This is a genomic window from Acinetobacter sp. ANC5681 (assembly GCF_023488045.1).
GTDB lineage: Bacteria > Pseudomonadota > Gammaproteobacteria > Pseudomonadales > Moraxellaceae > Acinetobacter.
The window spans coordinates 1-56,161 of sequence record NZ_JAMFKZ010000019.1 but is presented as its reverse complement, the minus strand read 5'-3'; the positions used below and the strand labels follow the sequence as shown (position 1 = coordinate 56,161).

Here is a 56,161-nt window from a genome sequence, read left to right as displayed (position 1 = left end):
AATCAAATGGCAGAAGACTTTTATCGGTTAGCTGCCTAGAATCTCCCAAGTGAAAGTCTCCTGCTAATTCAGCACACATCAGTCCAACTCGCTCAGTACCTCTAGCTTGATGTTTTAACCAGGCTTTTGCCTTGGCTAAGTCTCTCGTGATTTTAATTGGATAATTATGTTTGATGTCTTGGTAAATTTGAGCGGCTTGATCATTTTCATTTTCTAAAATAGATTGGATTAATGACGCAACTTTTTCACTTCGAAATGAGCGGACAGAGGTGGCTAAATGAAGATCAGTTCTTTGATGTCCATGTTGCTGTAACCAATTTGATAAATCTGGATCATTTAGATAGGTATTTGGTTCAGCCAAAATTTTATCTGAATAATAAATATCCCAAGATGAGTATTTTGTTTTTAGCGACTGAATCCATTCTGAAACACCTGCTTCACCTGTATTGATTTCTTGTCCGCCTCCGATTAAACATATAATTGCACACCAGTCATCATGTCGATCCATTACACTGATTAGATATTCTGGTTCAGACATATCAAAGTTTGGAATTCCTTTTTTCTGTTGCATGAACTTGGAGACTTGTTCTTTTTGCCAAGCTCTTTGTGCTTCATCGAAAACAACAACTTTTTCAATCGGCGCATGAGGTGTTCTTAAATTATCATCTCTAAAATGATGAATATTTTGAATAAAAGCCTTGGCTTTTCGTTCAGCCTCTGTACGTGAAACTCTCTGGCCACTTTTTTTAGCAGATTCTACTGAGTCTCTGGTTAAAGCTTCTCCCAATACATCTACTAACGGACCATTGCCAGATAAAAATACTGAATGTTCTGACTCATCTGCTTTAAGTCGCTCATTCGCGATATTTAGACCCGCAAGAGTTTTCCCGGCCCCGGGAACACCTGTCAAAAAGCAGATTGATTTTTTATGTTGGGTTTTAGAGTCTTCGATAATTGTATTTATTAAATGAGAGGTATTTGATAGGTTAATTGTACCAGCATCACTCCTTGAAATTTCTTTAACACTATGACCTTTATATAAGGCTTGAGCAGCCTCAATAATCGTTGGTGTCGGCTTATAAACGCTATTTTCCCAATTATGAATATCTAAGCTTTCTGTAGTTTTTGCTTGGTCTAAAATTTGAAGCAATATCTCTTTGAAATTTTCTTTATTACATAAAATGCAAGTGGTCAGTTTCAATGAATCATTGATATTAGAGGGTTTACTTGGAGCATTTGTAGCAATAAGAATGGGGACAATCGTTTTATTATGGCTCCCTTCATGAAAATTCTGTAAGTCGAGGCAATAGTCGATTGTTTGATTTTGAGCATAGTTTGAATAATTTCTGTCGCCTACTTTGAACTCAATTACACAGATCAAATTATTAATAATTAAAATGTTATCTACTCGTTTGCCCATTCTGGGGATAGAAAACTCGAAATATAAATGTCCACAAACATCTTTAAGCGCTTGTTGTAGAAATTCAATTTGTTCTAGCCAAGCATTTTTCTGCAAATCTTCTAAATCATGTTGATGGTGGCGTGCCAGTTGTCCAAAAATTGTATTTTTATTTTCGTTTAAAAAAGAATCTATTGAACTTTGATAATAACTTGTATTCATTGTGAGTTTTTTAAATTTAAAAATCTTAGATTGAACAATATCTTAGCATCAAAAATAATCAATTACTTAAAATACTATGACTTCTACTCGAAGTCACAATATGCACTTTACAAACCAAGCACTTGCTTGGTAGTGTATAGGCATTCAAAAATAATACATGAATGGATCTTATCAAAATGGCTTACCAATCAATTTTCAGAGCAGATGCATTTGCTGACAAAGTGATTGTCGTGACAGGCGGAGGTTCTGGTATTGGCCGTTGTACCGCACACGAATTGGCTTCTTTGGGCGCTCAGGTGGTGATCACAGGGCGCAAAATTGAAAAGTTAGAAAAAGTCAGCCAAGAAATTTTAGAAGATGGTGGCAAAGTCCATTTCATCGTCTGTGATAACCGTGATGAAGAACAAGTCAAAAACATGATTGCGGAAGTCATTGAAAAATTTGGCAAGCTAGATGGTCTTGTTAATAACGCAGGTGGGCAATTTCCATCTGCACTTGAAAGTATTTCTGCCAATGGCTTTGATGCTGTAGTACGTAATAACCTGCATTCAACTTTTTACCTGATGCGTGAAGCCTATAACCAATGGATGGCAAAACACGGTGGTAGCATTGTCAATATGGCTGCTGATATGTGGGGCGGTATGCCAGGAATGGGACATTCTGGTGCAGCACGTTCAGGTGTGGATAACCTAACCAAAACCGCTTCAGTTGAATGGGGACGTTCAGGCGTTCGGATTAATTGTGTCGCGCCAGGTTGGATTATTTCTTCTGGTATGGATAACTACAGTGGTGACTTTGCCAAATTTATTATTCCAAGTTTAGCAGGTAATGTGCCCTTAAAACGAATGGGTACTGAGTCGGAAATTTCTTCAGCGATTTGTTATTTACTCTCTGATGCTGCTGCATTTGTTTCAGGTGTGACCTTAAGAGTTGATGGTGCAGCTTCACAAGGAACACGGATGTATCCGTTAGCAGATGCAACCAATAGCCAGTCTTTTAATGGCTTCCATCGTGCATTTATTCCTGATGTACTCAAAGATCAGATTGAAAAAGCAGAGCAACAATCTGCCCAAGTGCAAGATGCAAACAAGGATTAAACCATGACGATTCTTCAATCTGAAATTGCAGTCGGTAGTGAACAATATCAACAAAATAGAGATGCTCTATTAAACCAAATTGCAGAAGTGCGTGCCGTACAGCAAAAAGGTATTGATAAGTCTTATGCAGCAAAACCGAAGTTTGATAAGAAAGGCAAAATTCTTCCACACGAACGTGTACGTTTACTTCTCGATGCTGATTCACCTTTTGTGGAGTTATGCGGTCTCGTTGGCTACAACATGCATGATGATAAAGATGGCTCTGAAGCGGGTGGGGGTATTATTGCAGGAATTGGTTTTGTCAGTGGCGTTCGTGCTTTGGTCACTGCCAGTAATAGCGCAATCAAAGGCGGCACCATGTCACCAATGGGTGTACAAAAAACCTTACGCTTGCAAAAGATTGCGCTTGAACAAAAATTACCAATTGTGACATTGACCGAAAGTGGCGGCGCAAATTTAAATTATGCAGCCGAAGTATTTACTTATGGCGGTATGACTTTTGCCAATCAGGCACGAATGTCTGCGGCAGGGATTCCACAAATATCGGTGGTACATGGTAATGCCACCGCAGGTGGTGCATATCAACCAGGTTTATCTGACTATGTGATTGCCGTGCGTAAGCAAACGGAAATGTTATTGGCTGGTCCTCCATTATTGTTAGCAGCAACAGGTGAAGTGGCAACGGCTGAGGAACTCGGTGGTGCTGAAATGCATACCCAATTGTCAGGTGTAGCTGAATATTTAGCTGAAAATGATGCTGATGGCATTCGTATTGCTCGTGAAATTTTTGAGCATTTGAACTGGAAAGAACAAACCAAAAGTCTCGATCAGGATTATAAAGAACCTCGTTACTCAGCCGAGGAATTGTTAGGCATTATTCCGCAAGATCCGAAGCAACCTTTAGATATGAAAGAAATCGTGGCGCGGATTATTGATGATTCAGACTTTTTAGAATTTAAACAAGAATATGATGCACTTACTGTTTGCGGCTGGGCAAAAATGGGTGGGGTACATATTGGAATTATCACCAATAATGGCCCCATCACACCACAAGGTGCAGTGAAAGCCGCACAGTTTATTCATCTTTGTGAACAAACCCAACGACCACTTTTATTCTTGCATAACACCACGGGTTTTATGGTCGGAACGGATGCTGAACAAAACGGCATTATTAAACATGGTTCTAAGCTGATCCAAGCGGTTGCCAACGCGACTGTACCCAAAATTTCGATCATTGTTGCTGGTTCTTATGGAGCAGGTAACTATGCCATGTGTGGACGTAGTTTATCGCCAAACTTTATTTTTGCTTGGCCAAATTCACATGTGGCGGTGATGGGTTCAGCTCAAGCTGGAAAAGTGTTGCGTATCGTGGCTGAAGGGAAGCAAAAAGCTTCAGGTATGGAGCCGAATCCACAAATGTTGGATTTTCTAGAACAAAGTACGTCGATGAAATTGCAACAGCAATCGACCGCTTTATTTAATACAGCGATGTTACATGATGACGGCATTATCGATCCTAGAGATACACGTAAAGTATTGATCTTCTTGCTACAGACCATTTATGAAGCACAGCAACGCGAGTTAAATCCAACGCGTTTTGGTGTGTCTAGATTTTAATTTTTAATACCCGCATCCTAGCCTTCTCCCTGAGGGAGAGGGGAAAAACAATTTTTAAGGAAAAAAATAATGAAATTTACCGCAGAGCATGAAGCATTACGCCGTACCGCACGTCAGTTTGTAGAAAATGAACTCAATCCATTTATTCCAGAATGGGAAGAGGCAGGGCGTTTCCCAATTCACGATGTATTTAAAAAAATGGCAGACTTGGGCTTACTAGGTATTTGTAAACCTGAAGAAAATGGCGGCTTAGGTCTGGATTATTCTTATAACCTTGTGGTGGCAGAAGAATTAGGGCGTGCGGCATGTGGTGGTGTGCCTCTAGCGATTGGTGTGCAAACCGATATGGCAACACCAGCCCTTGCCCGTTTTGGTAGCAAGGAACTGAGAGAGGAGTTTCTGAATCCTGCCATTCGTGGTGAATATGTGGCATCAATTGCAGTTTCAGAAGTGCATGCTGGTTCAGATGTTGCAGCGGTTAAAACCACCGCAAAAAAAGATGGTGATGATTATGTGATTAATGGCAGCAAAATGTGGATTACTAATTCACTGCAAGCGGACTTCTTCTGCTTACTTGCCAATACTTCTGACGACAAACCGCATGTTAATAAATCAATGATTATTGTTCCTGCGAAGACTGCAGGCATTAGTTTCTCAGAACCACTGAATAAGCTAGGAATGCGCTCCACCACAACGGCTCAAGTTTATTTCGATAACGTTCGTGTACCACAGCGCAATCTGGTGGGTGCTGAGGGTATGGGCTTCATGATGCAGATGATGCAGTTTCAGGAAGAACGTATGTGGGCATGTGCGAATGCTGTGGGTGGTTTGGAAAATGTGATTCAACAAACCATTGATTATACGAAAGAACGAACGACATTTGGTCAGCCACTCATCAATAATCAATATGTGCATTTCCGTTTTGCTGAATTGATGACTGAAGTTGAAGCACTAAAAGCACTTACTTATCAAGCTTGTGAACAACACATTGCTGGTGAAAATGTCACCATGATGGCTTCGATGGCAAAGCTCAAAGCAGGGCGCTTAACTCGAGAAGTGGCGGATAGCTGCCTACAATATTGGGGCGGCAACGGCTTTATGTGGGAGAACCCTGCATCACAGTTGTATCGTGATGGACGTTTAGGTTCCATTGGTGGTGGTGCAGATGAAATCATGCTCGGAATTATCTGTAAATTGATGGATATCTTGCCGAAGAAGCAGAAAGGGTGATCTAAAGTTAATTTATATTTTACCTATGTCTAAATCCTCCCTGAGATGCGGCTTAAGCATCGTGGTAGGGAGGATTTAGAAAGATAAAATTAAAAATGCTGAAAGATTGGTATACATCAAGTGGCTAAAGTGTGGTTTTGCATTATCCCGATAATAAAACGAAATATTTTACCTATAACAATAGTTTTAAAATCTTTATAAAAACATCAATATTTATTTGATATCAATTATTTAATTTGTTCAATTCATCGCAATTTTTTCCCTCTGGATTGTCATGTTCAGGGTATTGACTTATGATGTTTGTGATGACCTACCAAAATAGAATGTTATACAAATACCCAGAATATTTAAAAAAATATTGGCCTTTTGTCGTGTGCAACATACAACACATGGAACAAAGATATGCAAAGCATAATGCAGCGGCTCCAACATAAATGGCGTATTCGCATGGTGATGACCATGATGATGATCATTGCCATCACATTGACATCCGTCACTTTTACAACAGTTAACTGGTTTGAAGCAAAGACTTTGCTTCTGGATGCCGCAACTAGCAAGGCGGAAATGACCAGTCAAATCACGGAACAAAAAGTACAACAAATTATTGATCCTGCTGAAGCATTGCTGCGCGTTCTGGCCTTTGATCCTGTGGTTGAAGCCAGCACATTGCCCCAGCGGTTGCAACGCCTAGAGGCCTTTACTACCAATTTGTATGCCAATCCATTATTAACGGCTGTGTATATTGGCTATGATAATGGTGATTATTTTCTGGTGAGTCCATTAACCAAGGCGACATTACGTCAGAGCTATCGCGCACCAGAACAGGCAAAATACGTGGTTCGCACATTGTTGGGACAGGTAGGAGAAAAGCGTACACACCAACTTTTATTCTATGATCAGCAGCTCAACCTGATTGAGCAACGTATAGATCCAGACTATGTGTATGATCCTCGGCAACGTCCCTGGTATAACAATGCGCTTGCCACCACAGATGTTGCCATTTCAAAACCCTATATTTATGCAGATACACCTTTGATGGGTGTAACACTTTCCATGCGCAGCAGTAATTCCCATGCGATTGTTGCGATGGATTTACCCTTGAATGGAATTAAGGATGCACTGCAACAATTGAGTATTACCCCCCATAGTCAAATTGCATTGGTGGATACTCAGGGCGAAGTGATTGGGGTTAATACGGGGTCGGCTATTGATCAAGTCACATCCACCACACCAGCCCCTACACTGCAACATCTAGAAAACACCGCTTTATTACAGTTGTGGCAGTTACCATCACAAACTCAGGTAATGACCTATCAGGCTGATGATCAACAATGGTTGGGACGAAAGATTGAACTTGCCCAATATCGTGAACTGGGGCTACAGCTATTGGTTGCCATTCCAAGTCAAGAGTTACTCAAGGATTTGCCTGTTTATCGTCGCCAGATGATTGGGATTGCGATTGTTTTGGGGATGCTGCTTCTTGCTTTGGGAGCATGGCTTGGTCATCGTATTGGCCAGATTATTGAACAGCATATTCGTCGTGTTCGGCAGATGTCACATTTTGATTTTAGTCGTCCTAGCCCTGAGTTCAGTTTGTTGTATGAAGCCTATCAATTGACGGATGTTACGGATGATGTGAGCCGTACCATGGAAGCATTGTTAAAAATCAGTCAGGTACTGCAAGCTGAACCACAGATTGATACCATGCTGAATAAAGTGCTTCGGTTGTTTGTAGAGGCCGTTCGTTGTGATAGTGGCGCAGTGTATCTTTACCAGTCAAAAGATAACAGTTGGCAAAAAAATGCCGCCTATGGACGACAAGATCAGGTGGATGCCATTGCGGCACAATTGGGTAACATTGAGAATCAGCAGCCTAACCGCCATGCCCTGTGTCAGGCCTTTGCCATACGCGGGCGTGATGGACACATTTTGGGTTATGTGATTTTAGAGCATAAAGGTGATCATGAACATACGTCACAAAACTTCCTGATTTTTAGTGAACGGTTAACTGGAATGTTGGCAATTCCAATTGAAACAAGGCAATTGATTGAATCACAGAAAGCGCTTCTGGAGGCTTTCATTCTGGTTCTTGCCGATGCGATTGATACTAAAAGTGCCCATACAGGAGGCCATTGTCGTCGTGTGCCCAAACTGGCAATGATGATTGTGGATCACTTGTCAGCAGAAACACAAGGGCAATATGCTGATTTCCATTGCAATGCGGATGATCGTGAGGCTTTCCGTCTGGCAGCATGGCTACATGACTGTGGTAAGATTACCACGCCTGAACATATTATTGACAAAGCCACCAAACTGGAAACCTTGTACAACCGTATCCATGAAATCCGTACCCGTTTTGAAGTGTTATATCGGGATGCCGAGATAGCGTGTCTAAAGGCACAACTGACAGGAACAGAACAGGCATGTGCGGAAGCCCAGCGTGATGCACAGTATGCGCAACTACAGGATGATTTTGCCTTTATTGCCAAATGCAATATTGGAGGGGAGTTTTTAAGTGATGAGACGATTTTACGTTTAGAACAGATCGGGCAGCGAACATGGTTACGTCATTTTGATAACCGTCTTGGGCTATCGCTACTGGAACAGTCACTTTATCATAATCCTGCGCCATCACTCCCCGTACAGGAGCGACTATTGGCAGATAAACCTGAGCATATCGTTGCATGGGATGAAAATTATAAACCCCATGTAGAGCGGGATGATCCATTAAACATGCATGGTTTTGATATGCAACTTCCACATTACCAAAGAAATACTGGGGAAATTTATAATCTCAGTATTCGCCGAGGGACACTAACCAACGAAGATCGTTTTGCGATTAACAATCATATCGTCCAGACCCTGATTATGCTGACCAAATTACCTTGGCCCAAGCATTTGCAGCGTATTCCCGACCTTGCCACTAACCATCATGAACGTATGGATGGACAGGGTTATCCAAGACGCTTACAAGCGGCACAAATGTCTGTTGAGGAGCGTGTTCTGGCATTGGCCGATGTTTTTGAGGCGCTCACTGCCGCGGATCGTCCTTACAAATCTGCCAAAACCATTTCTGAGTCGCTGATGATCATGGCAAAAATGTGTCAGGAAAATCATCTTGACCGTACACTGTTTATCTATTTTGTCCAAAGTCGTTTATGGCTGGATTATGCCCAACAGTTTATTCCACCTCATCAAATTGATGAAGTAGATATAGACGCTGTGGTGCGTACCGCCAAAGCTAATCACGCATGATAATGCTTATTTTACAAACCAAGCACTTGCTTGGTTTGTGAAGTGGGGATATATTGTGAAGCATGACTGGGTTGTGTGAGGGGCTGAGGTCATGGTCATCTGGGTTATAACAATGTCATATGTTGGGCAAGGATCTTTGATCCAGGTAATGCTGCCCCTGTGATCATGTGGTTGCGTATGACGTTGATCCTGTATAGCTAACCTGTGATTAAGAATGAAAAATTAGGAATAAAATGAGTAATCTGGATACTTTACAAGTGGATGACAGCATCCAGCTTGAACGACAAGGCAGTATTTTAACGCTATGGCTGAACCGACCTGAAAGCCGTAATGCCATGAGTCTCAACATGGTCAATGCCATTCAGCAGGTCTTTGCTCATATTGCCGAAGATAGCTCGATTCGTGCCGTAATCCTGCGTGGAAAAGGCGGGCATTTCTGTGCAGGTGGTGATATTAAAGATATGGCAGCTTTGCGTGTTGAAGCGGCGAGTGTGGGCAGTTTACAGCCTTATGTTGATTTTAACCGCCGTTTTGGTGCCATGATTGAACAAGTTGATCAAGCTCCGCAAACGGTTGTTGTAATTTTAGAAGGGGCCGTGCTCGGCGGTGGCTTTGGTTTAGCATGTGTCTCTGATATAGCGATTAGTCGTGATAATGCTCAGTTTGGCTTACCTGAAACAGGGCTTGGGGTATTACCTGCACAAATTGCACCGTTCGTAGTGAAACGGATTGGGTTGACCCAAGCGCGTCGTTTGGCATTGTTAGGTTCACGTTTTAATGGTGAGACTGCGCAGAAGTTAGGTGTGATACATGAAGTTGTACGTGATCATATTGAGCTTGAGCAATTGCTTGCTGATACCATTCAACAGATCAAACGTGCTGCGCCGTTGGCATCTCGAAACACCAAAGCATTGCTACATCGAACTTTAAATGAGCCTCTAGATTCTTTACTGGATGCTGCTGCACAGCAGTTTGCTCAAGCCGTTGGTGGGGCAGAGGGGCAGGAAGGCACGATGGCCTTTATTCAAAAACGTTTGCCAAATTGGACTGAGCAATAATGAAATTTTCAAAAGTTTTAGTCGCAAATCGTGGTGAAATCGCAGTTCGGGTGATGCAAACGGCCAAAGCAATGGGCTATCAGACCGTTGCTGTGTATTCAGATGCAGATGAAAATGCACGCCATGTTCAAGTTGCCGATGAGGCGGTTTATATCGGGCCATCTAAAGTTTCAGAATCTTATTTGTCGATCACCAATATTATTGAAGCCTGCAAAAAGACAGGCGCAGATGCGGTCCATCCTGGTTATGGTTTCTTGTCTGAAAATACCGATTTTGCCCAAGCTTGTAGCGACAACGGTATCACCTTTATTGGGCCAAACGCCGCTGCGATTCATTTAATGGGCAGTAAGCGTTTATCTAAAATTGCCATGATTGAAGCGGGTGTACCGTGTGTACCTGGTTATGAGGGTGATCAGCAAGAGATTGAATACTTGGCTGAGCAAGCGGAAAAAATTGGTTTTCCATTGATGGTCAAAGCATCTGCTGGTGGTGGTGGGCGTGGCATGCGCTTGGTGCAGCAGTCTGTTGATTTGTTGGAAGCTTTAAAAACCGCACGTTCAGAGGCCGAAAATGCCTTTGGTTCAGGTGAATTAATTATTGAAAAAGCGGTGATCGCACCTCGTCATGTAGAGATCCAAGTATTTGGTGACACACATGGCAATTATGTTTATCTATTTGAAAGAGACTGTTCAATTCAACGCCGTCATCAAAAAGTGGTGGAAGAAGCACCATGCCCAGTAATGACATCTGAGTTACGCCAAAAAATGGGAGAAGCTGCGGTGGCGGCAGCAAAATCCTGTGATTATATCGGTGCAGGTACGGTTGAATTTTTACTGGATCAGTCTGGCGAATTTTATTTCCTTGAAATGAATACTCGTTTACAAGTTGAGCATCCTGTGACAGAAATGATTACGGGACTAGATTTGGTCGAGTGGCAACTGCGTATCGCCAATGGTGAAACTTTACCCTTGCAGCAGCATGAACTTAGTTTAAGTGGACATGCGATCGAAGTACGCTTATATGCCGAAGACCCACGTCAGGACTTCTTGCCACAAACGGGAAAAGTATTACGTTGGCAACCTGCGGGCTTTGATGCAATGCTGCCGAATGTCCGTATTGATCATGGCATGTTAGAGGCGGGGGAAATTAGCCCATTCTATGATCCGATGGTGGCGAAGGTGATTGCCTATGGTAAAACCCGTGAAGATGCTATTCGCTTATTAGCGCGTGCAGTAGATGATTGTGTATTGCTTGGTGTAAATAGCAATAAACAATTTTTGGTAAATTTATTGCGGCATCCGATTATTGTGGCGGGTGATACCAATACCGCATTTATCCAACAGCATTTTCAGGATGACGTCAGCCTACATCAACAAGTTCCAACCCTTGAAAGTCTAGCGATTGCAGCAACACTATTTGCGCAACACAAGGCTTCAAAAACGGCATGGCAAACAGGTATTGCAACGCCGTTACCATTAAAGTTGAAATGTGCAGATCAACAATTGTTACTACAAGTCGAGATGGATCAGCAGCAAGTTACCGTGCGATTATGTGATCAGCAAAGTACGGTGGATGTGGTTGAGATAAGTGATACTCAGATCATCTATAAGGTTGATGGCGTGCGTCGAAAGTTGAGTTATGTACTTGATCAAAATCAACTCTATTTAGATACAGCGAATGGTAATTTAGTGATTGAAAATATCACCTATGCCGCACCTGAAGCTGCTGAAGTGGTAGGGGATGGTAAAATCCGTGCGCCGATGGATGGGGCGATTGTGAATCTATTGGTTAATGCTGGAGACATAGTTGTTAAGGGACAAACCTTATTGATCTTGGAGGCCATGAAAATCCAGCAACAAATCAAGTCGGATGTTGACGGCGTGGTAGATGAGCTGATTGGTCAAATTGGACAACAAGTGAAAAAACGACAATTATTATTAAATGTCGCAATTGCATAAAATGTGTAAATTAAAAAGCTAGGTTCCACGCCTAGCTTTTTAATAGCTTTTCAACCGTGATCAGTGAGTGTGTAGAATTGCCTTTCGGATTAATCAATGAGTTAAGGATTATGTTTGATCAGCGGCTACAATCGCTGCACTAGCCTGTTTTAAGCTATAAAGTAATTGTCCTAAAAGAACGTCTTTATTACTTAATGTCACCATCACCATCGGATGGTGTGGTGCAGGAATCGAAGTTAGGATTGCCTTACCATTCTCCGCATCCAGGGTGATGCTTTGACATCCAGTCAACTGGATTTCATTTAAGAATGCACTGACCATTGCCAGAATGGAACTGCTGACAGCAGCCAACTTGGTACTGTTATAAGGATTCTTCTTATAAACGGAAGCCAGTTCAAATCCATCTGTTGAACAGAGCATGATGTAATCAATACCCCGAATGTTCATTAAAATATCATTGGCCTGAGCTTTCGCCATTTGAATAAGTTCTTTGGGTGCTGTACGTTGTTGACTCGGGATACTGAACATAATTCTTCTCTTTATAAAGTGATTAATTTGTTGCTTTTAAATTGACTTCTAATGCCGCGATGAGTGATTCAATCATGAGCAGAACATGCTCCTGTTTACGGGCATCAATAAAAAACAGGGGATATTGATACTCATTCTGGATCAGCCACTCCCGATAAATGGAAGTAGAATGTTCCTTATTTTCATCGACATGCGTAATACCAATCGCAATATTTCTGGTATAGTCCTTAAATGTGTCAAGGTAGCCCTCAAGCTCTTCAAGGGGAACCTTGCTGTTGTGGTCGACTAATAGAATAACACCTAAAGCACCCTGACAGATAACAGGCCAGATAAAGTCAAAACGCGATTGCCCAGGCGTTCCATATAAACCAATCTTTACGCCATCATCTAATGTGATTTCACCATAATCAATACCAACTGTCGTTTGCATTTTATTATGGGCCTGAGAGTCTGTATTGAATGCTTCGGTGGCAAGGACAGGAATTTCAGAAAGGGACTTAATCGCTTCTGTCTTACCTGCACCCATGCTTCCTGCAAACACAATTTTATATTGTTGAAGAATCATATTGTTCCTTAAAGTCCAAAGCGACGTCTGATTTTGCCGAAAAATTTATTAAAAAAGTTGTGTTCTTCAACAGGCTGTTCGGCTGCTTCTGATTTCAAATAATGACTTTCTGTTGCTGGAATAATGTCTCCATTATTTGAAATGATGCAGGCAGCAATAAATTGTTGAACCGTTTGAATTGGGATTTTTAATTGCGTTGCCACTTGTGAAAGTTGAGCTCCTTGTATAAAACATGCTGAAAGCAAAAGTATAATTTTTCGATCCGTACTTTGACTAGGTTGAGGCCAATGTTCAATTTTAAAATATTCATTTTCATTCGGCGCAAGTCTTTGAAAATCTAAAGAATGCCAAAATAAATTCCATAACCAATCCTGTAAGTCATATTCAACTTTACGAGAAACTTTTGTGCAATCAAAAGTGGTCGCAAATTCATATTTAAAGCTATGATTGGTTTGCGTGTGTATGCGAGTTGGTTCTAACCATGCAATCTGACTACGCGTATCAATGATCGCTAAAGTCCCATGATCATCAAAAAGATGAAGTCGGGCATTTTCTGGATTCAGCATGTCTGTTAAAAACTTTTTATTGACCGCATCATGTCCTGAAACAGGCTCTATCTTGGTGTGTTGCGATTGTTGCTTGGATAGATAACTTAAAAGACGAAGATGAATCCATTTTTTCAATGCATCGGTCTGTTGAAAGGGTAAGTAAAGTGTATCGTATTCTTCTATGTTACAAGTTCCTGGCCCTTTGGAAACCTTTAAGCAGGGGAGTTGTTTTTGTTCTAAAATACGTTGAATGCTTTCAGTATCAAAAAAATTTTCATTTATGAGTAGTAAGTCGATATTTGGATCGGCAATGTTAATCCAGTTAATGCCAAATTCATGAGGTATTGTTTTTCTAAGTTCTATTTTTAATTCATCTGAAACCTTTAAACTTATACCCGAAATCGCGATATTAATGCAATGCCCATTCATAGTATCACTTTAATAATTTATAAAATATTGGACTGCACAAAACTAGTCTTTATAATAGAGACTAATAATAGACCGCTTGTATATATTTATCTTCTTATTATAAATAAAGAAGATGAAAATATATACAAGAAGTCTAATTATATTAAATCATTGTGTAATTGCCAATTAAGCAAAGTCTAACTCTTTTTCAAATGTTTTTAACTCATGTCGAGCCATTGCCAGATTAGATTTAGTGCGGTCCAATACCAGATAAAGGAACAGGTTGCCATTGCTTTCCAGAGGGCGGATCAAGTGATATGCCTTACCAAGGGTGATGAGAATATCTTCAATATCATCATTCAATTTCAGTGAGTTAGCAACACGGCGTTTTGCTCGAACAACCTCAGTGTTACCCGCAGCTGCCAATTCTAAATCAAGTGTGCCCCCACCTTGAGTTGCCAGCGCTAAGCCACTTTCAGTGTCTACTAATGCCGCTGCCACAAAACCATCAATATTTGTCAAGCTTTCTAGTGAAATTTTAGCCATGATATTATCTCTACTGATACATCTTGTTTATAAAGTAATCTTCCCTACTTTTGTTTTTGATTCGTTTTCAAAAGTAGATAGTCTCATTATAGGAAACTCTTTTATTAAATCAATAAGACTTTAAAAGTATCAAAATCACAGGATCGCTAATCATTGATAATTTTTGTCAAATAAACAAATTAAAATGCCAATTAAAGATAATAATTTAAATTTAATGTGATTTTTACCACAAATACAGGGTGATTTTAAGTATTTTTTTTATTGTAAATAAATGTAAATCTTTATAATTATATAGTTTTTCTTATTTTAGTATGATTTAAATATCTGTAAATGTTTGATAAAGAAAGTAATATACTTTCTTTATCATTTTTAATATGCTTAAATAGTCGTCAGCTGAATGTAGCTGCAATATAAAAATAATAAAATAATAAGTGCTGTTACAGGTGCAATAATAAAAGACCATGTCGGTGTAGTTGGTTCAGGAGTTGAAATTTCTTCAGTATGTTGTGCTTGATGTACCATTTGATTAAATTCCTGTATCGTTGTCTCTAGAGAAACTTCTTGCTGTATGACTGGTTTTGAACCTAAAAGTTCAGTGAGTTGGTTGGTTGACCAAACCCAATCTTCTGCTTGTCCAGATAAATGTTCTATTTGACCTAAGAGAAGCTCACTAAAACCTGTTTGACCAAAGCTACCTGTTTGGTCTAATTGATTTAATTCTGCGAATTGTAAAGTGAGTATTTCTGAAATACTTGACTCTAACTCAGAAGGGCTTAAAGCGGATTGATTATATGCAGAGGTTGTAAGATGTCTAGCTATTCCTTGGATATAAAGGGGATCAGATGTTTTTATTTCCTGATAAAGTTTTTGATTATCTTTTTTCCAAAGACTGACCAGCTGTCCAAGAGCAAGCATATTCACTTCATCAATAAAATAAAGTCTTTCTTTTGATGAGTGTTGATCAAAGAGCTGTGGTTTTTGAAGTTTAATTTGTTCAGAAAAGTATTGAACTAAGTCAAATGCCATCGTGCATTTCCTCGCTTTTAATCTAAAATCCTAAGAGAAGGTTTTTTCTTATTCGGTTCGGCTTCTTGCTTTTTATCTTCTATTGGAGTTTCGATAGTCTCTTGAATATCGCCATATTCGCTTGGATCAAAAAATAAACCTTGTCCATTTTCTCTAGCATAGAGCCCTAAAACAGCGCGAATAGGTACATAAATATCTTTTGCTACCCCACCGAAACGGGCTGAAAATGAAATAGCATCATTATCCATATGAAATTGATGGATTGCATGGGGTGCCAGATTTAAAACGATTTGTCCATCTTTTACAAATTGTTGAGGAACATCTGTGTGTTGTTGTGTTGCATCAACGAGTAAATAAGGCGTCAATTGGTTATCACAAATCCATTCATAAATGGCACGTGCAAGATAAGGGCGTGTGGGTGTAACATTTAATTGATCTGACATAATTTACAAGCTTATTTAATCATAGGAATTAAATCATTGTAGCTGTTTTTTTCTTGAGCTGTCATTGATTTAATGAAAGATGGGCGACTGAAAACACGATGACAATATAAAAAAATAGGTCGGCAATGTTGCGGTGGAAGTTCAATTCCCATACTTTTTAATCTAAGAAAAATTGGTGCGAGCATACAATCTAAGATTGAAAACGTCTCAGACATAAAAAAAGGAAAATGTTGGAATAATGGGGTGAGTGAAATAAGCGTATCTCTAAGTTCTTTCTGGGCTTTTTGTTTTTCTTGCGGGTTCAGCGTATCGGTATGTCTAAGCATTTGATCTGCAAGCTTGAACCAATCTTGTTCAAAACGCCAAATATATTGACGTTGCTCCGCTCTGGCCATTGGAGCATCCGCATAAAGCTTATTTTGACGATAGCGATCATCCAGATATTCACTAATGATATTTGGTGAAAAAAGTTTTAGATTTTGTTCAATCAACATAGGAAGTTGATTGTAGGGATTGAGATCAGCCAAATCTTCATCTTCATGATCGGTGATAATCAGATGATATTTAATCTGCTTTTCAGCGAGTAAAAAACGAATCCAGTGTGAACGGAAATCATCTGCATGACTATAAAGCGTAATGCCTTGAATAGGCGTATTTTCGATGTTCATTTTCCAAAATTGAGCTGAGTCAATCGGGTAGAATACTAAAACTGAGCAGTAAAATCACGGGGACTTTAATGATATCTCTTTGATCTATAATTTTGAGTGATAAAAAACTATACTCAGATAAATTTTATGCCAATTAAAAACATGCCAAAAACAATGAAACAATTGTATTCAGCTATTCCCTGTATTGAGCAGGATCCTGAACATGTGAAAGGTGCCCAAGAATTAACATTGGATCCTGAATTTCCTGACGTTGGCTTAAAAGGCACTTTTGGTTTATTTGGTTCCGACGCGTGGATATCTAATCTCAAGAAAGGTGTAATTCCACGACAAACAATTATGGGGCGTATTGTAAGAGTTTATGCAACCAATAATATGGATGGATGCCGTAAACCAAATGTCATTGATATCAAAGTCGATGAGTCGAATGAGATTTTTATGGAATGGATGCATTTAAATGTTAAGTCGCAAAAAAAATATTATCGAGTCGGAAAGGAAATTCACATCTCATACTATATTGAGGAATTAAAAAGTATAGATGAGCAAACAGGGCAACATGATCAATTAAAGTGTGTTTATGAGATTTATGTAGAAACTTAATATGATGATTAGGTCAATAAAAAAACCTCGGATAAATCCGAGGTTTTTGTCCAATTCGTAAAACGATTAACGTTTAGAGAATTGAGGACGTTTACGAGCTTTACGTAAACCAAGTTTCTTACGTTCAACTTCACGAGCATCACGAGTAACGAAACCAGCTTGACGAAGAGCAGGTTTTAAAGTTTCGTCAGCAGCGATCAATGCACGAGTAATACCGTGACGGATAGCGCCAGCTTGACCACCAATACCACCACCTTTAACAGTGATGTAAAGGTCAAATTTTTCAGTAACTTCTAAAAGCTCTAAAGGCTGACGTACAACCATACGAGCAGTTTCACGACCGAAATATTGCTCTAAAGTACGATTGTTGATTACGAGTTTGCCTGTACCAGCTGATAAGAAAACACGTGCAGTTGCGGTCTTACGGCGACCTGTACCATAATTAGTAGCCATGTGCTGTATCCCTTAGATGTCCAAAACTTGTGGCTGTTGAGCAGTATGAGGATGCTCGCTACCAGCGTACACTTTCATTTTTTTGATCATTGCATAACCAAGAGGACCTTTTGGTAACATACCTTTAACAGCTTTTTCTAAAACTGCTTCAGGTTTGTGAGCGATTAACTTTTCAAAGTTAGTCTCACGGATACCACCAGGGAAACCAGTATGGCGATAGTATTTCTTATCAAGTGATTTATTACCAGTCACTTGAACGTGTTCAGCATTGATCACAACGATGTAGTCACCAGTGTCAACGTGAGGAGTATAAGAAGTTTTGTGCTTACCGCGTAAACGACGAGCGATTTCAGTCGCAAGGCGACCTAAAGTTTTGCCAGAAGCATCAACAACATACCAGTCGTGTTGAACTTCAGCAGGCTTAGCGCTGAGAGTTTTCATTAACCACTACCTATTATAGTTGGTTTGAGCAAGGAATCGCCCAAACAAAAGGAGACCGAATTCTATATGAATTTCTAAAATCACACAAGAACAATTCATTGTTAATGTCATATTTTGCTGCAATGTGACTGATTTTGTAACTATATCGCCGTTAATTTTGAGCTACATTTTTTGGCTTGAGAGGCGGTGGTATTTGACTTATCATTTTTCAATTAATTATTTGAAATAAGTAGAAGTATTTACCTCTTCTTTTGGGGAATTTGATGAAATTGTCGTTTTCTACAAACATTATTGTAGTCGCTATTTGCGTAATAGTTTGTTCCACACAAGCGAATGCACGACGCCTCTACAAATGGGTCGATCAGGGCAGTGTAACCAATTATTCTGAATTTCAGCCCAAAGAAGGTACAAGTCGTAAAGTTGAAGTCTTGGAGACTCGTGGTGAGCATGTTGATCCAGCAATGATGGTCACTGCTGAAATGAAACCACTTGAAATACCAGATGATCAAACGAACCCCTTAGCACAACCCTCAAGTTCTTCAGTGCAAGCAAATGCTCCCCTGCATCAACAATCATCGCAGACTATTGTAAAACAAGGTGCTATAGCATCTCCTTATACTTCTCACCCAGTAAATACGCCTCCATTGCCAGAAAAGAAAGAACCACAACTCGTGCAGCAGCCTCAACCTGTAGAGAAAAAAGAGCCGATTGCGAATCCATTTATAGAGAAGCCGAGTAGTGTTGCGGTTGTTGCAGTAGAAAAGAAAGAAGAGACGGCGGTTGTTCAACCTGAGAAAAAGGTACAACCAAAAATTAACCCGTGGACTCGTCAAGTTGAATTTGTACCTTCTAATCTAGTGCCTGAAAATCTGCCTAAAGCGAAAAAGCCTTAAAAATTTCAAATTGTTCACTATTTAGTTTTATTCTCTTTCTTGATTGCTTCTTATTTAGGGGGGCGTGCTGAGAGGGAATAGAACTTGATGGATAATCATTTTAAGTGTTTCATCAGCGTTATGTTGTGGCATCTAATCGCTCTAATGTTATTCCGATTGATTTTCTTTAGTCGGATTTAAATTCTATTTTTATGGTTTATATTCTTGTATTTATTGGTAAAAATAAATTTATTGTATTTATTGTTTATTAGCTTGTAAATTTTCACTTCATATTTTTTCAAAAACCTTTGCTTATATGGGGAGTGGATTGTTTTTTATTGGTGTTGGTTTGTCTATTGGATGTTTAGTCGATCTTATGGGTATACACAAAACTTTCTAAATAAAAAACTTTCGGTAAACTATAAGGTAATGCTTAAAATTAGAATTGGTGAGTCATGTTGCCTTTGTATGTCACTTCTGGCGAACCAGCCGGAATTGGACCAGATATTTGTCTAAGTCTAGCAAACCGTGTTGATGAGCGACCGATCGTTATTTTGGCTGATGTCCAGATGTTGCAGCAGCGCGCCAAACAGTTAAATATTGATGTTGAACTTATTCCATTTCAGGGCGAAAAACGGTCGAGTTTAGCAGGGCAGCTTTTCGTTGAGCATGTGCCTTTAGCAAAACCTGTTATTTTAGGTCAGTTAGATTCAGCCAATGCTGCTTATGTTTTAGAGCAATTACGTCGTTCAGCTGACTATGCGATGTCGGGGCGGAGTGTAGGGGTTGCTACAGCGCCAGTGCAAAAGTCGATTATTAATGATGCAGGCATTCTATTTAGCGGACATACTGAGTTTTACCAAGAGTTTGCAGGTGTGGATCGTGTGGTGATGATGTTGGCGACTAAAACATTGCGTGTTGCATTGGCAACCACACATTTGCCGTTGCGAGATGTACCTGATGCGATTACTAAAGAGCGTTTGCATCAAGTGATTGATATTCTGATTCAAGACTTAAAAAGCAAATTTAAAATCGCACAACCACGCATTCTGGTCTGTGGCTTAAATCCACATGCAGGTGAAGATGGTTATTTAGGTCGAGAAGAAATCGACGTGATTAATCCAGTGCTAGAAAGCTATCGTGCACAAGGTATAGGGATGAGCCTCTGTTTGCCTGCAGATACCTTATTTACCCCAGAAAATCTAAAAGATGCAGATGCTGTTTTAGCAATGTATCACGATCAAGGTTTACCTGTGTTAAAATCACAAGGCTTTGGTGAAGCAGTAAACATTACATTAGGCTTGCCATTTATTCGAACTTCGGTCGATCATGGTACAGCACTTTCTCTTGCAGGCACTGGACAAGCAAAAGCATCAAGTTTGCAGGTTGCAGTGGATTTAGCACTTGATTTAGCCCGTCAGTAATGGGCGAGTAAATTATTCACGTTGGAATTATTATGTATCAAATTAATGCCCTAAACCCTAAAGATGAAGGGCATCAGGCTCGAAAACGTTTTGGTCAAAACTTCTTACATGATCAACGTGTGATTGCCAAAATTGTACGTTCAGTGAATCCGCGTGCGGGTGAAAATATTGTCGAAATTGGACCGGGTTTAGCTGCATTGACCTCACCTTTAATTGGCGAGTGTGATGCGTTGACCGTGGTTGAGCTAGATCGTGATTTGGCTGCCGGCTTACCGGGACGTGTGCCACATCCTGAACGACTGACCATTATTGAAGCCGATGCTTTAAAATATGATTTCACGCAATTGTTTCAAGACGGTCGTCCACTACGTGTGGTGGGAAATTTACCCTATAATATTTCTACGCCTTTGTTGTTCCATCTCTTGGAGTTTGGTGACAAGGTCAAAGACATGCATTTCATGTTGCAAAAGGAAGTGGTTGATCGTATTACGGCAACACCAAACACCAAAGAATATGGTCGTTTATCGGTGATGATTCAGTATTACTGTAAACCGACTTTCTTATTTGAAGTGCCACCGGGTTCATTTAATCCGCCACCAAAAGTAACATCAGCCGTATTTCGTTTGGAACCTTATGACGTAAAACCGATCGTAGCAAAAAATGAGAAAGCATTGGCGCGTTTAGTGAGGCATGTGTTTACCCAACGTCGTAAGACCTTGCGCAATAGCTTAAAAGGGATGTTGGCAGAAGATGGCTTTGAAAAAGCAGGTGTTGATCCGATGGCGCGCCCAGAAACCTTAAGCTTGGCTGATTTTGTCGCACTTTCTGATCAGATGGTATCTTAATGTCTAAACGCTATAACTATGTCATTGGTGATGTACAGGGTTGTTTTGAAGCGCTGAAAGCGTTATTGAAAGAAATTCGCTTTGATCCAGATCAAGACTTTTTATGGTTTGCGGGTGATTTAGTTGCACGTGGCGAAAACTCGGTGGGCGCATTACGTTTTATTAAAAAACTGGCTGATCGTGGTGCTGCTGCAACTGTATTAGGTAATCATGACCTGACCTTGATTGCTTGTGCCCGTGGTTTTAAAAAAGTTAAAGATAAAGATCGTACTCAGGATGTGATTGATGCGATTGATGGCGATGAGTTGATTGATTGGCTGCGTAAACAGCCGTTAAGCCTATCTCCAAATGCACAGACCTTGATTTCCCATGCAGGTGTGCCGTGTATCTGGAATGCCGAAAAAACGGTGGCATTGGCACAAGAAGTCCAGCAGGTAGTGGGTCATGACGATCTTTCGATTTTAGATAGTTTTCTTGCCGAGATGTATGGTTCACAACCTGATTTATGGTCAGATGAGCTGACAGGTATGGCACGTTTGCGCTGTATTACCAATTATCTGACCCGAATGCGTTTGACTGATGCCGAAGGGCGTTTAGAGTTTGACTTTAAAGATGCACTTGATGCGCCGATGCCAACAGGCTTTCAGCCGTGGTTTGAGTTTGATAGTCAGGCTGCACAGACTCATCAAATTATTTTTGGACATTGGGCGGCCTTACAGGGTAAAACTATTAGTCCTCAAATTCAAAATGTCGATGGTGGTTGTGTTTGGGGACAGCAATTGATGGCGTTCCGTTTAGAAGATCAACAGCTTTTCGCTGTGGATAATCCTTTGGCTTGATTAGCCTGTGATCTCTTTTAAATGTCCATTTTCATATTGAAATCGGGCATTTTCTATTTTTAAGACTGTCAAAAAACTGTCATACACTGATCATTAAAGTGTCAAAAAATATTTATAAGCTAAAAGCATGAAAATAACGACACGAATGGATGGCGATATGCAAAGTACATACGCGACATCTCTACTAAAGCAAGAACAGTTTCCTGAAAGTTTTAAATTTTACTTTAAAAGGAAACAACTCAAAAATAAACAAGATGAATTGTCTGAACTTCGGGATTTAGTTCGCCCTCGTTTGAGAATCGCAATTGTCACTGAAACATGGCCACCAGAAATTAATGGTGTAGCATTATCTATGATGCAATTATGTCAGGGGCTACAACGGCTTGGACATAAAATTCTATTGGTCAGACCTATACAAAAAACGATTTGTACAGAATTTAACCCTGAACAAGAATGCTTGGTGATGTCTCAGCCTATTCCAAAATACCCAAGTGTTCAATTTGGTTGGCCACAATATCTTAAAGTCTCTAAAGCATTTGAGCAGTTCGCACCTGACGTAGTGCATATCGTGACTGAAGGTCCATTAGGTTTAATAGCACTACAAGCTGCAAAGTCAAAAAAAATCGCCGTATCGAGTGGATTCCATTCAGCTTTCCAAGATTTTAGCCGTTTCTTTGACTTGGCTTTTTTAGTCAAACCGATTCAACGTTACTTAACATGGTTCCATAATAGTACAGATGTCACGTGTGTACCCAGTCAATACACGGAACAAGCACTACGTGGTTTTGGTGTGACTTGTCCTTTAGTTGTTGTTGGACGAGGTGTTGATACTGCGAAGTTTTCCCCAAAACATCGTTCACAGCAATTACGCCAACAATGGGGTGTAGGTGCTGATACCCGTGTAATGCTGTATGTTGGACGCTTATCACCAGAAAAAGAAATTGATGTCTTAATTGAAGCTTTCCATGCTTGGCAGAGACAGCAAGGTGCAAATACAAAATTTGTAATTGTTGGAGATGGGCCTGATCGTATTCGTTTGAGTAAATTAGCGATATCAGAAGATATTATTTTTACTGGTAGCTTAAGTGGTAAGAATCTTTCAGCCGCTTATGCAAGTGCAGATGTTTTCGCCTTTGCTAGTCAAGCTGATACGTTTGGAAATGTAGTGCTAGAAGCAATTGCTAGCGGGTTACCAGTGATTGCTTATGACTACGTATGTGCGCATCAGCATGTCAAACATGGTGTTACAGGTTGGTTGAGTCCTCTCGGACAGGCCGCAGATTTAACACAATCCATTTGTCATTTGCCAGCTCTCCCAGAACTGAGAAAAATGGGTTTATTAGCAAGTGAAACTGTACAGGAAACCAGTTGGCAGTTTCCTGTACAACAATTAGAACAAGCACTTTATCAGGTAGCGCAGGAACCTCTTATGAACTCTACCTAAAGTATCCTCAGAAAGGAGAAAAGTATGAAATTTCAAAATGCAAAAATAAAAATGCTCGATCTCGATTTAAAAGGGTGTGTATACCTCAATCATCTCTCTCAGTCCCAACGCATTGCCTTATTTTTTAAAACGATTAGTCGTTTGGGTGATGGACCATTTTGGTATGTCATGTTGTTATCAGTATGGATCGCACAAGGTTTGGCATACGGTCTGCAAATTCTATATTTGCTCGTTGCAGGTTCTGTTGGTACGGGGATTTATAAGTTTTTAAAGCATAAAACGACTCGACCACGCCCTTATCAAGTTCACCAAGTGATTGTACTGGGCGAGCGACCATTGGATCATTTTAGTTTTCCATCAGGTCATACTTTGCATGCGGTCATGGTTACTATTACATTAGGCTATATCCAACCGTTGTTATTAATCTTGATGTTGCCATTTACGATTCTGGTTGCATTGTCCCGCATGATTTTAGGATTACATTATCCAAGTGATGTGATTGTGGGTGCGGTGATTGGTGCATCCGTTGCTAGCGGTATTATTTTGTTGGCACCAAGCTTCAATATCATTCTTTGAATAATTTAACGAGTTTTAATGATAGAAGACTATTTTTTAAATCTTGGGATTTGTTAAAGTACGCTCAATCACAAACTGTTAATTAGGTTATCAAATGGGCTTACGTTGGACAGATACGATTGATATCGCAATCGAACTTACTGAAGCACACCCAGATGTAGATCCTCAATGGATTCGTTTTACTGATTTACATGCTTGGGTTTGTGCATTACCAGACTTTAATGATGACCCAAATAAGTCGACGGAAGGTTTGCTTGAAGCGATTCAAATGGCTTGGTTGGATGAAGTTCGTTAAAAAAACATCAGAAATCACTGAACTTTTACAGATTCAAGCTGATTATTGGCGATGACATCGGTATAATGCGGCAAATTTTTTAGTTTACACCATAAATAGGAGTCAATCATGGCGATTGAACGTACTTTATCTATCGTAAAACCAGATGCAGTTTCTAAAAACCACATTGGTGACATTTTTGCTCGTTTTGAAAAAGCGGGTTTAAAAATTGTTGCGACTAAAATGAAACACCTTTCTCAAGCTGATGCTGAAGGTTTCTATGCTGAGCACAAAGAACGTGGTTTCTTTGGTGATTTAGTTGCATTCATGACTTCTGGTCCAGTTGTTGTTTCTGTTCTTGAAGGCGAAAATGCAGTTCTTGCTCACCGTGAAATCTTAGGTGCTACAAACCCTAAAGAAGCAGCTCCAGGTACAATCCGCGCTGATTTCGCTGTAAGCATCGACGAAAATGCTGCTCACGGTTCTGACTCAGTTGCTTCTGCTGAGCGTGAAATCGCTTACTTTTTTGCTGATAACGAGATCTGCCCACGCACTCGTTAATCCAAAGTATTCAAGCCAGATAAGTGGTATACTACTTATCTGGTTTTTTATTTTTTATAGATTGAGTTGTGTGAAAAACACACAGCATTTTCTAGCGCTGATATCGTTTAGGTAAATATACATGAGTTCTGTAGTGGTCGTTTCATCTGAGAATGTCGATGAAAAACAACAGTCTTTAACTACGTCTGTCGTTCAAGCTGCCGATAAGAAAGTAAATTTACTTGGCATGTCCAGAGCCGAATTAGAAAAATTCTTTGAAGAGTTAGGCGAAAAGAAGTTTCGTGCCGGTCAAGTCATGAAATGGATACACCAGTTTTTTGTCACTGATTTCGCTGAAATGACTAATATTTCAGGAAAATTACGTGAAAAATTAGAAAAAATCTGCGAAATCAAAGCACCTGAAGTGGTGCACCGTAACTATTCTAAAGATGGTACCCGTAAATGGGTATTTCGTGTAGGTGATGGTGAAGGTTCTCTAGTTGAAACCGTACTGATTCCTGCAGAAGATAAAACAGGTGCGCGTAAAACCTTGTGTATTTCATCACAAGTGGGTTGTGCACTGGATTGTTCATTCTGTTCGACTGGAAAGCAAGGTTTCCAACGTGATCTAACACCAGCAGAAATTATTGGTCAATTGTGGATGGCAAATTATTCTTATATGGAAGATGTGCCTGTTGCAGAACGTGAGCGTACCGTGACCAATGTGGTCATGATGGGTATGGGTGAACCTTTACTTAATTACGATGCAGTACTCAGTTCAATGCAGTTAATGTTAGATGATTTTGCCTACGGAATGTCTAAACGCCGTGTAACTTTATCAACATCAGGTGTTGTTCCAAAAATTGATCAATTAGCGCAAGACATCGATGTTGCACTTGCGATTTCATTACATGCACCAAATGATGAACTACGTAATGAATTGGTTCCTATTAATAAAAAATATCCATTACAGCAACTTATTGCTGCGTGCCAACGTTATTTAGCTAAAGATGGCAATGAAAGCTCACGTCGCCATGTCACTATCGAATATGTGATGTTGGAGGGTGTCAATGATCAGCCTGAGCATGCACAGCAATTATTAAAATTATTGAAAAACTTGCCAAGTAAAATCAATCTGATCCCATTTAATCCATTTCCACATGCACCTTACGGACGTTCGAGTCGTAATCGCATCATTGCTTTTCAAAAAACTTTGTCTGACGCCGGATTTGTGTGTACGATTCGTCAGACACGTGGCGATGATATCGATGCTGCATGTGGTCAATTGGTAGGACAGGTTGCTGACCGTACGCGTCGTGCGGAACAGTGGAAGAAGAAAGTGGCGCAACGACAAGAAATTTTGCGCACACAAGGATAAAACTTGGGGATATAGCGTTGAATACAACTCGACTAAAAACGATTATAACGACTGCTGTTGTGTTTACTGTAATGGGTTTAACCGCTTGTCAATCTTCGACAGGGTTGAAGAAAGACCCAGAAAAAGCTGTTCAAGTTCGTTCTCAACTGGCTGCTGAATATATTCGTACAGGTGATTTGGATTCCGCTAAACGTTCTCTTGATCAAGCTTTAAATATTGATTCGCGTGATGCAAACGCCAATATGATGATGGGGATTCTACTGCAACAAGAAGGCAGTAAACCTAATATGGAAAAAGCAGATGCTTATTTTAAGCGTGCGATTTCTTCAGAACCAGATAATGCACAAGCTCGTAATAATTACGGTACATATTTGTATCAAATGCAACGTTATAATGAAGCGATTGAGCAATTTACCCGTGCAGGTGCAACCTTAGGTTATGAACAGCGATTTCAATCGTTGGAAAACTTGGGGCGAATCTATTTAAAGTTAGGCGATGTTGCGAATGCTGAAAAAGCATTCAAACAAGCGCTACAAGCAAATCGTAATGCAACTATTTCAATGTTAGAGTTGGCAGAAATTTTCTATTTGCAACAAAATAATAGAGATGCATCGCAACTATACGAACAGTATGTTCGTAATGTGGGGCAGAAAAACCAAGGTGCACGTGCACTTTGGATTGGTTTACGCATTGCTCGAGCGAGTGCGGATCAATTAGGAATGCAAGTGTTAGTGAATCAATTACGAGCATTATTTCCTGAGAGTCCAGAATATCAACGTTATTTGCAATTACAGTACAGTACTGAGGCCGTATGGAAATAAATCCAAATTCACATCAGCCAACTGGCTCAACCTCGCCATCGTCAACGTTAGGAAATATTCAACGACCTGGTGAGTATTTGCGTCAAATTCGTATTGCACAAAAGAAAGAACTTGAAGAAATTGCAAGCGTATTGAATATGCCCGTTAAAACATTAACGGCATTAGAGCAAGATGACTATAAATCCTTGCCTGAAGCCACATTCATCAAAGGCTATTACCGTGCTTATGCAAAACTGCTCAATGCAGATGCCAGTGCCATTATCCAGCGTTTTGATGAAATCTATGCCAATGACACAGGTCTCAAGGCCAATCATGCCCTGAGCAACTCCCCAATCAAGACTATGGGCAAGCTTGCTGGATCGAAAAGTGTACGTAATCGTAAATGGTTGAAACGTATTGCTATTTTAGCTGCTGTTTTAGTCTTAGCTTGGTTAGCAGTGATGGCTGTACAAAATTGGACATCAAGCCACAAAGATGATGCAGAAGTTGAAGCGCCGAAAGCAAAAAGTTCTGATGTCGAAATTATACCGATGGGAACCACAACGAACGTAACTTCTGGCGACCAATTAGTTTTGAACTTTAGTCGACCAACATCTGTGCATATCGTTGATGCAACAGGTAAAGTATTAGCAACAGGTCGTCAAGCATCTACATTAACTTTGAGTGGTGAATCACCATTCCAAATTCGTTTAGATGATGCAACAGCTGTATCCTTGACCTTGAATCAGGAGCAAATATCTTTGTCTCCATATACGGTTAATGGAAAAGCAGAATTCCGTTTGTCTCGTTAATGCCAAAGAGTAGAGCTATACGATGATTGTGAATCCAATTAAACGCCGTCCAACACGTAAAATTCGTGTTGGTTCAGTGTATGTCGGTGGTGATGCCCCGATTAGTGTTCAAAGTATGACCAATACTGAAACCTGTGATGTGGATGCAACTGTAGCGCAAATCCAGCGCTGTGCAGATGCAGGTGCGGATATCATGCGTGTTTCTGTACCGTCAATGGAAGCAGCAGAAGCTTTTGGGGCAATTCGAAAACGAGTCTCTGTCCCATTGGTTGCTGACATTCACTTTGATCATCGTATTGCTTTAGCAGTTGCGGACTATGGCGCAGATTGTTTGCGCATTAATCCGGGTAATATTGGTTCGGATCAGAAAGTACGTGAAGTCGTTGCTGCAGCAAAACATCATGGTATTTCGATTCGTATCGGTGTGAATGCAGGTTCTCTGGAAAAAGACTTACAAGTGAAATATGGTGAGCCGACAGGGCAGGCCTTGCTTGAGTCAGCGATGCGCCATATCGATATTCTCGACCGTTTAGATTTCCATGAGTTCAAAGTCAGCGTTAAGGCATCGAATGTATTTTTAACGATGGATGCTTATCGTTTGCTGTCTCAACAGATAGATAATCCACTGCATCTTGGTGTGACTGAAGCAGGGATTTACCGTACGGGTACAGTCAAATCAGCAATTGCCTTGGGCGGACTGTTGATGGAAGGCATTGGCGATACTATGCGTATTTCGCTCGCGGCTGAACCTGAGGATGAAATTAAAATCGGTTTTGATATTTTAAAATCGTTGGGCTTACGTTCAAATGGTATTAACTTTATTGCTTGCCCAAGCTGCTCACGTCAGGAATTTAATGTGATTCAAGTGATGCAGGCTTTGGAAGAGCGCCTAGAAGATATCCGTACACCGATGGATTTATCCGTGATTGGATGTAAAGTGAATGGTCCTGGTGAAGCTAAAGAGGCGGATATCGGTATCGTTGGCGCATCACCACGTTCACTGGTCTATCGTAATGGTGAAAAAAGTCATTTAATTGACACAAATCAGTTGGTTGATGAAATTGAAACAATGGTTCGTCAACGTGTTCAAGAGCTTGAAGAAGCTAAATCTAAAGAAATTATTCGTAGTTCATCATGAGTTCAATTGTCGCGATCAAAGGTTTTAATGACACCCTTCCAACACAAACTGCTGCTTGGAGAAGTCTGGAACAACAATTAGCATCTTTAATGGATGCCTATGGCTATCAACAAATCCGTTTACCGATCGTTGAACAAACGGGTTTGTTTAAGCGTGCGATTGGTGATGCAACCGATATCGTTGAAAAGGAAATGTATACCTTTTTTGATAAAGGTACTCCACCTGAATCGCTGACTTTGCGTCCAGAAGGTACGGCTGGGTGTGTGCGTGCGATGTTGGAACATAACTTATTGCGTGGCGCAACACCGCGTGTTTGGTATGTGGGTCCAATGTTCCGCTATGAAAAGCCACAAAAAGGTCGCTATCGCCAGTTCCATCAATTTGGTGTTGAAACTTTTGGTGTGGCAACGCCAGATATTGATGCAGAAATCATTTTAATGACGGCTCGCCTATGGAAACGTATGGGTGTAGCAGCAAATGTTCGTCTAGAACTCAATACTTTAGGTGAGACGGATGAGCGTGCGGAATATCGTGCTGCTTTGGTTGAGTTTTTAAATCAGCACAAAGATGCATTAGATGAGGATTCACAACGCCGTTTAAGTACCAATCCATTACGTATTTTAGACTCTAAAATTGAATCAACACAAAAGATTTTAGAAAATGCACCAAAGTTGCATGATTTCTTAAAAGAAGATTCGATCAATCATTTCCAACAGTTACAACAGTACCTCACTGATGCAGGCGTTGAGTTTGTAATTAACCAGAAGTTAGTACGTGGCTTGGACTACTACAACAAAACTGTATTTGAATGGACGACAACGATGTTGGGTTCACAAGGAACAGTCTGCGCAGGCGGTCGTTACGATGGCTTGGTAGGACAACTGAAAGGTAAAGCAGATCAATCTGTACCTGCAGTTGGTTTTGCAATGGGTATGGAACGTTTACTGTTGTTGCTTGAGCAGGTTGAACAAGCCCAAGAAGTACGTGATTGTGAAGTTTTCTTATTGGCTGAGCCTGCATTTCAAGCTAAAGCTTTAGTATTAGCAGAGCAAATCCGTGACCAGTTAGAATCAGCAAACAGCTCAATTCGTCTGAAAACAGGTTCACAAGGCAGTATGAAAAGCCAAATGAAAAAGGCTGATCAATCGGGTGCAATCTATGCAGTGATTTTGGGTGAGCGCGAGTGGGAATCACAACAGCTTTTGGTCAAAGAGCTAGCAACGGGTGAGCAGGCGCAGGTCGCTTTAACTGAGCTGACATCTTTTTTTATCGAAAAATTTAAACAATAAATTGCATAATATTTAGGGAAAGGACAATCACATGAGTTTAAGTGATGAAGAACAACTCGACCAATTAAAGTCTTTTGGCAAAAAATATGGTTCTGCCATGATTAGCGGGATTCTGATTGCCTTGATTGCCTTTTTCGGATGGGAATATTGGCAAAAGAAAAATTTAGCTGAGGCACAGAGTCAAACGGCGAAAGTACAAAAATTGATGGACGAAGCTAAGGCTGCATCAGGTCAACCAAATGCTTTCGCTACAGTATCTGAAGCAGCAGATAAAATTGTGAAAGATGATGCTAACTCGGTTCAGGCGATTCAAACCCAATTTATCTTGGCGAAGCTTGCTTATGATAAACAAGACTATGCTGCAGCTGAAAAAGCATTAAAGAAAGTTGAAAACTCAAAAGTTAAAGATGCGGGTTTGCTGCAAATTGTAAAAATACGTTTAGCGGATTCACAATTAGCACAAAAGAAATATGATGAGGCGCTGAAAACCTTATCAAACGTGACTGAACCAGCGTTTAAAGCAACTGCAGAAGAGTTACGTGGTGATATTTTTGTTGCAAAGAAAGATACCGCATCGGCGCAAAAAGCATATCAAAGTGCTTGGGATAGCCTCATTGAACGTAAACAAGAGCGTCAGCTTTTACAAATTAAACTCGAAAGCGTTGGTATTTTAGTAGATGATCCTGAAATTGAGCGCCCGATCTTAGATACCAAAGTGGATGAGTCTTAATGCAGAACAAACTAAAATTACCTTTGGCAATTGCAATTGCTTCAGCTTTATTAATTGGATGTTCAACCAATAAAGTAAAAGAAGTGAAACCGAATTCGTTGCCAAAAATTACGCAACAGCAAGGCTTAAATCTGGTCTTTTCTCAAAGTGTTTCGTCGACAAATGCAGCAGAAGCTTTACGCTTGCAGTTAGATACAGATAACGGTGTAATTTTTGCGATTGATCCAGATGGTCAGGTTTCTGCTTATAAAGCTAAGCAGCGTCTTTGGAAAAGTAAGGTTACTAAGCAAGAACTTACTGCTGGTGTAGAAGCGGGTGAGGGTATTGTCATTATTGGTAATCGTAAAGGTGAGTTATTTGCCTTAGATCAGGCTACTGGTAGCCAAAAATGGTCTGCCAAATTATCTGGTGCGATTTTGTCTCCTTCACTCATTCAATCGGGACGAGTTATTACGATTGCAAATGACGGGACTGTATTTGCGCATGATACTGTTACTGGACAGCAAGTGTGGGCATATAAATTACCAAACGTTCAGTTTAGTTTACGTGGTCAACCTGCACCCGTTCGTTTAGATGAACGTACAGTCGTTGTTGCATCAGCGAATGCTTATGTTTATGCATTGGATGTAATCAGTGGCGTGCCGCGTTTCCAACGTCGAGTTGCAGTAAGTGATGGTCGTTCGGATATTCAACGTTTGATTGATGTTGTCGGTGACCCAGTTGTTGCAGGTCAATATCTAGTAACAACCAGTTTCCAAGGGCAAGTGACAACTACTGATCTTACGACACAGCGTGTGGTGTGGAGTGAAGATGCAAGTAGTACGAATAGCGCTGAAGTTTCAGGTGATAAAGTTTTTGTCTCGACTGCAGATGGAAAATTGAAAGCTTATAATTTAGTGACAGGCGAACTTCTTTGGCAGAATGAGGAATTACTTAACCGTCAATTAAGTAATCCTGTGATGCTTGGACAGAACCTTGTGGTTGGCGATTTAGATGGAGTTATTCATTTGATTGATCCAAACACAGGGAAGTTGATTGGTCGTGCGAAAACCAGTGGTGAAGTCCGTTCATTGCGTGTGATTGATAATCAGCTTTACGTTGCAACTCGAAAAGGTGCATTAAGCATTTGGCAGAATCGTTAATTTTGCCTTAGCTTGTGGTAAAATATTTAATTAGCAATTGCTAATAAAAGAATGATCGGGGTATTTGTTTGAACAAAACCCCGAATTTTTATTGTGATTATTTGATCACCAAAATCTTCCATACTGTTTCTGATACGATGTCATCAATGATGGCTCGTCTGAATTAAGGTTAATTTATGAAACCCGTTATTGCGCTTATTGGTCGTCCAAACGTCGGAAAATCAACGCTATTTAACCAAATCACTAAAAGTCGTGATGCTTTGGTTGCTGACTTCGCTGGTTTAACTCGTGACCGCAAATATGGCGATGCGGTGTATCAAAATAAATCATTCATCGTCGTTGATACTGGCGGTATTGGTGAGAATGAAGGCGGTATTGACTCATACATGGCGGAGCAGTCAAAAACTGCCATTCATGAAGCAGATATCATTGTTTTTGTTGTGGATGCACGTGCAGGTTTGTTGGCATCAGATGAACAGATTGCCCGTGAATTGCGTACACTAGGTAAGAAAGTTTATTTAGTTGCCAATAAGGTTGATGGTGTTCATGCAGAAGCCGCGCTAGTTGAATTCTATAAACTTGGTATGGGAGAACCTATTCAAGTTGCGGCCAGCCATGGTCGTGGTGTGCAGCAAATGCTTGAGGAAGTATTAGCTGAAGTACCAGAAGATGAAAATCCTGAAGAACATAACAAAAATACAGGTTTGCGTTTGGCGATTATTGGTCGTCCAAACGTAGGTAAGTCAACTTTAGTCAACCGCTTGCTTGGCGAAGAGCGTGTAGTTGCATTTGACCAGCCCGGTACTACACGTGACTCAATTTATATTCCTTATGAGCGTGATGGTCGTCAATATACGTTGATTGATACTGCGGGCGTGCGTCGTAAAGGTAAAGTTGATGAAATGATTGAGAAGTTCTCAATCGTGAAAACATTACAAGCGATCAAAGATGCTCACGTGATTGTCGTTGTGCTTGATGCACGTGAAGGGGTCGTTGAGCAAGATCTACATTTAATTGGTTATGCATTAGAAGCTGGTCGTGCCATGGTGATCGCCATTAATAAATGGGACAACATGACTGAATATGATCGTAAGCAATGTAAGCTTGATGTTGATCGCCGTTTTGACTTTATTCCTTGGGCGAAAGTACATTTAATCTCGGCATTACATGGAACTGGTGTGGGTGATTTATACCCAACCATTCATCGTGCTTATGATTCATCACATTTGAAAGTGTCACCAGCAAAATTAACGCAGATTTTGAATGACGCGACTGACGCGCATCAACCACCAATGATTAGTGGTAAGCGTATTAAAATGCGTTATGCGCATATGGGCGGACAAAATCCACCTACAATCGTGATTCATGGTAACAAAGTAGATAAAACACCTGCTGATTACCGTCGTTATTTGGAAAACGTGTTCCGTAAAGTGTACAAGCTGGAAGGTACACCAGTACGTATTGATTTTAAAACCTCAGAAAACCCATTTGAAGGTCGCAAATCTCAAGTTGATGAGCGTGTTGCAGCACGTAAACGTCGTTATGTACAGAAATTTAAAAAGGCTGAGAAAAAATTTAAGCGTTAAGCTGATTTTGCCGTTAAAACCCAAACATTGTTTTGGGTTTTTTTATGCTTTTCAATGTGACTCATGAGATAAGTTGCTCATGCACTTGCGAATGAAGTCTTAAGTTAGGTGATTAAACGAAATAAGCTTGATTATAATCTTCTAAGTTTTTATACAATCAGGTTTATATTGAACGATGTTTTGTTGAGTGAAGCTGATGGTGATACGTAAAATTGAAATACATATTCAAGCTTTGGCTTCACTTCTTGAGCGAGATAAAGCGGATTTCTCAGATTTTAGATCGTTTAATGATTATCAAAAACAACAGATTAAAGCCTATCGGGATCACCTTCTGGCAAATAAATTAAAGTGTTTAACGACTGATCTACAATTTTCAAAACATGAATACGGTAAGCCATTTTTAAGCTCTCATACCTTGGAATTTAATCATTCACATAGTCAAAAATACTATGCTTTGGCGATAAGCGAGCGTGTGAAAGAGATTGGTGTTGATGTGGAAGAGTTGGATCGGAAAGTTCGTTTTGATGCTTTGGCTCAACATGCCTTTCATCCTGAAGAATATCAAGCATGGTTGCAACAAGATCAAGACCCAGAGTATTGGCTCAGAGTATGGACGACTAAGGAAGCAATTCTAAAAGCATCAGGTTTTGGAATTAGACTGGATTTAAATAGTCTAAATACACAAGTTCATCCATCACATGATGGTGGAATGTGTACTCATCCTTTGATTGGAACATTTGCTTATCAAAATTTTGTTTTAAATCAGAAGATCGTGCTGACTATCGCATGGGGTGCAGAGCAGTCTTGTCGTGGTTTTCAATTTCCGCAGATTCAAATTATTCAATATTGATAAATGAAGAACATGCAACCCCGTGCTCTAATCTTAATCAAAAAAGCCAGCATTATGCTGGCTTTTTTGATTTGAATTTTACGATGATTTAGATTTAAGGAATTTCTTCTTCATCAAATTCAGGTTTAACTTGGACAATAAAATCTTGACGATTTAAACCACGCCATAAAGCAAATGCTGTACCAATATAAATAGATGAGTACGTACCAATAAAAATACCAACACACATTGCAATTGAGAACCAATGTAAACCATCACCTCCCCAGAACATCATGGCAAGAACCACAAGTAATAGAGTCATTGAGGTATGGATCGTACGGCGCAAGGTCTCTGTTAATGCGATATCTACAATTTCACGTGGTGTTGCTCCACGAATTTTACGGAAGTTCTCACGGATACGATCCGATACAACGATGTTATCGTTGAGTGAGAAACCCATTACCGCAAGTATTGCTGCAAGCACGGTTAAATCAAATTGCCATTGGAACAATGCAAACGTTCCGATGATAATTACGATATCGTGAAATAATGAGATTACGGCACCCATTGCAAGTTTAAACTCGAAACGAATGGTGACGTAGATCAGCATTAAGATCAAAGCAAGTGCAAGCGCACCTGCAGAGCGGATATAAAGCTCATTACCTACTTGACCGCCAACAGAGTCAACTTTATGAACTTCTGCTTGGTTATTTGGCAATTGGACTGCTTTAGTGATGGTATCGTTTAGATCTTCAACTTTAAGATCTTCTTGCACTGGCATACGTACAATCAGGTCTTTATTACTTCCTAATGTTTGTACAACGGCGTCTTTAAAGCCTGCTTTATCGAGTGCTTGAGCGACTTGAGCGGGTTGAACAGCTTCTTTGTAGTTGAGTTCAGCAGAGATACCTCCAGTGAAGTCCAAACCGAGATTCAGCCCTTTTGTGACGATAAAGAAAATGCTCGCAAGGGTAATCAAGATCGAGAAGATTGCAGCAGGTTTAGCAATCTTCATGAAAGGAATGATTTTTAGATCATCTGGGCGACCGTATTGTTTTGATTCTTGTTGAGTCAGATCAGTCATGTGAATCTCCTTAAATACTCAACTTAGTCAAATTACGGCGTTTGCCATAAATGAGCTGGACGACAGCACGGGTCACAGTAATCGCAGTAAACATTGAACATACGATACCGATCATCAAGGTGACCGCAAATCCTTTGATTGGGCCTGTACCAATTGCGAACAAGATAAATGCCACGATGAAAGTGGTTAAGTTCGAGTCAAAAATGGTGTTATAGGCCCGATCATAACCCGCGATAATGGCTTGTTTAGGGGAGGCGCCCCAAAGCATTTCTTCTCGGATACGTTCGCAGATCAGTACGTTGGCATCAACCGCCATACCAATACCAATGACGATCCCCGCGATACCTGGTAAGGTGAGGGAAGCGCCAATCCATGACATTACAGTAAGAATCATGGCAAGGTTGAACACCAATGCAAAGTTGGCAATCAAACCGAATAAACGGAAGAACACGATCATCCAGATTGCAACCAACAGGAAGCCGATTTGGACTGATAACACGCCCTTATCAATATTTTCCTGACCCAGGCTAGGACCGACTACACGCTCTTCCACGAAGTACATTGGTGCAGCCAAGGCACCTGCACGAAGCATCAACGCCAGTTCAGCCGCTTCCTGTGGAGAGTCAAGCCCTGTGATACGGAACTGGGAACCCAACACGGCCTGAATGGTTGCGGCATTGATCACCACAGACTCGGTATATGGAGTACGAACTTCAGTTTGGGTCCCTGTTTGAGGATCAGTGACATAGCTGATTTTTTGCTTATTTTCAATAAACAGCACTGCCATTCGTTTACCCACAGCACCACGGGTGGCATCTGCCATGAGCTTGCCACCAGCGGAGTCCAGCGTAATGTTGACTTCTGCACCACCTGAATCCTGACTAAAGCCAGAGGTTGCGTTCTGGACGCGTTCACCGGTCAAAATACGATTACGTTGTAAAAGAAGTTGACGACCGCTGTCCAGAGATTGATAAGCAAAAACCTCAGTACCCGGTGGAAGTGGTTGACCATTATATTTGCCAGTGTATTGATCAATATATTGATCATTACTGTCAGCAACTAAACGGAATTCTAAGTTCGCGGTACGACCTAATACACGTTTTGCTTCAGCAGTATCTTGAACACCCGGTAGCTCAACCACGATACGGTTACTACCTTGCGTTTGTACCAATGCTTCTGCTACACCAAGTTCGTTAATACGATTACGTAATGTAGTTAAGTTTTGGTTGACTGCATAAGACTGAATTTCTTGACGACGAGTATCTGTATAATTCAGTTTTAGAGTCGCGCCAGATGTCGTTGCAATGGCTTGTTGAGTAAACTCATTACTGTTACGACGTAAAAAATCTGCTGCGGCATCACGATCTGTATTGTCAGCAAATTGGATCGTAATGGTGTTATTACTTAAAGCAAGGTTATTAAATTTAATTTTGTTGTCACGAAATTGACGACGCAAATCAGTCGCAGATGTTTCCATACGCTGACCAATCGCTTTATCCATGTCGACTTCAAGCAAGAAATGTACACCGCCACGTAAGTCCAAACCGAGTTTCATCGGTTTAGCCCCAATCTTTCGCAACCATTCTGGTGTTGTTGGTGCAAGGTTGAGTGCAACCACATAGTCATCACCTAAATCACGGCGCAACACTTCTTTGGCTTTTAACTGTGCTTCTGAAGAGTCTAAACGTAATAATGCCGCATTATTGGTGAAGCTATTGTCGTGACTGCTAATGTTGGCAGTTTTTAAAATCTGCTCCGCTTTTTGCACAATGGTTTGATCTATTTTTGTGCCTGCTTTAGCGCCTGAAATTTGGACAGCAGGTTCATCTGGATACAAACTAGGAAGTGCATATAACGTACTGATCACAAGTACCACAAGGATCAGTAAATATTTCCATGCAGGGTAACGCATTCGCTTTCTTCTTAAATGAAAAAGTCGTGCTGAGGCACGACTATCTTATGATTAAAGGTTATTTAGTGTGCCTTCAGGTAATACTGAAATGACACTCGCACGTTGAATTTTTACATCGACACCACGGCTAAGTTCAACGACTGCAAAGTCACCATCAAGTTTGGTGATTTTTCCCATCAAACCGCCTGCAAATACGATTTCACTGCCCACACCTAAGCTTTCGATTAAAGAACGATGCTCTTTAGCACGTTTTGCTTGAGGTCTCCAAATCAAGAAATAAAAGATCCCGATAAATACAGCAATCATCAACAAGTTTGCCATCAGGCTAGGGCCTTGTGCAGCCGCTGGAGCAGCGTGAGCAGTAGAAATTAAAAAGCTCATTTCGATTTCCTAAAATTAAAAAGTCAAAAATTAATAATAAAATTCCAATTCGTTTTGCAATGTACCTTGTCTTGCGGTCAGGCGCAAATCTTGATGCAATTCATTCACATTAGTCTTCAGGACAAGCGGGAACTTCTAGACCACGACGTGCATAAAAGTCCTGAACATATTCGTCAAATGTGCCGTTATCCAATGCATCACGCATCCCTTGAGTCAGTCTTTGGTAATAACGCAAGTTATGAATGGTACCGAGCATAGATGCCAACATTTCTCCGCATTTCTCTAAATGATATAAATAGGCACGGGTGAAGTTTTTACAAGTGTAACAATCACAATGTGGATCTAAAGGTCCTTTATCATGACGATATTTACTATTACGAATTCTTACCAGACCATCAGTGACAAAATAATGACCATTACGTGCATTACGGGTTGGCATCACGCAGTCGAACATATCGACACCACGGCGAACTGCCTCAACGATGTCTTCTGGTTTACCCACACCCATGAGATAACGTGGTTTATCCTGTGGCATTTTGTTGGGTAAATAATCAAGCACCTTGATCATTTCTTCTTTGGGTTCACCAACTGATAAGCCACCAATTGCATAACCGTCAAAGCCAACTTCTAATAAACCTTTAAGTGATTCATCACGAAGGTCTTCATACATACCGCCTTGAATAATACCGAATAAGGCATTTTTATTCTTAAGCTCATCATGGTGGTGGGTTTTACAGCGTTTAGCCCAACGCAAAGACAGTTGCAGAGATTTTTGCGCTTCTTCATGTGTTGCAGGGTAAGGGGTACATTCATCAAAGATCATCACGATATCTGAATTGAGTACATGTTGGATCTCCATTGAAATTTCTGGAGACAAAAACACCTTTGAACCGTCAATAGGAGAACGGAAAGTTACACCTTCTTCTTTGATTTTGCGCATTGCGCCTAAGCTAAATACTTGGAAACCACCTGAGTCGGTCAAAATTGGTTTATCCCATTGGATAAACTCGTGTAAACCGCCATGCTCTTTAATCACTTCCAAGCCTGGACGTAAATATAAATGGAAGGTGTTACCTAAAATAATCTGTGCCTGAATTTCTTCAATGTCACGAGGTAACATACCTTTCACTGTACCGTAAGTACCCACGGGCATAAATACAGGTGTTTCAACCACACCATGCTCTAACGTAAGTCGACCACGACGGGCACGTCCCGACTGACCTAATTTTTCAAATTTCATGACACATCCTGAGCAAGATCGAAGCACTGCTTTGAGCGCAGCGCAAGGCGAAAAAACAGTTCGCTGATCAAAAGCGGCTATTTTCCTTGATTATGGCGTGTAGTTCTACTACTAAATGTAGCGTAAGTTAAAAAATAAAAAAGCCAATCAAGATAAAGCTTAGATTGACTTGTATTCAAGTAAAAATAAATTTTAAAAATTTGGTTTATAGTCAAAATTTTCAGTTGCAAGATTATCCTTAAACGGGCGAATGGCTTTCTTGGATAAGGTGAGGGTATTGATCAGGTTGTTGGGGAACACCTCGATCTGGTTATTAAACAATTCTACGTTACGGTTGAATATCGTGATTGCCGCACCTACATTCTCGTTTTGTTCCTGAATGTCATCCATCATCTTGCTATAAAGTGCATCAGCTTTCAGTTCAGGATAGTTTTCCACCACTACATTGAGACTACGAATCAGTTCCTTACTCATTTTCTCAATCTGTTGTAATTGAGAAATATCGGTATCATTGACATTCAGATTCAGAATTTGTTGGCGTAATTCAGTCACTTTTTCCAAAGTTGATTTTTCAAACTGAGTATATCGATCTAATGTTGCTTCCAATGCTTCTAAAGTCTTTACTTTTTGACGCTCAAAGTTGGCAACTTCTGACCATGCCCGTTTGGTGGCATTAAAATACCGTACGATGTTGTTGCGAATGGAAACGCCCCATACGATCAGCACCACAAAAATCCCCAAAAAAATCAGTAAACCAGTCATCGTCATTCCCCTTATTGTTATGGCTAAATGATTAGCTAATTAAATTCAGCATGAGCTGTTGAAACTTTTGATATTGCGGCATGGTCATGGTACGTAAATGTCCACGTAATGCTGAAATATCATGGATTTCACTACGTTTACTGGCGGTTTGGAAAAGGTTTTGTTCGCCGAGGTAACACAAAATTTGCTCTTCATGATGATAAATTAAATCACCAGTAAAATGTTGAAAAAAATTATGTAGCTTTAAGGTGAGGCTGGGACTAATTTCTTTTGCTAATTGATGTTGATCGACCCCAAAAATATTTAGCTCTTGGTTAATTAAAATATCGCTGCTTTGCCATGAACTTGTATATGGTTCAAAAAAACGAGAACGTTTATTGCTGACCGCTATTCCTGAAGCAGGCATTTGAAAAATAAAAGCGCCCCATAGATCTTTGTGAATTTCTTTGGCAATTTTCTGATTGCTATTTTCTTCCTGAAAAATGGGGAGTTCACTGACATAGTGATATTGAAACAATAAAACTTGATGTTCAGTCGTACCATCATGCCATGTAGTTGAAGCATATTGGGTGATTTCGTTAGATTCAGTGCCACGATTAAATAATGGGAAAAATTGTTTCAATCTACTGATCACCAATAATGGCTGTGCTTGAATCGGTAAATAAGCGGGTAGCTGTTGAAATTGCAGACCATAACGTAAGACGGTCATGCGTTGTTCGAGATATGTAATGACCTGTGTGAGTGGCTCTTTCGGCTCATACAGCAAATACGCTAAAAAGCCAGTCAAAAAAGCAGCGAGAAGGCTAAAGATATACTGAATATGTGGATGAAAAAAATAGCCAAATACTAATGTGCAAACGCTCACAATGCCTAAAATAAAAGGCAATACATTAAAAAAGCATAAGCTATGATCATCACGCCACGGATGTAAAGCATCCAGCAAATCTTGATCACTATGTGATTTTTGTCCTATATCCCAAAGCCGAGCAATATTGCGGAAAACCTGCGCATTTTTTTTTCGTCTTATATGTAAGGCTTGTTCTACAGTATCGATCGGCATCGTTCTATTTAAATCAGGTGTTTAATTGATCCACTAGCATAGCATCACCATAGCTAAAGAAACGATAGCGTTGTTCAACAGCATGTTGGTAAGCCGCTAAAATGTGGTCTCGATTTGATAATGCAGAAACTAGCATCAGCAAAGTTGATTCTGGTAAATGGAAATTAGTAATCAAACGATCTACGATACAGAATTGATAACCTGGATAAATAAAGATTTGCGTATCACCTGTCCAAGCCGCAATTTTACCTTGATTAGCTTGCGCAGCACTCTCTAAGGCACGAGTCGCAGTCGTTCCAACAGCAATGACTTTATTACCACGAGCTTTAGTTTCTAAAATGAGATCAATTGTGGCTTGCGGCACATCACACCACTCACTGTGCATAATATGATTGGTGATATCGGTGGTACGTACAGGCATAAACGTGCCTGCACCTACGTGTAAGGTCACAAAAGTCTTTTGCACGCCTTTAGCGGCTAATTTTTCTAATAAGCCTTGGTCGAAATGTAGGCTTGCTGTCGGTGCTGCAACACTGGCAATTTTTTCAGGATCGTGGAACACGGTTTGATAGCGTTCGGTATCAATTTCTTCCGCTTCACGATTGAAATAAGGTGGAATCGGGAGCTGACCGTATTGATCCAGCACCGACAAAATCGGTTGTGAAAACTTCACCACAAACAGATTTTCATGGCGGCCTTGTACGGTGACAGGTACGGCATCTTCACCGATATACAGTTCTGCGCCTGCTTTAGGCGAATTGCTTGATTTGATATGGCAATGTGCAGTGTGGGTGTCTAACATGCGCTCAACCAGAACTTCGATTGCACCACCTGTAGCACGTTTGCCTTTTAAGCGTGCTTTCATGACTTTAGTATCATTCAGTACCAGCAAATCACCTTCTTCAAGTAAATCAAGAATATCGGTGAAAACATGATCGTGATACTGACCTTGAGCATCGATATGGAGTAGGCGAGATGCGCTACGGCTATCTAGTGGGTAGCGAGCAATAAGTTCATCAGGAAGATCAAACGAAAAGTCGGAGAGTTGCATACATCTAAAACATTGCAAAAAATTGGGTGTAGTATAGTCTTTTTTGTGTTTTCTCGCTGAGTTCACGTGTTTATAAGCAGAAAAATATCTGAGTGATTTAAAAGTGAGCAATAAGCGGTAGTTAGTGTTTGACAATAAAATCAAACAGGTTATGATACGCAACACAAAGCATCGCACTCTTCCCGAGGTGGTGAAATTGGTAGACGCGGCGGACTCAAAATCCGCTGTCAGAGATGACGTGTCGGTTCGAGTCCGACCCTCGGGACCAAGATTCAAAGACCCCAAGCTGGTATTAAAGGCTTGGGGTTTTTTAATGCTTATAATTTTTAATTAAAAATTATGTTCCAAGAACAAAGGTGAACAAAGAATTGAATCTTAGACTTCATATTGAAAGCATTTATAATTTTGAATTATTTAAATATTTTACATCATAATTGTTTCTAAAGCGTTTAATGTTGATTCTTGGCTCCTTTTAATATGAAATGTAGCCACACTTATTATGGGAATCTTGGTTGCTTTTATTTCAGGAATATTATTTCTGAGTGTGGATGCATTGATTGAGATATATGATGATTTGAGAGTTCAACAAATTTCCAAAAATTAGATTCCCTACGGAATTAATTTAAGTTTAAATTTCATGAAAGTTCACGTTTTGTTGCGAATTGGTTTAAGAATGAATTGCCTTTTATGTTAAATTTTGTTAATAGTGGGTGATGGTTTTGACATTTTTCTTAGTGATTTGTAAATAACCGTATAACGATAATACACGAGAGGCGGGCATGGCTATTCAACTATTAGAATTACAGCAAGCCGATAAGTTAAGTGCTTGTAAAATTTCGCTTTCTTTGGGTTTGAATTCTGAGCAAAATTTACTTGAACAATTTTTACAGTTCGACCGTAAATTGATGCAAGCCGATACTGCTTTGCTCGCATTCCATCAAGAACCCTACCTTTGGCATTGTTGCGCAGAAAAGTTACACGTAGTTGATATTTCAAAAATTAGTAAAAGTCTAAATACACTATTTGTAAATGGTGATTTGATCGATCAACAACACCCTCAATATCAGAGCTTATTGGCCTTTCTAGCGCCATTTAAACGTAAAATACAAACTGCAATTGCAATACACTTAAGGCATCCAGATCAAACTTCATTAGGATATCTGGTTTTATTTGATGATGTTGCACAAGATTTCAGCGAACTACAAAAACAATTACTTCAAGAGCACTGTATGAGTTTTATGCAGAAACTGGAGTTAAAGGTCAATCATGACCAACTGAAAGAATTATACGAGCAAGAAGCCGCATTAAACTTTAGTAAAACTAAATTCTTTTCGATTATATCTCATGATCTACGAGCACCCTTTCATGGTCTATTAGGTTTCTCTGAAATATTGGCAAAAGAGCGTGACACTTTAGATGAATCTAGCATTCAGAATATCGCGGACTATCTTTACGATACTTCTCAGTCGACCTATAACTTGTTGGAAAGTTTATTAAATTGGTCGATGGCTGAAGGCGGGCGCTTTGTTTACCACCCGATTAATTTTAAGCTACGACAGATTACCAATATTGTTACGGATGTCTTAAAAACACTGGCGATCAAGAAAAATATCCAGTTGATTAATGAGGTGGATGAAAATCTTAAAGTTTATGCTGATATGAATATGATCACTTCCGTGATTCAGAATTTAGTATCCAATGCGCTGAAATTTACTGATATTGATGGTTCTGGCAAAGTCTTCATTCAAGCTCAAACTCAAGGTAACTTTGTTGAAATTTATATTAAAGATACTGGCTTAGGGATGACCCTTGAGCAGATTAAAACGCTATTTCAGCCGAGAATCACGGTCAGTTTTAAAGGTACTGCGGGTGAAAAAGGGGCGGGTCTAGGGTTAACATTGTGCAAACGGTTCGTTGATCTAAATCATGGTGAAATTAGTGTTAGCTCGAATGAGGGTGAGGGCACAATCTTTAAAGTTGTATTGCCTGCTGCAAACGAACAAATAGATTTATCTGTAGAACAGTATAAATCTAAAGCGAAATTAGCCTAAAGAGATTTTAAAGATAAGCGTGTAACTGATATAACTAATCCTAGATGATACGAGATTAGCCGAGCCTTTTTATATGAATGCGGAACAGCTACAGAAAACTTTAGTTGCCAGTCAATATGCTGAACAAGTTTTAAATTTATATCAAACACAATTAGAACAAGATTATTGCAAAGATCAATTTCTCCAATCACTTTCTACTGAAAGTATTCATGAAAAAGTTCAACAAGCTGTTGCCGATGTAACAGATGAGTACGCTTGGATGAAAGCATTACGAGTCTTGCGTGCAAAGTTGATGTTTCGCTGGATTTGGCAAGATGCTAATCAACTTACTAATGTGGTGACGCTCACACGTGAACTTTCTGATTTTGCCGATGCCTGTATTTGTGCTGCAAAAGCTTTTGCATTGCCACCGCTCTTAGCCAAACATGGCGAACCGATTGGTTATTCAGGTCATTTACAAGATTTGATCGTGATTGGAATGGGGAAACTTGGTGCACAAGAACTTAACCTTTCTAGCGATATTGATCTCATTTTTGCCTTCGATGAACAAGGCGAAACCAATGGACGTAAATGTATTGATGTACAGCAGTTCTGCATTCTATGGGGGCAGAAGCTGATTTATCTGCTTGATCATATTACTGCAGATGGTTTTGTATTCCGTGTCGATATGCGCTTACGTCCGTGGGGCGATGGTTCAGCCTTGGCGATTAGCCACAGCGGGTTAGAAAAATATTTAAGTCAGCATGGGCGTGAATGGGAACGCTATGCTTGGATCAAGGCACGGGTGATTACAGGGGGCAAAGCAGGCGCTGAACTGATGGAAATGGCGCGTCCATTTGTGTTTCGCCGTTATGTCGATTATTCTGCTTTCGCTGCGATGCGTGAAATGAAAGCGATGATTGAACGTGAGGTGATGCGCCGTAATATTGAGGATGACATTAAGCTTGGTGCTGGCGGCATTCGTGAAATTGAATTTATCGTTCAAGTGTTTCAACTCATTTATGGTGGCTCGAAACGTGAGTTGCAGCACCGTCAATGTCTGGTCAATCTGCACTATCTCGGTGAGGCTGAATTACTGGATCAGCAAGCAGTGATTGACCTTGAGGATGCCTACCTGTTTTTAAGGCGGGTTGAACATGCCATTCAGGCACTGAATGACCAGCAAACCCAGTCCCTGCCCAATGAACCTGAGTTAAGGCAGCGCATGATTGAGACTTTGGGCTTTGCAGATTGGCAAGCCTTTGTTGATGTGTTGAACCAGAAGCGTGACAAGGTGAAAGTTCAGTTCAAGCAACTGATTCAGGAACAGGAGTTTTCTGCACCGATTGATGATTTTTCACAGTTGGAACAGCGCCTCAGTACTGTACTGGATGATGATGCCACAAACCTGATTCAGAACTTCTGGCATGGGCAAGCACTACGCAAAATCCCAGCCAGCGCTTTGGAGCGATTAAAGAAATTTTGGCCACATTTGATCGAGGCAATCTTACAGTCACCGCAACCACAAGTCGCTTTGTTACGTTTGATGCCCTTGGTGGAGTCAGTGCTGCGCCGTACCGTGTATTTGGTGATGTTGATGGAAAGTCGTGGTGCTTTACAACGATTAGTTAAGATGGCGACGGTTAGTCCATGGATTTGTGAAGAGTTAGCACAATATCCAGTCCTGTTAGATGAATTCCTTTCTATGGATTTTGGCTTGCCACAACGCAAAGACTTAGAAGATTCACTACGTCAACAATTATTACGTATCGAAATTGATCAAGTTGAAGATCAAATGCGCGTTTTACGTCTATTTAAGAAGAGCAATGTATTAACTGTTGCTGCAAGCGATGTTTTAGCTGAAAGTCCATTAATGAAAGTGTCAGATGCATTGACGGATATTGCTGAAGTTAGCGTCCAAGCGACGCTTAATTTAGCTTATGAAGCGGTTGCTGAGCGACATGGTTATCCTTTAGGCAATAATGGTCAGCGTTGTAGTTTGGATAATAAAGGTTTTGCTGTGATTGGATACGGCAAGCTTGGTGGAATTGAATTGGGTTATGGTTCAGACTTAGATCTGGTTTTTATCCATGCCTTCGAAGAACATAGTGAAACTGATGGTCGTAAAGGCATTAGCGGGGCTGAGTTTGCAATTCGTGTGGCACAAAAGTTTATGTCTTTAATGACGACACAAACCTTAGATGGGCGTGTTTATGAAATTGATACCCGTTTACGTCCATCGGGTGAGGCGGGGATGTTAGTCACTAGCTTAAAAGCGTATGAGCAATATCAACAAAAAAGTGCGTGGCTTTGGGAACATCAAGCTTTAGTGCGCGCCCGTTCGATTGCGGGTGATTTCAATTTGTGTCAGCTATTTGAGCAAATTCGTTGTCAGATTTTGACTCAAAAACGAGATGAAAATGTTGTGCGTGAAGAAGTATTGAAAATGCGTCAAAAAATGAAAGACCATTTGGGATCGTCTTCTGAACAAAAAAAACATGGCATTTTTCATTTAAAACAGGATGCAGGTGGTATCGTTGACATCGAATTTATGGCACAGTATGCAGTGCTTGCATGGGGCGGGACGAATCCAGATCTTGCCCATTATTCTGATAACGTAAGAATTCTTGAAGATGCTGCTCGAGCAGGCTGCTTATCCAGTGAAGATGCCACAGCACTCATCCATGCTTATCTCCGTGAACGAGCTGAGAGCCACCGTTTAGCGCTTGCAAATCAATCTATGCAAGTCAATGCTGCGGATTGGCACGATACCCGAGAGATCGTTTGCAAGTTATGGCAAAGGTTAATTGATCCAACTGCAATAGCATTGGAAAGTGAATGATTGTGTAAAAATTTGGAGTATGTGCCATGAATTTGGCTGATCGTGATGGTTTTATTTGGCAAGATGGAAAATTAGTTGATTGGCGTGATGCAAAAATTCACGTCTTAACACACACATTACATTACAGTATGGGTGTTTTTGAAGGCGTCCGTGCTTATGAAACCCCAAATGGTACAGCAATCTTCCGTTTGCAAGACCACACTAAGCGCTTATTGAATTCAGCAAAAATTTATCAAATGAATGTGCCATTTGATCAAGCGACTTTAGAGCAGGCACAGATTGATGTCGTGCGTGAAAATAAATTGGTTTCAGCTTATTTGCGTCCTCTCATTTGGATTGGCTCTGAGAAACTAGGAATTGCTGCAACAGACAATACCATCCATGCTGCTGTAGCAGCTTGGTCATGGGGTGCATACCTTGGTGAAGAAGCGATGGCACATGGTATTCGTGTCAAAACGTCATCATTTACGCACCACCATCCAAACGTGACGATGTGTAAAGCAAAAGCATGTGGTAACTATACCGTATCGATTTTGGCACACCAAGAAGTTGCACGTTCAGGTTATGACGAAGCAATGTTACTTGATCCTCAAGGCTTTGTTTGTCAAGGTGCAGGCGAAAACGTATTCTTGATCAAAGATGGTGTTTTGCATACACCTGACTTGGCAGGCGGTGCGTTAGAAGGGATTACCCGTCAAACCGTAATTACCATTGCCAAAGACCTTGGTTATGAAGTGGTTGAGCGTCGTATCACACGTGATGAGTTTTACATCGCTGATGAAGCATTCTTTACCGGTACTGCTGCAGAAGTAACGCCAATTCGTGAATATGATGACCGTGAAATCGGTTGTGGTTCACGTGGTCCGATTACGACTGTTATTCAAAAAACCTTCTTTGATGCAGTACAAGGTCGTAACGATAAATATGCACATTGGTTGACTTATGTAAAATAAGATCAAACCAGATCAATTAAGCGAAGCTCAGGCTTCGCTTTTTTATTTCTGAGCTGTCAATAGATTGCAACCAAATCATCATCAATCTTTCATTGAACTTGATTACGGTGAACTTTAAGTGTAATTAAAAACAATAGAGAAGCAATGAAAATTACTGTCGTAGGTGCAGGTTATGTCGGCTTATCCAATGCTTTGTTATTTTCAAAACAACATGATGTGATGATATTAGATATTGATAAAACACGCATAAAGAACATCAATCAGCGCGTATCCCCGATCAGTGATACCTGTATTCAAAACTATTTATCTGAGTCTAATATTGAAGCGACTTGTGACCAAGAACTGGCTTATCAACAGGCTAAATTGATTATTATCGCAACACCCACCAACTACAATCCTGAAACAAATTATTTTGATACCTCGAGCATTGAAACTGTTATTCATAGTATTCAAAAAATAAATCCTAAAGCGTTGATGTTGATCAAATCTACAGTTCCAGTTGGCTATACCAAGGAACTTTCTAAAAAACTTGCGTTAAATAATCTTATTTTTTCTCCTGAATTTCTAAGAGAGGGGCAAGCTTTACAAGATAATTTATACCCGTCACGGATTATTGTGGGGGAAAAGTCAAAGCGAGCTGAGAAAATTGCCAAGCTTTATTTGAAAGCAACCATAAAAAAAGATGCGGTATTGTTATGTGTTGACTCAACGGAAGCAGAAGCAATTAAGCTGTTTTCAAATACTTATTTAGCGATGCGAGTTGCTTTTTTTAATGAGTTGGATACCTATTGTTTAAAAAACAAACTGAGTGCTTTAGATATAATTAAAGGGGTGGGATTAGATCAACGCATCGGTGATCACTATAACAATCCATCCTTTGGTTATGGAGGGTATTGTTTGCCTAAAGATACCAAACAGCTTTTAGCTAATTATGATGATACTCCTCAAGAACTGATTTCAGCGATCATTCGCTCTAACCAGACTCGTAAGCAAGCGATTATTGAAGATATACTGAGTCGAAATGTCACTTGTGTTGGTATTTATCGATTAACCATGAAAGCCGACTCAGATAATTTTAGAGAGTCAGCTGTACATGATGTGCTGAGTGGTTTGGCGGATGCAGGAATCCAAATCGTGATCTATGAACCCACATTGGGTGTGAAAGCGTACCTTGGTCATCCTTTAATGTCGAGTCTACAAAAATTTAAAGCAATCTCTGATTTGATTATTGTCAATCGTATGGTGCCGATGTTTAGTGACGTGATGGAAAAAATATATACACGAGATTTATTTGGGATAAATTAGCGCTTAAATGATTAAACAAAACTATAAACAATCCTCCTAGTTTGATGAATTAATAATAATTTTTTTGATAACGCCTATGCTAAGATAGCCTAATATTCAGTGCATATTGTTTTAAAACGCTTGGTACGAAAATCGCAACGCGAAAATAATATCTAAGGCATTAAGGTTATCAGATGGCAGACATTCAACAAGATTCAGCAACTCATGAAGACAATATTATTTTGTGCATGAAATGGGGAACGAAGTACGGTCCAGAATATGTTAATCGTCTGTATAACATGGTCAAACGTCATCTGACTTTACCCTTTAAAATGGTTTGTTTGACGGATCGTACAGAAGGTATTGATCCGAATGTACAATGCTTTCCAATCCCTCCATTAGATCTACCAGAAGGTAGTCCTGAACGTGGTTGGAACAAACTTTCTACTTTCGAGCCAGATTTATATGGTCTAAAAGGCAATGCTTTATTCTTAGATCTTGATGTTGTGATTGTGGATAATATTGACTGCTTTTTTCAGGAGAAAGGTGAGTTTTTAATTATCCACGATTGGAAAAGACCTTGGCGTATCACGGGCAACAGTTCTGTTTATCGGTTTAAATTAGGCGGATTTCCTGAAATCTTGCCTTATTTCCGTGAAAACTTTGATGAAATCCGTCAAAAATTTCGTAATGAGCAAGCTTATTTATCATGGTTCGTTGATGCACATGGAACTTTGAGTTATTGGAACGAAGATTGGTGTAAAAGTTATAAATATCATTGTCTACAAAAGATTCCATTAGCATATGTGAAGCCTCCTGTAAAACCGAAAGGTGCAAAAATTATTATTTTCCATGGCGAAATTAATCCACCCGATGCAGTAAATGGTGGTGGTGGTAAATGGTATCGTTATGTATTGCCTTCTGATTGGATTAAAGATGCTTGGCAGTAATTAGATAATCTGTACATTTATTAATATATTAGGTCAAATCGTGAAAATTTCTTTTTATTTAATTAATTTGGATTCAAGTGTAGAACGTTTAAATAAAGCAGATACAGAATTGAGTAAACAAAAAATTAACTATACTCGTATTTCCGCTATTGATGGACGTAAACTCGAACTTTCCTCATATTCAAATTATGATAGTAAAAGATCTCATATTTTTACTGGAAGAGATTTAATAGGTGCTGAAATAGGTTGCTATTTAAGTCATAAAAAAGCAGTTGAAACTTTTTTATTGTCTGGTTCAGATTATGGTGTCATTTTAGAAGATGATTTAAGATTAAATGAGGATTTTAATCAAAAAGTTATAGAAATTATAAAATGGCTGGAAAATAATAAATATACAGATTGGAATGTTATTAACCTAGGTGCAAAAAAGAAAAAACTAACATCTAAAATTGCTGAATTCGGTAACTATGAGCTATTAAATGCTTATTATTTTCCAATATTAGCTATAGGATTAATTTGGTCAAGAAAAGGTGCACAGGATTTTTTAGAAAAGATTAATGATCAGCCTATTTTTATGCCCATTGATGTAGAGTTACAAGCATGGCTAAGTAAAAATGGTAAAGGCTTATCAGTTTACCCTGCATTAGTACTCCAAAATGGTTCGGAGAGTGATATTGATGCTGGAACCTTAATAAATCAGCAAAAGAGTTTACGTGCAGATCGTTTTTTTCCTCGCCAGAAACGGATGTGGATGAATAAATGGAATGCATGTAAAAAACTTTTAGATAAATGAATTAGGGTATTAAAAATGAAAGTTTTAATGATCAATTTAGATAGTTCCAAAGATCGTTTACAGCAGCAAAATGAACAATTTGATAAATTAAAAGTTGTATTTGAGCGTTTACCTGCAGTTTCAATTGCTGATTTTAGCAAAGGTGATTATCAAAAATTAGCCTTCAATGGTCAAAGACCAATGAAACAATCTGAGTTAGCTTGTTTTTTGAGTCACAAAAAAGCATGGGAGTACGTTGTTACATTAAATGAACCTTGTGTTGTTTTAGAGGATGATGCTGTTTTAGTACGAGAATTTAAACAAATTATTAAGGCGGTAACTAATTTAGAAAATATCGATTTTATAAATTTAGAGGTGCATGGACGTAGAAAGTTAATTGCAAAATCTGCTACATTTGATTTAACTGATAATCATTTTCGATTATTTAGTTTATATCAAGATAGAAGTGGAACAGGGGGATATATTCTGTACCCAAGTGGTGCAAAAAAACTTCTAGATTTCATGGAAAAGAGAGCAATTGGTTTAGCTGATGAGTTTATTTATAGTTGTAGATCATTAGAAGCTTATCAAATTGAGCCAGCAGTTTTACTTCAGAGCGATAAATGTGAAATGTATGGCGTCAAGCCGATGGACGATATGCATTCAATTATCGGTCAAGTTAAAAATACAGTTTCTTTTGAATTATCTATAATAGAAAAAATTCAATTTAAATATAGAAGAATAATAGCTCAAATTATTTTGGGCTATTATTACCTTTTATTTATGTGTAAAGGTGCTGTTAAAAGAGAAATTAAGGTTCAACCTAATCGATTTGATTAACCAAAAATTTTTGCTTTAGTTTTTTGCCACCAGGTTATTTTAGGTGGATTAGCTAAGCTATTTTCCCAGCCAATATGGTGACACACACCACTTTTTAAGAAAAGATTATATTGGTTTCTTTTTCGGAACCAACGTGAAATATGTCGTTCTTTTTTAAAGTTCTGAAATCCTTGTGTTGCTTTCCACATAGTAATCGGTGAAATATGGGGGTTAAAAGTGAAACCGTGCCATTGATCATGGAGTTTGGTAAGTTTTGCAGTAGTTATATTACTATTTTGAATAAATTGGATCTTATTAAATTCTTCTTCTGTAAAAGAAAAGTCAGATAACTTTCTTAATACAATAGAGGTTGCTGAAGAGTCATCTTTTAAAATATTTATATATTCTTCAATTTCAATAGGTTGATCAAACAGCCAATCATCTTCACAATGAAAAATGTAGTTCGTCTTAACTTGAGCATACATTAAATCCACGGCTTTGTGATGTCCAACTTGTTCTGAAAGGTTAATCAGTATTCCTGTAGGACATAGTTCTCGAAAAACTTGATTGGTTTCCTCATCACGAAAATCATTGATTGCAATAATATGTTCAAAACTAATCTGGTTGAATAGGCTTTCTAGAGTTTGACGTAATAGTTCTGGGCGTCGGCCAATAGTAAGGCAAAGTGTAATATCTTGTGCTTTCAATGATCATTCTCCAGAACAGTTCATAGCCAATATGATTGTAGATATTTGTGATTGTAGGACGAATTCATTGTATACTCAAATAATATTGAATACACTGCATCTACAATAATGCTGGAGATTTGTTAGGTTATTTTACGATGAAAAATTATGTCATAAGTTTAAAAACAGCCTCAGATCGAAGACAGCATATTGAAAATCAATTTAGTCATCATCAAGTTGAATATCAATTTTTTAACGCATTAACGCCAGATTTAGCGGCAACCATGGCTGATAAATTAAAATTAAATGTAAATGAAAAATTTTTAGCGAAAACTGAATTAGCATGTTTTATGAGCCACGTTGCGCTTTGGCAAAAAATGCTCGATGAAAATATTAGTTATATGGCAATTTTTGAAGATGATATCTATTTAGGTGATGATGCAAATTTTTATTTGAATAGTCATGACTGGATTGATCCAGATTGGAATGTAATAAAGATTGAAGCATTTAATGAGCGTGTTTTGATTGGGAAACCATATGTCCAGTTGGAAAAAGGGAATCGGTCTATATCTAAATTAAAAAGCTGTAATTTAGGTACGGCTGGTTATATACTTTCTATAAAAGGTGCAAAAGAATATTTAGAATACATTCAATCTATTGAATTAATACCTTTAGATCAATTGATGTTTAATCAGTATGTTTTAAATAAAAAAAATAATATTTATCAAATGAATCCAGCGCTATGTATTCAGGAAATGATTTTATACCCTGAAAAGAGTAAAACATCTTTGGTTAGTGATCTATATAATGAGCGTCAACAAAGAATGAAAAATAATAAAAAGAAAGGCTGGTCTAAAATAAAATTAGAAATTTATCGGATATATATGCAATTATTTAGCATTATTGCTTATAAAACTATTAAGTTTAAATAATGAGAAATATAATTATGAGTGATATTAATCAAAAAACTGTAGCCGTCTTATACATCGCAACTGGACGCTACACTGTTTTTTGGAAATATTTCTATGAATCTGCTGAGAAACATTTATTAAATAACTGTTTAAAGCATTATTTTGTTTTTACAGATAATTCAGAGGATATTGCTGGGAAAAGTAGGGGTAATGTTACTTGTATACAGCAAAATAAATTAGGATGGCCTTTTGATACATTAATGCGCTTTGATATTTTTTTATCGATTAAGGATCAGCTAGAAGCATTTGATTATATATTTTTCTTTAATGGAAATTCTGAAATAGTATCTGAAATCACTTCAGATGATCTACTACCATTAAGAGAAGATCAAAAGTTAGTATTTGCTCATCAGCCACATATGTTTCATTTATCCAAACGTAAATTTACATATGATAGAAATCCTGAATCTTCAGCCTATATTCCAAATGGTCAAGGTCAATATTATTTTATGGGTGGGATTAATGGGGGAGACACATCAGCATACTTGGAAATGTGTGAAAAATTAAATCAGAATATAAAATCTGATTTAGAGAAAGACGTTATTGCGATATGGCATGATGAAAGCCATTTAAATAAATATGCATTAAACCGTGATGATGTAAAAATTTTACCACCTCTTTTTAGTCGTGGTGAGTATGAATACTGGAAAAAAACATCAAAAGTAGTATTCCTAGACAAATCACATTATCGATTTGGTGGACATGCATATTTACGTGGTGAGAGTGAGCATAAAATTAGTCAGGTAGAATGGGAAAATGCAAATACAAAACAATCAAAATTCTACAAAGTTAGATTCAAACAATTTATCAAATCTCTTCTCTTATGAAACTGATTTTGTTCGTTTAATTTATAAGCTGCATAAAAAGCCTTGGCGAATTTTGTACTTTGGATTCATCCCCAAAAAATTAAGAAAGAAATATAATCTGATAGCAGACCGATCTAAACAAGCATCAGTGGCTGATGCTTGGGAGAAAATGATTTATCTATATCAAGATAATAAAATTGAACATTTTCAACTGAAACCAAAGAAGACATTTTTAGATCAAAAAATAATTTGGCAGTACTGGGCGCAAGGCGTTAATCATGGTCAGTTACCTGAAATTGTTAATTTATGCTTTACATCAGTAGATAAATACTGTGCTGATTATAAAATTATCCGATTGGATGATAGTAATATAAATGATTATTTGGATTTGCCTGACTTTGTATATTTAAAGAAACAGAACCCTGAATTTAAACATGCTTTTTTTGCGGATTTAATTCGATTAGCATTACTTGATGTTTATGGGGGTACTTGGTTAGATGCAACTATTATGTTAACGTCTCCAATTAAAGAAAATATTGCTAATTCTGATTTTTTTATGTTTCAAAGATCATCAGAAGCTAAAAACAAACGTTATTGGTCTGAGTATAATTCTGATTACTTTGGTTGGGATAGTAATCACCGTATTAATGTTCTAAATAGTTTTATTGTTGGTAAAAAAGGAAATATTGTTATACACACATGTTTAGATCTATTGTTGAATTTTTGGAAAACGCAAAATAATATTCCTCATTACTTTTTCTTCCAAATTTTATTTGATGTTTTAATCAATAAATATTTTTCAGATCAACAATCTATTATTGTAGATGATACTTTACCCCATTTATTACAATCTAAAGCCAATAATTTTTATGATCAGACTGAATTTAATAAAATTCTTAGCCTAATTAATATTCATAAAATGACATATATTGCTAATTCGCCCCAGAACTCTTTTTATAATTATTTAAAAGATAATATTTAGTTTGAACTAAGGTGATCTCATGAAGTTTATGTATCGCTATACTAGAGTAAGAGTATGGCTCTATAGAAAATTCTTTTCTAATATTCGTAAATTGAAATTTACGGGTAAAATATTACAAGCTACACAATTTATTGGAACTGGAGAGATTTTTGCTCAGAATGTAGAGTTAGGTGTTTTTCCATCTCCATATTTTACTAATGGAGTTGGGTATATAGAAGCTAGAAATACTACTGCTAAAATTGAAATTTTAGATAACACCTGGCGAATTCAAACATGAGGTGCGACAGTTTGAAAAGTCTTATGATAATCAACAAGCTGAGCAAATTTCTCTAATGGTGTAAGCCAATCTAACGCTTTTCTAGGACGAGTATTCAGTGACATGGCAACTTGATTTAAATAATGCTGATCTGCCTGATTTAAATCAATCCCTTTAGGTAAATATTGCCTAATTAAACCATTCATATTTTCGCATGTGCCTTTTTGCCAGGGTGAATGTGGGTCACAGAAATATACATCTATGCCTAAATCTTCTTCAAGTATTTTATGTTCTGCCATCTCGCGTCCACGGTCATAGGTCAACGTTTTACGCAGTTCTGCAGGTAAATATTTCAGAGCTTCAGTTAAAGCCTTGCGCACTGATTCTGCCTTTGCATCAGGTAATGTTGCCAAGATACAGAGCCGTGTATTTCGTTCAATAAGTGTTGCTATCGAACTTTTATTGTCTTTACCTTTAATTAAATCAGCTTCCCAATGACCCGGTATTTTTCTTTCTTGAACTTCGGCTGGGCGCTCATGAATAGTTTTAATATCCTGTAATATAGAATCTTTTTTAGGTTCACCGTTAGCTTTTCGCTTTTTATTTTCATGACGCAGACAGGATAATAAGTCTTTTTTCAACTCACCCTTTGGTAATGCGCGTATCGTTGAATAAATCGTTGTATGGCTTACATTCATTGTTTGATCCAAATCAGGAAATGTCTTTAAACGCTTTGCTATTTG

At 39.2% G+C, this 56,161-nt stretch carries 54 protein-coding genes and 1 tRNA gene; 36 read left to right on the top strand and 19 right to left on the bottom strand.

Annotated elements, in window-relative coordinates:
* On the bottom strand, positions 1 to 1,621 hold a 1,621-nt coding region (locus tag M5121_RS11515), incomplete at its 3' end, for a DNA/RNA helicase domain-containing protein (RefSeq protein WP_249571262.1).
* Between the two features lie 176 nt (positions 1,622 to 1,797).
* On the opposite strand from M5121_RS11515, the gene M5121_RS11510 reads away from it, so the two are divergent.
* From M5121_RS11510 to M5121_RS11485, 6 genes are all read left to right on the top strand, one after another.
* On the top strand, positions 1,798 to 2,718 hold the full coding sequence (locus tag M5121_RS11510) for an SDR family oxidoreductase (protein WP_249571261.1): 921 nt from the start codon (positions 1,798 to 1,800) through the stop codon (positions 2,716 to 2,718).
* 3 nt (positions 2,719 to 2,721) lie between these two features.
* On the top strand, positions 2,722 to 4,335 hold the full coding sequence (locus tag M5121_RS11505; RefSeq protein ID WP_249571260.1) for an acyl-CoA carboxylase subunit beta: 1,614 nt from the start codon (positions 2,722 to 2,724) through the stop codon (positions 4,333 to 4,335).
* Between the two features lie 69 nt (positions 4,336 to 4,404).
* Positions 4,405 to 5,565, top strand: a complete 1,161-nt coding sequence (locus M5121_RS11500; protein ID WP_249571259.1) for an acyl-CoA dehydrogenase family protein — start codon at positions 4,405 to 4,407, stop codon at positions 5,563 to 5,565.
* A gap of 414 nt (positions 5,566 to 5,979) precedes the next feature.
* A complete protein-coding gene (locus M5121_RS11495; protein ID WP_249571258.1) occupies positions 5,980 to 8,820 on the top strand; it encodes an HD domain-containing phosphohydrolase in 2,841 nt (946 codons plus the stop codon).
* 233 nt (positions 8,821 to 9,053) lie between these two features.
* Positions 9,054 to 9,878 (top strand): enoyl-CoA hydratase/isomerase family protein, encoded by an 825-nt coding sequence (locus M5121_RS11490; RefSeq protein WP_249571257.1) that lies wholly within the window; start codon positions 9,054 to 9,056, stop codon positions 9,876 to 9,878.
* The gene (locus M5121_RS11485; RefSeq protein WP_249571256.1) at positions 9,878 to 11,836 is read left to right on the top strand and encodes an acetyl/propionyl/methylcrotonyl-CoA carboxylase subunit alpha; all 1,959 of its coding nucleotides are present in this window, start codon (positions 9,878 to 9,880) and stop codon (positions 11,834 to 11,836) included. Before M5121_RS11490 ends, M5121_RS11485 begins: the two co-directional genes overlap by 1 nt.
* Positions 11,837 to 11,944: 108 nt before the next feature.
* Here M5121_RS11485 and M5121_RS11480 read toward each other — a convergent pair whose 3' ends face one another.
* The 7 genes from M5121_RS11480 to M5121_RS11450 form a co-directional block, all read right to left on the bottom strand.
* Positions 11,945 to 12,364, bottom strand: coding sequence for a roadblock/LC7 domain-containing protein (locus M5121_RS11480; RefSeq protein WP_249571255.1), 420 nt, complete (start codon positions 12,362 to 12,364; stop codon positions 11,945 to 11,947).
* Between the two features lie 22 nt (positions 12,365 to 12,386).
* On the bottom strand, positions 12,387 to 12,929 hold the full coding sequence (locus tag M5121_RS11475; protein ID WP_249571254.1) for a GTP-binding protein: 543 nt from the start codon (positions 12,927 to 12,929) through the stop codon (positions 12,387 to 12,389).
* 8 nt (positions 12,930 to 12,937) lie between these two features.
* The gene (locus tag M5121_RS11470) at positions 12,938 to 13,906 is read right to left on the bottom strand and encodes a hypothetical protein (RefSeq protein ID WP_249571253.1); all 969 of its coding nucleotides are present in this window, start codon (positions 13,904 to 13,906) and stop codon (positions 12,938 to 12,940) included.
* A 165-nt stretch (positions 13,907 to 14,071) separates the two neighbouring features.
* Positions 14,072 to 14,431, bottom strand: coding sequence for a roadblock/LC7 domain-containing protein (locus M5121_RS11465; protein ID WP_249571252.1), 360 nt, complete (start codon positions 14,429 to 14,431; stop codon positions 14,072 to 14,074).
* A 378-nt stretch (positions 14,432 to 14,809) separates the two neighbouring features.
* Complete coding sequence (locus M5121_RS11460; RefSeq protein ID WP_249571251.1) at positions 14,810 to 15,457, bottom strand: hypothetical protein; 648 nt, start codon at positions 15,455 to 15,457, stop codon at positions 14,810 to 14,812.
* Positions 15,458 to 15,474: 17 nt separating this feature from the next.
* Positions 15,475 to 15,900 carry a ClpXP protease specificity-enhancing factor gene (locus M5121_RS11455; protein WP_004664913.1) on the bottom strand — a complete coding sequence of 142 codons (426 nt, stop codon included), beginning with the start codon at positions 15,898 to 15,900 and terminating at the stop codon, positions 15,475 to 15,477.
* Between the two features lie 11 nt (positions 15,901 to 15,911).
* Positions 15,912 to 16,568: a glutathione S-transferase N-terminal domain-containing protein gene (locus M5121_RS11450; RefSeq protein WP_087544644.1), complete on the bottom strand. Its 657-nt coding sequence runs from the start codon at positions 16,566 to 16,568 to the stop codon at positions 15,912 to 15,914.
* A gap of 126 nt (positions 16,569 to 16,694) precedes the next feature.
* Here M5121_RS11450 and M5121_RS11445 point away from each other — a divergent pair, with 126 nt between their 5' ends.
* Positions 16,695 to 17,165 carry an immunity protein RhsI2 family protein gene (locus M5121_RS11445; RefSeq protein ID WP_249571250.1) on the top strand — a complete coding sequence of 157 codons (471 nt, stop codon included), beginning with the start codon at positions 16,695 to 16,697 and terminating at the stop codon, positions 17,163 to 17,165.
* A 66-nt stretch (positions 17,166 to 17,231) separates the two neighbouring features.
* Here the strand turns inward: M5121_RS11445 and rpsI are convergent, their stop codons facing one another.
* Positions 17,232 to 17,618, bottom strand: coding sequence for a 30S ribosomal protein S9 (rpsI, locus tag M5121_RS11440; protein WP_004640839.1), 387 nt, complete (start codon positions 17,616 to 17,618; stop codon positions 17,232 to 17,234).
* Positions 17,619 to 17,630: 12 nt separating this feature from the next.
* Entirely contained in the window at positions 17,631 to 18,059 is a 429-nt protein-coding gene (gene rplM / locus M5121_RS11435) for a 50S ribosomal protein L13 (RefSeq protein WP_004664909.1), read from the bottom strand.
* Positions 18,060 to 18,322: 263 nt separating this feature from the next.
* Here rplM and M5121_RS11430 point away from each other — a divergent pair, with 263 nt between their 5' ends.
* From M5121_RS11430 to M5121_RS11350, 17 genes are all read left to right on the top strand, one after another.
* Positions 18,323 to 18,952, top strand: a complete 630-nt coding sequence (locus M5121_RS11430; protein WP_249571249.1) for a hypothetical protein — start codon at positions 18,323 to 18,325, stop codon at positions 18,950 to 18,952.
* A gap of 434 nt (positions 18,953 to 19,386) precedes the next feature.
* The gene (gene pdxA / locus M5121_RS11425; protein ID WP_249571248.1) at positions 19,387 to 20,355 is read left to right on the top strand and encodes a 4-hydroxythreonine-4-phosphate dehydrogenase PdxA; all 969 of its coding nucleotides are present in this window, start codon (positions 19,387 to 19,389) and stop codon (positions 20,353 to 20,355) included.
* 32 nt (positions 20,356 to 20,387) lie between these two features.
* The gene (gene rsmA / locus M5121_RS11420; protein ID WP_249571247.1) at positions 20,388 to 21,200 is read left to right on the top strand and encodes a 16S rRNA (adenine(1518)-N(6)/adenine(1519)-N(6))-dimethyltransferase RsmA; all 813 of its coding nucleotides are present in this window, start codon (positions 20,388 to 20,390) and stop codon (positions 21,198 to 21,200) included.
* Positions 21,200 to 22,039 (top strand): symmetrical bis(5'-nucleosyl)-tetraphosphatase, encoded by an 840-nt coding sequence (locus M5121_RS11415; protein WP_249571246.1) that lies wholly within the window; start codon positions 21,200 to 21,202, stop codon positions 22,037 to 22,039. The genes rsmA and M5121_RS11415 overlap by 1 nt, the downstream gene beginning before the upstream one ends.
* A gap of 157 nt (positions 22,040 to 22,196) precedes the next feature.
* The gene (locus tag M5121_RS11410) at positions 22,197 to 23,483 is read left to right on the top strand and encodes a glycosyltransferase family 4 protein (RefSeq protein WP_249571245.1); all 1,287 of its coding nucleotides are present in this window, start codon (positions 22,197 to 22,199) and stop codon (positions 23,481 to 23,483) included.
* A gap of 24 nt (positions 23,484 to 23,507) precedes the next feature.
* On the top strand, positions 23,508 to 24,059 hold the full coding sequence (locus tag M5121_RS11405) for a phosphatase PAP2 family protein (RefSeq protein WP_241340084.1): 552 nt from the start codon (positions 23,508 to 23,510) through the stop codon (positions 24,057 to 24,059).
* A gap of 94 nt (positions 24,060 to 24,153) precedes the next feature.
* Positions 24,154 to 24,354: a Fe-S cluster assembly protein IscX gene (iscX, locus tag M5121_RS11400; protein WP_004664895.1), complete on the top strand. Its 201-nt coding sequence runs from the start codon at positions 24,154 to 24,156 to the stop codon at positions 24,352 to 24,354.
* 108 nt (positions 24,355 to 24,462) lie between these two features.
* On the top strand, positions 24,463 to 24,894 hold the full coding sequence (ndk, locus tag M5121_RS11395) for a nucleoside-diphosphate kinase (RefSeq protein ID WP_003654870.1): 432 nt from the start codon (positions 24,463 to 24,465) through the stop codon (positions 24,892 to 24,894).
* A 121-nt stretch (positions 24,895 to 25,015) separates the two neighbouring features.
* On the top strand, positions 25,016 to 26,251 hold the full coding sequence (gene rlmN / locus M5121_RS11390) for a dual-specificity RNA methyltransferase RlmN (RefSeq protein WP_249571244.1): 1,236 nt from the start codon (positions 25,016 to 25,018) through the stop codon (positions 26,249 to 26,251).
* A gap of 17 nt (positions 26,252 to 26,268) precedes the next feature.
* On the top strand, positions 26,269 to 27,072 hold the full coding sequence (gene pilW / locus M5121_RS11385; protein WP_087547108.1) for a type IV pilus biogenesis/stability protein PilW: 804 nt from the start codon (positions 26,269 to 26,271) through the stop codon (positions 27,070 to 27,072).
* Positions 27,063 to 27,863 carry a helix-turn-helix domain-containing protein gene (locus M5121_RS11380; protein ID WP_087535642.1) on the top strand — a complete coding sequence of 267 codons (801 nt, stop codon included), beginning with the start codon at positions 27,063 to 27,065 and terminating at the stop codon, positions 27,861 to 27,863. Before pilW ends, M5121_RS11380 begins: the two co-directional genes overlap by 10 nt.
* 22 nt (positions 27,864 to 27,885) lie before the next feature.
* Positions 27,886 to 29,001 (top strand): flavodoxin-dependent (E)-4-hydroxy-3-methylbut-2-enyl-diphosphate synthase, encoded by a 1,116-nt coding sequence (gene ispG / locus M5121_RS11375; RefSeq protein ID WP_004664888.1) that lies wholly within the window; start codon positions 27,886 to 27,888, stop codon positions 28,999 to 29,001.
* On the top strand, positions 28,998 to 30,290 hold the full coding sequence (gene hisS / locus M5121_RS11370; RefSeq protein ID WP_249571243.1) for a histidine--tRNA ligase: 1,293 nt from the start codon (positions 28,998 to 29,000) through the stop codon (positions 30,288 to 30,290). The genes ispG and hisS overlap by 4 nt, the downstream gene beginning before the upstream one ends.
* Positions 30,291 to 30,321: 31 nt before the next feature.
* Positions 30,322 to 31,020 (top strand): YfgM family protein, encoded by a 699-nt coding sequence (locus M5121_RS11365; protein ID WP_005162294.1) that lies wholly within the window; start codon positions 30,322 to 30,324, stop codon positions 31,018 to 31,020.
* The gene (bamB, locus tag M5121_RS11360; protein WP_249571242.1) at positions 31,020 to 32,162 is read left to right on the top strand and encodes an outer membrane protein assembly factor BamB; all 1,143 of its coding nucleotides are present in this window, start codon (positions 31,020 to 31,022) and stop codon (positions 32,160 to 32,162) included. Before M5121_RS11365 ends, bamB begins: the two co-directional genes overlap by 1 nt.
* A 176-nt stretch (positions 32,163 to 32,338) precedes the next feature.
* A complete protein-coding gene (der, locus tag M5121_RS11355; RefSeq protein WP_005214471.1) occupies positions 32,339 to 33,748 on the top strand; it encodes a ribosome biogenesis GTPase Der in 1,410 nt (469 codons plus the stop codon).
* Between the two features lie 196 nt (positions 33,749 to 33,944).
* The gene (locus M5121_RS11350) at positions 33,945 to 34,598 is read left to right on the top strand and encodes a 4'-phosphopantetheinyl transferase family protein (protein WP_249571241.1); all 654 of its coding nucleotides are present in this window, start codon (positions 33,945 to 33,947) and stop codon (positions 34,596 to 34,598) included.
* A gap of 94 nt (positions 34,599 to 34,692) precedes the next feature.
* Here the strand turns inward: M5121_RS11350 and secF are convergent, their stop codons facing one another.
* The 7 genes from secF to queA all read right to left on the bottom strand — a co-directional run bounded on the left by secF (position 34,693) and on the right by queA (position 42,067).
* Positions 34,693 to 35,661: a protein translocase subunit SecF gene (gene secF, locus M5121_RS11345; RefSeq protein WP_249571240.1), complete on the bottom strand. Its 969-nt coding sequence runs from the start codon at positions 35,659 to 35,661 to the stop codon at positions 34,693 to 34,695.
* 10 nt (positions 35,662 to 35,671) lie between these two features.
* On the bottom strand, positions 35,672 to 37,573 hold the full coding sequence (gene secD, locus M5121_RS11340) for a protein translocase subunit SecD (RefSeq protein ID WP_249571239.1): 1,902 nt from the start codon (positions 37,571 to 37,573) through the stop codon (positions 35,672 to 35,674).
* A 51-nt stretch (positions 37,574 to 37,624) separates the two neighbouring features.
* On the bottom strand, positions 37,625 to 37,954 hold the full coding sequence (yajC, locus tag M5121_RS11335; RefSeq protein WP_004664873.1) for a preprotein translocase subunit YajC: 330 nt from the start codon (positions 37,952 to 37,954) through the stop codon (positions 37,625 to 37,627).
* Positions 37,955 to 38,063: 109 nt separating this feature from the next.
* Positions 38,064 to 39,194 carry a tRNA guanosine(34) transglycosylase Tgt gene (gene tgt / locus M5121_RS11330; protein WP_005162280.1) on the bottom strand — a complete coding sequence of 377 codons (1,131 nt, stop codon included), beginning with the start codon at positions 39,192 to 39,194 and terminating at the stop codon, positions 38,064 to 38,066.
* Positions 39,195 to 39,386: 192 nt separating this feature from the next.
* A complete protein-coding gene (locus tag M5121_RS11325) occupies positions 39,387 to 39,956 on the bottom strand; it encodes a LemA family protein (protein WP_087535648.1) in 570 nt (189 codons plus the stop codon).
* Between the two features lie 31 nt (positions 39,957 to 39,987).
* Positions 39,988 to 41,016 carry a hypothetical protein gene (locus M5121_RS11320; protein WP_249571238.1) on the bottom strand — a complete coding sequence of 343 codons (1,029 nt, stop codon included), beginning with the start codon at positions 41,014 to 41,016 and terminating at the stop codon, positions 39,988 to 39,990.
* Positions 41,017 to 41,029: 13 nt separating this feature from the next.
* On the bottom strand, positions 41,030 to 42,067 hold the full coding sequence (gene queA, locus M5121_RS11315; protein WP_050041401.1) for a tRNA preQ1(34) S-adenosylmethionine ribosyltransferase-isomerase QueA: 1,038 nt from the start codon (positions 42,065 to 42,067) through the stop codon (positions 41,030 to 41,032).
* Between the two features lie 181 nt (positions 42,068 to 42,248).
* On the opposite strand from queA, the gene M5121_RS11310 reads away from it, so the two are divergent.
* The 8 genes from M5121_RS11310 (at position 42,249) to M5121_RS11275 (ending at position 51,738) form a co-directional block, all read left to right on the top strand.
* Positions 42,249 to 42,335, top strand: a tRNA-Leu gene (locus tag M5121_RS11310).
* A gap of 511 nt (positions 42,336 to 42,846) precedes the next feature.
* Positions 42,847 to 44,118: a sensor histidine kinase gene (locus M5121_RS11305; protein WP_249571237.1), complete on the top strand. Its 1,272-nt coding sequence runs from the start codon at positions 42,847 to 42,849 to the stop codon at positions 44,116 to 44,118.
* 73 nt (positions 44,119 to 44,191) lie between these two features.
* Positions 44,192 to 46,939 carry a bifunctional [glutamate--ammonia ligase]-adenylyl-L-tyrosine phosphorylase/[glutamate--ammonia-ligase] adenylyltransferase gene (gene glnE, locus M5121_RS11300; protein WP_249571236.1) on the top strand — a complete coding sequence of 916 codons (2,748 nt, stop codon included), beginning with the start codon at positions 44,192 to 44,194 and terminating at the stop codon, positions 46,937 to 46,939.
* Positions 46,940 to 46,965: 26 nt separating this feature from the next.
* The gene (locus M5121_RS11295; protein WP_249571235.1) at positions 46,966 to 47,892 is read left to right on the top strand and encodes a branched-chain amino acid transaminase; all 927 of its coding nucleotides are present in this window, start codon (positions 46,966 to 46,968) and stop codon (positions 47,890 to 47,892) included.
* Positions 47,893 to 48,036: 144 nt separating this feature from the next.
* Complete coding sequence (locus M5121_RS11290; RefSeq protein ID WP_249571234.1) at positions 48,037 to 49,197, top strand: nucleotide sugar dehydrogenase; 1,161 nt, start codon at positions 48,037 to 48,039, stop codon at positions 49,195 to 49,197.
* A 173-nt stretch (positions 49,198 to 49,370) separates the two neighbouring features.
* Positions 49,371 to 50,126 carry a glycosyltransferase gene (locus M5121_RS11285; RefSeq protein ID WP_249571233.1) on the top strand — a complete coding sequence of 252 codons (756 nt, stop codon included), beginning with the start codon at positions 49,371 to 49,373 and terminating at the stop codon, positions 50,124 to 50,126.
* 40 nt (positions 50,127 to 50,166) lie between these two features.
* Entirely contained in the window at positions 50,167 to 50,919 is a 753-nt protein-coding gene (locus tag M5121_RS11280) for a glycosyltransferase family 25 protein (RefSeq protein ID WP_249571232.1), read from the top strand.
* 15 nt (positions 50,920 to 50,934) lie between these two features.
* Positions 50,935 to 51,738: a glycosyltransferase family 25 protein gene (locus M5121_RS11275; protein WP_249571231.1), complete on the top strand. Its 804-nt coding sequence runs from the start codon at positions 50,935 to 50,937 to the stop codon at positions 51,736 to 51,738.
* On the opposite strand, the gene M5121_RS11270 is transcribed toward M5121_RS11275, so the two are convergent.
* The gene (locus tag M5121_RS11270; RefSeq protein WP_249571230.1) at positions 51,735 to 52,424 is read right to left on the bottom strand and encodes a glycosyltransferase; all 690 of its coding nucleotides are present in this window, start codon (positions 52,422 to 52,424) and stop codon (positions 51,735 to 51,737) included. The genes M5121_RS11275 and M5121_RS11270 overlap by 4 nt on opposite strands.
* A gap of 137 nt (positions 52,425 to 52,561) precedes the next feature.
* Here M5121_RS11270 and M5121_RS11265 point away from each other — a divergent pair, with 137 nt between their 5' ends.
* From M5121_RS11265 to M5121_RS11250, 4 genes are read left to right on the top strand one after another with little or no spacing between them, the layout of a single operon-like run.
* Positions 52,562 to 53,335, top strand: coding sequence for a glycosyltransferase family 25 protein (locus M5121_RS11265; RefSeq protein ID WP_249571229.1), 774 nt, complete (start codon positions 52,562 to 52,564; stop codon positions 53,333 to 53,335).
* A gap of 14 nt (positions 53,336 to 53,349) precedes the next feature.
* Positions 53,350 to 54,201: a family 6 glucosyltransferase gene (locus tag M5121_RS11260; RefSeq protein WP_249571228.1), complete on the top strand. Its 852-nt coding sequence runs from the start codon at positions 53,350 to 53,352 to the stop codon at positions 54,199 to 54,201.
* Entirely contained in the window at positions 54,131 to 55,162 is a 1,032-nt protein-coding gene (locus M5121_RS11255) for a capsular polysaccharide synthesis protein (RefSeq protein WP_249571227.1), read from the top strand. The genes M5121_RS11260 and M5121_RS11255 overlap by 71 nt, the downstream gene beginning before the upstream one ends.
* A 19-nt stretch (positions 55,163 to 55,181) precedes the next feature.
* The gene (locus M5121_RS11250; RefSeq protein WP_249571226.1) at positions 55,182 to 55,439 is read left to right on the top strand and encodes a hypothetical protein; all 258 of its coding nucleotides are present in this window, start codon (positions 55,182 to 55,184) and stop codon (positions 55,437 to 55,439) included.
* On the opposite strand, the gene M5121_RS11245 is transcribed toward M5121_RS11250, so the two are convergent.
* A partial coding sequence (locus M5121_RS11245) for an IS30-like element ISAba125 family transposase (protein WP_050676750.1) occupies positions 55,430 to 56,161 on the bottom strand: 732 nt, incomplete at its 5' end. The genes M5121_RS11250 and M5121_RS11245 overlap by 10 nt on opposite strands.

Excerpts from the sequence above, each read along its gene's own strand:
- M5121_RS11510 (WP_249571261.1), top strand. The coding sequence starts at position 1,798 with ATGGCTTACCAATCAATTTTCAGAGCAGATGCATTTGCTGACAAAGTG.
- M5121_RS11505 (WP_249571260.1), top strand. The coding sequence starts at position 2,722 with ATGACGATTCTTCAATCTGAAATTGCAGTCGGTAGTGAACAATATCAA.
- M5121_RS11500 (WP_249571259.1), top strand. The coding sequence starts at position 4,405 with ATGAAATTTACCGCAGAGCATGAAGCATTACGCCGTACCGCACGTCAG.
- M5121_RS11495 (WP_249571258.1), top strand. The coding sequence starts at position 5,980 with ATGCAGCGGCTCCAACATAAATGGCGTATTCGCATGGTGATGACCATG.
- M5121_RS11490 (WP_249571257.1), top strand. The coding sequence starts at position 9,054 with ATGAGTAATCTGGATACTTTACAAGTGGATGACAGCATCCAGCTTGAA.
- M5121_RS11485 (WP_249571256.1), top strand. The coding sequence starts at position 9,878 with ATGAAATTTTCAAAAGTTTTAGTCGCAAATCGTGGTGAAATCGCAGTT.
- M5121_RS11480 (WP_249571255.1), bottom strand. The coding sequence starts at position 12,364 with ATGTTCAGTATCCCGAGTCAACAACGTACAGCACCCAAAGAACTTATT.
- M5121_RS11475 (WP_249571254.1), bottom strand. The coding sequence starts at position 12,929 with ATGATTCTTCAACAATATAAAATTGTGTTTGCAGGAAGCATGGGTGCA.
- M5121_RS11470 (WP_249571253.1), bottom strand. The coding sequence starts at position 13,906 with ATGAATGGGCATTGCATTAATATCGCGATTTCGGGTATAAGTTTAAAG.
- M5121_RS11465 (WP_249571252.1), bottom strand. The coding sequence starts at position 14,431 with ATGGCTAAAATTTCACTAGAAAGCTTGACAAATATTGATGGTTTTGTG.
- M5121_RS11460 (WP_249571251.1), bottom strand. The coding sequence starts at position 15,457 with ATGGCATTTGACTTAGTTCAATACTTTTCTGAACAAATTAAACTTCAA.
- M5121_RS11455 (WP_004664913.1), bottom strand. The coding sequence starts at position 15,900 with ATGTCAGATCAATTAAATGTTACACCCACACGCCCTTATCTTGCACGT.
- M5121_RS11450 (WP_087544644.1), bottom strand. The coding sequence starts at position 16,568 with ATGAACATCGAAAATACGCCTATTCAAGGCATTACGCTTTATAGTCAT.
- M5121_RS11445 (WP_249571250.1), top strand. The coding sequence starts at position 16,695 with ATGCCAATTAAAAACATGCCAAAAACAATGAAACAATTGTATTCAGCT.
- rpsI (WP_004640839.1), bottom strand. The coding sequence starts at position 17,618 with ATGGCTACTAATTATGGTACAGGTCGCCGTAAGACCGCAACTGCACGT.
- rplM (WP_004664909.1), bottom strand. The coding sequence starts at position 18,059 with ATGAAAACTCTCAGCGCTAAGCCTGCTGAAGTTCAACACGACTGGTAT.
- M5121_RS11430 (WP_249571249.1), top strand. The coding sequence starts at position 18,323 with ATGAAATTGTCGTTTTCTACAAACATTATTGTAGTCGCTATTTGCGTA.
- pdxA (WP_249571248.1), top strand. The coding sequence starts at position 19,387 with ATGTTGCCTTTGTATGTCACTTCTGGCGAACCAGCCGGAATTGGACCA.
- rsmA (WP_249571247.1), top strand. The coding sequence starts at position 20,388 with ATGTATCAAATTAATGCCCTAAACCCTAAAGATGAAGGGCATCAGGCT.
- M5121_RS11415 (WP_249571246.1), top strand. The coding sequence starts at position 21,200 with ATGTCTAAACGCTATAACTATGTCATTGGTGATGTACAGGGTTGTTTT.
- M5121_RS11410 (WP_249571245.1), top strand. The coding sequence starts at position 22,197 with ATGCAAAGTACATACGCGACATCTCTACTAAAGCAAGAACAGTTTCCT.
- M5121_RS11405 (WP_241340084.1), top strand. The coding sequence starts at position 23,508 with ATGAAATTTCAAAATGCAAAAATAAAAATGCTCGATCTCGATTTAAAA.
- iscX (WP_004664895.1), top strand. The coding sequence starts at position 24,154 with ATGGGCTTACGTTGGACAGATACGATTGATATCGCAATCGAACTTACT.
- ndk (WP_003654870.1), top strand. The coding sequence starts at position 24,463 with ATGGCGATTGAACGTACTTTATCTATCGTAAAACCAGATGCAGTTTCT.
- rlmN (WP_249571244.1), top strand. The coding sequence starts at position 25,016 with ATGAGTTCTGTAGTGGTCGTTTCATCTGAGAATGTCGATGAAAAACAA.
- M5121_RS11380 (WP_087535642.1), top strand. The coding sequence starts at position 27,063 with ATGGAAATAAATCCAAATTCACATCAGCCAACTGGCTCAACCTCGCCA.
- ispG (WP_004664888.1), top strand. The coding sequence starts at position 27,886 with ATGATTGTGAATCCAATTAAACGCCGTCCAACACGTAAAATTCGTGTT.
- hisS (WP_249571243.1), top strand. The coding sequence starts at position 28,998 with ATGAGTTCAATTGTCGCGATCAAAGGTTTTAATGACACCCTTCCAACA.
- M5121_RS11365 (WP_005162294.1), top strand. The coding sequence starts at position 30,322 with ATGAGTTTAAGTGATGAAGAACAACTCGACCAATTAAAGTCTTTTGGC.
- bamB (WP_249571242.1), top strand. The coding sequence starts at position 31,020 with ATGCAGAACAAACTAAAATTACCTTTGGCAATTGCAATTGCTTCAGCT.
- der (WP_005214471.1), top strand. The coding sequence starts at position 32,339 with ATGAAACCCGTTATTGCGCTTATTGGTCGTCCAAACGTCGGAAAATCA.
- M5121_RS11350 (WP_249571241.1), top strand. The coding sequence starts at position 33,945 with ATGGTGATACGTAAAATTGAAATACATATTCAAGCTTTGGCTTCACTT.
- secF (WP_249571240.1), bottom strand. The coding sequence starts at position 35,661 with ATGACTGATCTGACTCAACAAGAATCAAAACAATACGGTCGCCCAGAT.
- secD (WP_249571239.1), bottom strand. The coding sequence starts at position 37,573 with ATGCGTTACCCTGCATGGAAATATTTACTGATCCTTGTGGTACTTGTG.
- yajC (WP_004664873.1), bottom strand. The coding sequence starts at position 37,954 with ATGAGCTTTTTAATTTCTACTGCTCACGCTGCTCCAGCGGCTGCACAA.
- tgt (WP_005162280.1), bottom strand. The coding sequence starts at position 39,194 with ATGAAATTTGAAAAATTAGGTCAGTCGGGACGTGCCCGTCGTGGTCGA.
- M5121_RS11325 (WP_087535648.1), bottom strand. The coding sequence starts at position 39,956 with ATGACTGGTTTACTGATTTTTTTGGGGATTTTTGTGGTGCTGATCGTA.
- M5121_RS11320 (WP_249571238.1), bottom strand. The coding sequence starts at position 41,016 with ATGCCGATCGATACTGTAGAACAAGCCTTACATATAAGACGAAAAAAA.
- queA (WP_050041401.1), bottom strand. The coding sequence starts at position 42,067 with ATGCAACTCTCCGACTTTTCGTTTGATCTTCCTGATGAACTTATTGCT.
- M5121_RS11305 (WP_249571237.1), top strand. The coding sequence starts at position 42,847 with ATGGCTATTCAACTATTAGAATTACAGCAAGCCGATAAGTTAAGTGCT.
- glnE (WP_249571236.1), top strand. The coding sequence starts at position 44,192 with ATGAATGCGGAACAGCTACAGAAAACTTTAGTTGCCAGTCAATATGCT.
- M5121_RS11295 (WP_249571235.1), top strand. The coding sequence starts at position 46,966 with ATGAATTTGGCTGATCGTGATGGTTTTATTTGGCAAGATGGAAAATTA.
- M5121_RS11290 (WP_249571234.1), top strand. The coding sequence starts at position 48,037 with ATGAAAATTACTGTCGTAGGTGCAGGTTATGTCGGCTTATCCAATGCT.
- M5121_RS11285 (WP_249571233.1), top strand. The coding sequence starts at position 49,371 with ATGGCAGACATTCAACAAGATTCAGCAACTCATGAAGACAATATTATT.
- M5121_RS11275 (WP_249571231.1), top strand. The coding sequence starts at position 50,935 with ATGAAAGTTTTAATGATCAATTTAGATAGTTCCAAAGATCGTTTACAG.
- M5121_RS11265 (WP_249571229.1), top strand. The coding sequence starts at position 52,562 with ATGAAAAATTATGTCATAAGTTTAAAAACAGCCTCAGATCGAAGACAG.
- M5121_RS11260 (WP_249571228.1), top strand. The coding sequence starts at position 53,350 with ATGAGTGATATTAATCAAAAAACTGTAGCCGTCTTATACATCGCAACT.
- M5121_RS11255 (WP_249571227.1), top strand. The coding sequence starts at position 54,131 with ATGCAAATACAAAACAATCAAAATTCTACAAAGTTAGATTCAAACAAT.
- M5121_RS11250 (WP_249571226.1), top strand. The coding sequence starts at position 55,182 with ATGAAGTTTATGTATCGCTATACTAGAGTAAGAGTATGGCTCTATAGA.